Source organism: uncultured Microscilla sp. (genome assembly GCF_947493425.1).
Lineage (GTDB): Bacteria > Bacteroidota > Bacteroidia > Cytophagales > Microscillaceae > Microscilla.
Map to the genome: position 1 here is coordinate 1 of NZ_CANLRP010000066.1, position 41,477 is coordinate 41,477.

Consider the following 41,477-nt stretch of genomic DNA (forward strand, 5'->3'; position numbering starts at 1 on the left):
CATCAACCATTTTTTTGTGTATTTTGCTGCGCAAGGAAGTTTGCAAACTTCCATTTATCCAAACTTTCAAGTCTCCTGCGGAAGACTTAAAAGAGCTGAGGAATGCAGCTTTATTCAACATCAACCATTTTTTTGTGTATTTTGCTGCGCAAGGAAGTTTGCAAACTTCCATTTATCCAAACTTTCAAGTCTCCTACGGAAGACTTAAAAGAGCTGAGTTGTACCCTAAATTTAAAAATATTTTAACCTTGTATTTGGTTTATCACGTATAATACAACAATCATTATATTATTTAATAAAATCAAACTAAATACAAAATGTTAGAATCAAACTATCAAGAAGACGCAGCAACTCTTCCCTTTGTAGCGGAACAGCCCCTTGAGGCAAGAAAAACCTTTATAGAAAAAACATACACATTTTTGGCGATCGAGATACTACTTTTTATTCTGGTAGAAGCCATTTTTTTGCGCAGCCCCACCATTATTAACTTTACCCTTTCGTTTTTGGGTGGTTGGTCGTGGCTGTTGTTGTTAGGGGGATATTTTGCGATCACCTCGCTCTCTGAAAGTTGGGCAATGAATACTACCTCTAAAACCTATCAATACATTGCCATGCTTTTGTATGTGGTAGCAGAAGCATTCTTGTTTGCACCACTTATTTATCTGGCAATAAGAATGACAGGTGATACTGCCATTATCAACCAGGCAGCCACTATTACCATTACCTTATTTTTAGGTATTACTTCAGTAGCATTTATCACCAGAAAAGATTTCTCTATGTTGAGGATTTACCTCTCGGTAGGTACGCTGGTAGCCATTGGGCTTATTGCCGCAGGGCTTATATTTGGGTTCTCGTTAGGCTTATGGTTTTCTTTTGCAATGGTGGCATTGGCTGCTGGAGCTATTTTATACCAAACCTCGGCTATTTTGCATAAATATCATACTGAGCAATATGTGGCAGCTTCTTTAGGGCTGTTTGGCTCTGTGATGCTATTGTTCTGGTATGTTCTCAATATTTTATCAAGTCTCTCCGGCGATTAATGCTGTTATTGGTTAAATTCGTAGAATATCAACACAAACAAAAACCCAACTCATCACCTGATGAGTTGGGTTTTTGTTTGATATTTTTTATATCATCTCTAAGGTGTGCACATTCATTGCTCATAAATTTAGTCTGTACCTACTTGCTGCTTGAAGCTAATCACCTACCACTGGCTTAAGCCTGCTCCCAACTCTTTTGCAACACACTGCCTGTTTCTTCTTGATTACGCACCTTCAAGTACACCGAAATTTCGCGTTGCAGGCTTTCTACGTGTGATATAATACCTACAATTCGGTTTTCTTTGCGCAAGCTGGTCAGTGTTTCAAATACCGCATCCAACGATTCTTCATCCTGAGAGCCAAAACCTTCATCCAAAAAGAAGAAGTTTTGGTTCGACTTGGTAAACTGCTGAATGTTGTCGGCAAGCGCCAGCGCCAGCGATAACGCTGCCTGGAAGGTTTGCCCTCCCGACAAGGTTTTTACACTACGGGTTTGTCCGTTGTTAAGGTAATCGCGGATATAGAAGGTATTGTCTTCGTTTACTTCCAGCTTGAGCTGCTGCTTGGTCAGGCGGTAAAAACGCTCGTTGGCAAGGTTACAAAGGTTTTGCATATACACCGACGAAATATAGTTTACAAAACCGCTTTCACGGAACATTTTCTTCAGGGTGCTTATATCGTCACGACGCAAGTGCAAAGCATCAGCGTGTTTCTGTAACTTAAACTTACGCGCCAAGTCGCTTTCCAAGCGTTCTATTTCACTCTTAAGCCCTCCGCGTCGGTCTTGCTTTACTTGAATGTCTTCTTTGAGGCTTTGTATATCAGTGAGTACTTGTTGGTATTCCTCCTCGTTGTATACCTTGCCCGCCGTTTGTTGTTCCAGCTTGTGGCATTCATCTTCAACGCGGTGGAGTTTGGTCTGAAACTCCTTGATTTTTTGATTTTCGCGTTCAATATCCAGCTTATTCTGTAAGATATTTTCTACCGTTTCCAACGTGTCAAAATCAGATTTTTCCAGCCTGTCCTGAAGTTTACTTTGGTTGGCTTGCAGGTTTTGCTCGTCTTGCAGTAAGTTTTCGCGGCTATTGCGTAAATCGCTTTCAAGGCGCACCTTTTGACTACGATCTTCGTTTATTTGCGTCTCCAGATTTTTGTATTTGCGTTCCAGGCGTTCATACAAATCCTCCAGACTCCTTATCTCTTGCTTGAGCTGTGAGGCCGCATGTTGGGCGTAGTCTTCCACGTTAAACACCCGTAACTGACGCTTTAAAGTTTTGAGCTGGGTAGTTTTGGTCAACTGCTGGTTTTCCAGATCGGCAATAGCCGTTTTATACTTGTCCAGTTTTTTGCGTTCCTCCTCTAGCGAGCGCTGCATTTGTTCGCGCTCTTTGTCGGCATCGTCAATGGCGTTTTGTAAGCGACTAGCCTTTGCTTTTTTCTTTTCTACATCTTCGTCGTGATCGGGGTCAAACGCTGGCTTCCAATTAAATTTATACAAATGCAAGTCAAACTTATTGGCCTCTGCCTGTGCTTCCTCATCGCGTCGCTCTAATTGCTTCTTTTTCTCGTCAATCTGCACTTTAAGCTGCCGTACCTTGTCCAGCAAATCAGTTAATAAACTTATTTGCACATCCTGGGTTTCGCGTGCCTCCTGAAAAGCATGCAAAGCTGCATCAATCTTATCAGGCTTGAGCGGATCAGGGTGATGTGCCGAACCACACAAAGGACAAGGTTCGCCATCGCTTAGATTTTCGGCATACTCCTGTAGCTTAAGCTTAATTGTAAGCCCCGACAGCTTGTGTTGGGTATGTACTAGTTTATCTTTTAGCTCATCCCGTTTGTCAAGTATCATGTCAGCCAGCTCATCAATGGTTGTCTTGGGGTGTGCTTCGGGCAGCAAGTCCCTCAAATGTTCTTCGTACAGTTCTTTTTTCTCTTTGCGGATTTTCTCTATTTCGCGCTCTATGTGGCGGGTTTCCTGGTTTACCTTTTGTATACTGCTCAATATTTTCTTTTTCTCGGCAAACCAACTGCTCACTGCCAATAATACATTATTGTCGGGCAGGTTTTCTTTTTGGCGCTTGATAAAAAAAGTTTTGTCTTCAATTTCCGTCTTTAATTTTACAATTTTCTTGTCCGTCTCTTTTATTACAGGCTTGCCTTTTTCTACGCGTTCTTCCAGCGTTACCAGTTCTTTATTGAGCTCATTGATATTGATAATCTTGGTAAACTCATCTATTTTTTGTTTGATGGTTTCGCGCTCATTGTATTGTTTTTTTACTTCTTCAAAGCTTTGCTCATCTTGTACCAGCTTTTGCTGAATTTGCTCAAAATGGACTTCTTTCTGTTGGATAACCTCTTGCAACTGTTTGATTTTTAGTTGAGTAAGTTTGTGAGTTTCCAGCAAATCGCTAAACTGATACAAACAAGTTTCATACTCCTTTACCCTGCGTTCCAGGCTGTCAAAGTCATCGGCTTGTTGCTTTAGGTGGGCAAGTTCTTCTTTTTGGCGGGCAAGTTCAGTAAACAATGCTTTGATTTGCTCAAGAGCAGTTTTTTGGGTGCTCTTTTCTTGTAATTGGTTTTGTTGAGCTTCCAGCGAGGCCACCAGTTCTTTCAAAATACCCCGTTGCTCATTGATACTTTCTTCGGTTACCTCAGCCACCCCCTGTAGTTTGGTTTCTACTTGGGTAATCTTTTCATCGTTTTCTTTTTCCACGGGGCGCAGCTTTTGCCCAAGATCGTACTTGCCCAGTCCAAAAATATCTTTGAGCATACGAGTACGATCGGTATCGCCCAATTGCAAAAACTCTTGAAACTTGCCTTGCGGAATAATAATGGTACGACGGAAGTTGTCATAACTCAGCTCCAGAATATCTTGAGCCGTTTTGTCGGTGGGTGTCCATTCGCCCTTCACCATTTGGTAATGGCTACGGTCAAAGGTGCGAATTTTTTCAAAGTTTTTGCTGTTACGTTTGCCCTCTACCACAAAACGGTAGTACTCGTTGTCGCTGGCTTTAAACTCATAATCAATCAACAACTCATTCGACTTAAGGTTCATTAAGTTATAAGTCACCTTGTCTTGCTTGTTCAACCGCTCTACTTGCCCATACAAAGCATAAGAGATAGATTCGAGAATGGTAGACTTACCGCTACCCACCATACCAAAAATACCAAACAAACCCGAATCGGTAAGTTTAGTAAAATCTATTTCTGCTTTTTTTTGGTAAGAATAAACTCCTTGTAAGGTTAACTTTACCGGTATCATTGATGTTGTCGATTATTTGAAAGTCTTGAGCCCGTAAATTAAGCATAATTTTTTAATTGTCAATCTTTAGGCCGGTGGTCGTGTTGTTTTCAACCTTATTTTTCATTGAAGATTTGTAAGAAACTACATCCAAAAATTTTGATGTAATGATACTCTTTAGAAAAGTCCGACGATACCTGGCAAAGAAGTGTAAACTAAAAACGGACAGCTATTGCTTAATTGGGTGGGTAGGATATTTTGTGTGTTGCTACCAATAGCATTGAGCTTTGTATGTTTGGTGAGTTTAAGCCTTTTGGCAAAAACCACTTTCAGTAAAAAAAGAAGAACAGCAGGTGCCAACAAGGAGTATAAAAAATAACACATAAAAAACCTTTTGGACAAGATTGCCCAAAAGGTAAAAGGTAGGATGGCTCAAAGCGTGGTGTGGCGCTAGGTTTGTGGCATTAGCCATCATTAAATAGACCTCCATATATAATTGATTCATTATAAGCTGCTTACATATACCTGCAGCTAAATGTACTAATTCCTAAAGACTTGCAGCTACTTATGATATTGGGTTTAAATTATTTATCTCATCTATGAGCGATCGAAACAGACTACTGGCTGAGGTATGTTGCAAAGGAATTGAAAATTGCCCTGACCAAAACCCCACATAGTCGTGTTGGTGTTGCTCCAGTGCTACCTTTCTTAAAGGACTTAGAAAAGTACTTTGCAAAGGATAAGGAGCTAGTTTGTCTGTGGGGATATTCTGCAAAGATAATGGGTTGGAAATGACCCTGCCCAAGCGCCCGGTAAATGTTTGGCTCAGGTTGGTTTGGGGTACTTCTTGCAACAACTTGTGCTTATGAACATCTGGCGCGTTAGACTCCTGAGTAGCTAAAAAAGCAGTCCCTATTTGTACAGCCGAAGCCCCTGCCTGTAACGCAGCGAAAGCTTCCTGCCCATTGGTAATACCACCTGCCGCTATGATAGGTGTTTTTACCTGAGCAATTGTTTGAGTGAGTAACGAAGAAGTATCCATTAAAACCCCTTTGTTTTTTGGTAAAAACCACGCCCGGTGCCCCCCGGCTTGTGCTCCAGAAGCTACTATAATGTCAACGCCTGCTTCTTCCAGTAACAAGGCTTCTTCAGGATGGGTAGCGGTAGCTATTACCACAGTTTGCCTTTTGCGCAACTCTTGTATAACCTCTTGAGGAGGCACCCCAAATATGAAACTCATAACAGGTGGGCTGGCTTGTAAAATAGCCTCCATCTGTTGATCAAAGTTTTGGGCTTGAGCCGCAGGCAGTGTTTCTGGTAAAGGCACGTTGAGTGCGTCAAAATAAGGCTTAAACATTGTCTTGACTATTTCAAACTGCTCTTGCCCAAATATTTTGGGAGAACTGCTTTTTTGAGGTACCCATAAATTAAGCCCATAGGTTTTTTTTGTAAGTGCTTGAATAGTCGAGTTGACCTTTAAAATCTCTTCAGGGCTATAAGAGTTCAATCCAAAAGATCCCATTCCACCAAGGTTAGATACTGCAGCCACCAGTTTGGCAGAAGAAAATCTTCCACCAAAAGGTCCTTGAATAATGGGGTAGTTAATCCCCAACAGCTGAGTAACTTTAGTTTTGTTCCACATGAGTAAAAAGCTTATTTACAATTTTCCATTCATCATTTATCATCACAAGCGATAAATAGTCATAATAATTGAAGCCTAGCATAGGCACGTGTAGCTTGGCGGTGGCTACCTTGCCCAAAACCTCTATGTCTAACACCTGCATGGCAAAGGTTTCTCCCAGTGCTTTTGGACTTTTTCGGTTTTTGACCCCTTCCAGGTAATCGTCTAAACCTTTATGATAAGGGGTTCCGCCAACATCTCCATAAAGGAGTGCCTCTGTCGTGAAACTACTTTTTAGCTTGGATACATCACCATGAAAAATTCCTTCAAAGTAGTTTTGTATGGTGTTCTCTATTTGCTTGAGCTTGTCAGTGTACATAGTTTTTAATTAAAGAGTGTGTCCTATGGTATGGCCTCCAGCCACATTGAATGTTTCGCCCGTTACAAAATCGGCCGTAGCCAGGTAATAAGCTGCTTGTGCTATTTCTTCGGGCTCGCCTATGCGGTTGAGTAAATGTAACCCTGCCAGACTATCGGCATTTTCTACCCCTATTTTGCCTTGTAACGGACTCCTGATAATGCCAGGAGCAATGGTGTTGATTTTTATGTTGTCTTTGCCAAACTCAGCTGCCAATTGACGGGTCAAAGTATGAATAGCACCTTTGCTTGCTACAGGGGCTGACGCCGGAAAACCTGCAATGGCATGGTCTACCAGCACGGTACCTATGTTAATAATACTACCGCCACCTTGTTGAAGCATTTGGCGAATGGCCGACTGTGAGGCAAAGTAAGTACCCTTGAGGTTAGTGTCCAGAAAACGATTTAAATCTTGTTCTTCTACCTCCAGAAAAGGTTTGGGCTGAAATGTACCCGCATTGTTGATCAATAAATCAATTTTGCCAAAGTGCTCTACTGCAGTTGCCACCAACTGCTTTCCTACTTTAGGTTGGCCAATGTCTCCTGCTATCAAAACGGCTCGATTGGGCGAACCAAACTCTTTGTAAGTACTTTGGAGTTTTTCTTTGTGAAAAGAGTTCATGACTACATTGCTTCCTTTGTCTAAAAATAGTTTTGCAATGGCCTTGCCTATGCCTGTAGAGGCTCCAGTTACAACAATTGTCCTGTTTGTCATGGTGGCTAGTTTTGTGGGTTGATTAGTTCAGAGTATTGTTTTCCTTTTACTCCCCAGTTGTCTATGTGTACCTCGTCAATCACCACATGTGTAGTTACTGGGTTTTTGTTGAGGACTTCTACTACCAACTGAGTGACACCAGCAATCAATTGTTGCTTTTGTTCTTTAGTGACATTTTCATCAGTCACTTTGATATTGATATAAGGCATAATGTAAATGTTTTGATATTTTTAATTATTTGATGCTACAAAATTAGGGCAGGAGTGTATGAGCTCACAGGACGCACATCACTTTATACATGTGAGATAGATCACACTTTGGCAACAAGTTAAGAAGTGAAGGAAATGAAAAGAGATGTGAGATATTATAAAGGCAATTGCTGGTGAAGAATCACTATTTTTACAGGCGGCTCAAAGTTTCGCGGGAGACTCCAAGGTAAGAGGCGAGCATTTTTTTTGGAACACGCTGAACCAACTGGGGGTATTGGTTCAACAACATTTCGTAGCGTTCTTTAGCTGTATTTCGGCACAGCGATAAAATTCTTTTTTGTGAAGCTATAAAAGCGAGCTTGGTTTTTTTAGCCCAGAAACGCTCCATTTTATGCATTTCACTACTGAGTTTTTCTCTAGAGGCATAGTCAATGGCAAGCAACTCACAATTTTCTATACAATCTACCGAAAAGCTTGCCCTTACTTGGTTGTTAAAAGCTTCATAGTCTGTAATCCACCAGTTTTCCATAGCAAACTGCACTATATATTCTTTACCGTTTTGGTCAAAAAAATAAGCTTTTAAACACCCCTTAATCACCCAGTGTTCTTTATCTACAAGTTCACCTTCCTGCACAAGATATTGGTGTTTTCGCTTAGACAAAGGAGTAAAATGACTCAGTATAAAGTCAAATTCCTGGTCGGTAAGTGGCAGTACTTCTTCAATATGTGCTCTCAAGGGATGTATATGCATCAGCAAATCCTTCAACTGTTGATTTAATATTCTACTTGTACTTTAAGCGTAGTGTCGCCTATAGTAATAATATCTTCGGGATTGAGTTTATGCCCCGATTTTTTTACATCGGTAGAGTTTACCAACACCCCATTGCGTGACAAGTGCCAACCCATTTTGCCGTTTTTTTCGTACCATTGCCCATCTCTTATGAACCACTGCCACGAACCGTTTTTTTGTTTTACCCGCTCTAGAGTGGCGTGCCTGCCCGATATATACTTGGTAAACGACTCTACAATACCTATATCATTCGAGAAAGGTTGCTGCGCATTGAACCAACCCAGGGTTAGCAGATTTTGTTCTTTAGCGTCGGCAAGTTTGCTTAAGTTGTATTCCCTGCCTACTTCTTCACCATTCATTATTCGTAACGACCATTTACCAAACATATCTTTTGAGGCGTATTGTGGGGTTAACCTGGCAGGTTGCCCCAATATTTTTAATATATCATTGGCACTCTGGTAGCGGTCTTTGTACTTGGGAGCCAGGCATTTATGAATAATCGTTTGCCAGTCATCCGGCACATCTTTTCTTATTTTATGAATCTTTGTCAGCTTTCCTTTTCTAATCCGTTTATAGTAGCCTGGCATGTCCTTTTCAAACTCTTGATAAGAGCCAAACGGCAAGTGCCCTTGGGTAAATACCTCATACATGATTACCCCAAAGGAAAAGATGTCGTTGGTAGGTCCCATAATCTTAAAAGCCTGTTGAGGGTTCAATTGTTCGGGAGGGGCATAAATAGCCGTACCAAATACATTTTTTGCGTAGCCCATCAGGTTGCGTTGGGTTTCGCGTCGTTTGATAAAGCCCGCAATGCCAAAATCAGTTAGTTGTGCCCGGTTTTGTTCATTGAACAAAATATTTTCGGGTTTTAAATCTTTATGAATAATGCCAGAAGTATGCAAGTCGTGCAAGCCTCGCAACATATCCAAGCCCAAAGCGTGCGTTTCTTCATGGTTCCATTCAAACAACATCTGGTCACGCAAATTACCCTTTGGGCAATACTCCATCACAATAAAAGGGTTCCCATGTAAACTGCCCTTGTCCATGCTGTTTACTATGTAGTCAGAGTGAATCTGTCCTGCTTCAAACTCTCGTTCAAATCGTTTTCGAATCTCCTGATGTTCATTAGGCAATACTTTGCGCATTTCTATTACTTTGAGCGCGTACTGGTTTTTTTCCTGGTCTTGGGCAAGGTATACCAGTCCATAGCCGCCTTTGTCTATACTATTGACAATCTGGTACTTATTCTTGATCCCCTTTACCTCATCCCCTTTATGCAGGTCTACTGCTTCAGGTACTATATCTTTGTCAGCAATCGCCTCGTTTTTGGTAACCGTAGCGGCACGACTCAAGTCAAAACCACATTTGATACATTTAGGGGCATCTGCTTTATTGTAGTATCCACAATGCGAACAAATTTTCATTGTTAGTTTTTTATTTGGGTCAATTTTGTTGTCATCATCTACAGTTGGTAAATAACCTGATATTTTAGATAAAAAACCATACTAGTTACCCATAGTTAATACATCTGAGAAGTCGATATAATTAATTTATATCAATAATTTAAACTTGCTTGTGGGGACTTATTTTTCTTTAAAAACAAAAAGCTTATTACCCATAATAATCATATCTCCTGGTTGAATAGGTACCCGATCGCGTACTTGAATAAAAGTAAAACCATTGGAGCTTTGGTCTTTGATGTACCATTGTCCGTTTTCATATTCAATTTTAGCGTGTTGCTCTCCTGATATGCTTTTGTTGTTGACATCCAGGTTTTGGCGGTTCAACGCTACTTCTTCTCCCTCAAAGTTCAGGGTAGTTTTTCCTTTATCAGTTACCAGACTAAACTTTTTAGAATCCCCAATATTGGTTACCTCCCAAGGGTCCAAAATAGTTTTATGGCGTGGTTCAACAGGGGCGTTTTCTTCATCTGTTTCGTCAAACCCTTTGGTCGAATGTAAGTCAGTAGCATTGGTTGCTGCATTGTCAAACCCACAATTAGGGCAAATGTTTTGGTGAGCCCGCAAAGGATACCTACAGTTGCTACAACCATTTGCCTGATCTTCTTGTTGGGCTTGTTGTTTTTGCTCATTTTTAGGATTATCAAGGTAAGGTTGATCAGGTTCACCACCTTTTACCGTTTTTTGCGATGGCTTTTGATATGCCAACGGGTCGCTACCAGTAGTAGGCAAAAACCCTTGAGCCGAGCTGTTGTTAATGGTTTTTTTTGCATCATTTAGGGCTGCCCCACATTTGGCGCAATTTTTAGCGTGTTCATCATTTATATATCCACAAGTATTACATCTTAACATTGTTGGTATCCTTTCTGTTATGTTTTCAAATATATATGGTAGATTGGTAGTAGCATACTTTTGTGTACCTGATGCACCTGTAAGGCAACATTCAAGGGTGTTTGCTACTTTTGGGTAGCTTTGTTGCCACAGTATGTTTAATAGCTTGTTTAAATATTAGCCAAACGGCAGTATTTGCTGTTTGGAGTGCTGTACTGGTGAGGTAAACCAGGCGTAAGCAAGTTTATAAGCCCTTCGAATCAAGATTGAAACCCCATGAAACGGCTGTATCACCTTTGTAAATAAAATAGCAATCCCCGTTTTAAACATGCACTAACTTAACCATTGGGGCTTAGTTGCCAATGCTTCATTTTCTCCTGTATATCATACAGACTGGCTTCCACCCTTTCTATAGTATAAATGGCTTTTTTCAATGCTTTAGGCGTGGCGGGTGCTACAAACTCATTGCTGCCTTTGATAATTTTTTTTGCCACCAGAGGCGAAGCTATTTCTTTGGTGAGTCGTTGTTGCAAGGCCTTCAGTTTTTTCAGTTCAGCAGGTATGTCTTGATAGCTCTTTTTAAGCCCTTCTATATTTTTTAGTACTTTAGCCTTGTCGTCCAGTAATTTTTTTAGGCGGGCTTCTAAGGCGGCCACTTCTTTTGGATCAGCCTTTTTTTCCTCTTGCTGCACTACAGGTGGCTTGTTTTCTTTTTCATTTCTACCAGTACTGGCGCCTTGTTCTTTGCTGGTGGTATCTTTGCCTGACGTTTGCTTGTTTTTGGTTTGAGCAGAATCTATCATCACAGGTAGTTTTTGCGCTTTGTTGGCTGCTTTGTTTATTTGTGCGGGGGCGTCGGTTTGTCCCAAATTGCTAAAAAGTAAATAAAGGCTACATACCAAAATCAACAAAGAAACCCCCAAGATGATTTTTTTCTTTTGTGCATCCAGCCCCGCTTTTTGGTCAGCAGTATCTCTTACCTTTACGTTTTTGCCTACTCGGTTTATGTCCAACATGTCCATCAACAGCACCGTAATGTTGTCACTGCCTCCGGCAAGGTTGGCCTTGTTTACCAGCTCCTGACAGGCCTCAGAAGTGCCTTGGGTGTTTTTCAGAATAGCCTCAATATCAGGGTCGTCCAGTTCGCCATTGAGTCCATCACTGCACAACAACAATCGGTCACCAGTTTGCAATTGCAAGGTTTTGGCTTCGGGATTGGGCGGGTTGCGCGCCTCGCCCAAACTTTGGGTAATGATATTACTTTGTGGGTGCAACCTTGCCTGGTTGGGTGTAAGGTGTCCGCTTTGTACCAGTTCCCACACCATAGAGTGGTCATCGGTAGCTGGAGTCAGCGGTACTCCCTGGCGGTATAAGTACACTCTACTGTCGCCCGACCAGGCCACATAAGCTTTCAGTCCTATTACCCAGGCTATAGCAGCAGTAGTGCCCATTCCTTCGGTTTCGGGGTGAGCAGCGGCATGTGTCAAAATATTTTTATGAGCAACCTTGATTACTTTTTTTAGGTAATCTTTGATGGCCTGACTTGACTCAGGCAGGGCTTGTAGTTTTTGAAACATCTGCTTGGCAGTATTTACCATTATTTCAGACGCTACCTCACCTGCGTTGGTTCCTCCCATACCATCGGCTACCACCATTACCGCACCAAGCGCCCCTTGCTTAAAGGCGTGTTGGTTAAACTCCCACTGGTTGGCCTTAATGTCTTGTCCAATAGCAAAATTGTCCTCGTTGTGGTCGCGTGACTTGCCTACATCGGTTCTGCCAAAAATATTGACCAGTGCATTGGTTTTGTTTTCCTCTATGTTATTTGTAACACTCAATTTATTACTATAAATACGTTTATTTTTTGTCGATTCTTCAGGCTAATTTCCATTAAAAAATGAATATATCCAAAGCTTGATTAATTATTGCGATTTCTTCTGTTTCTTCTACTTCTTCTTTTCTTCTTTTTTTTCTTGCCATTACCTCTAATCAGCGTGAGCTTTTTGGTAAACTCATTCTGAAAAGCAGTCAACTCCCATGTTTCCGGGTTTTGGGGTTGGCGGGTATACATTGCTACCAAATGATAAGCAACCGCACCCAGCTCATAGTTTGCCGAAAAAAAAGCGCCGCCTACTATTGTACCCGGCAGGTTCATTGTTTTGAGTTGTCCAGTGCTTCGGGCATCGTTCCAGTGGATGTATTGTTTAGTGACCGACATTTTTATTTTGCTATAAGGCGATATAGGTTCACTCCCTGGGCTATAAAAAATCACCATAATCCCTGTACTGGGTATTTCGGCTTGGTGTAGCTTTAGTGTGGGCATTTTTTTAGACAATTTATAATAAGCCAGTGCCCGCAAAGCCACCGAGTCAGATTCAAACTCTACGGCGGTGTACTTACAGTTGCAGTTAGAGCTGTTATAGCGATATTTGGTTATTTTAGTGAGCCCTTTGGCAGGGAATAACGAATCTTTTGCCATTACCTTATAACTCTTATCTACAAGCCACGGGTACAACACCTGTTTTTCTGTCCAAAGTACGTTTTGTGCATTGACTCCTATGCCGTAGTGTCTGCCAAAATACGCTTGATTTTTTCTGGTAAATGCCTGCCCTTTTTTGTTTTGAAGGTTATAGTCTTGCTGAATAAGATAAAAAGCGCCTGCAAGCGATTTTTTGACAATACTGGTGCCAGATACAAAGTGTCGTATGGGCTTAAGCGTCAGTGTAGTGTCTTGCGCCCTGACTGAGCCCACCAGTCCTAATAAAACAATTGCTGCAATTAATCTTTTTTTCATAGTGTGTAGTAATTTATTTTATGCTTGTGTGATTAGTAGTTTTTTAGCGGCGAGTAGCTACAAAATAGAGTTACTCATGATGTTTAACAGTTAGGTATACTTCATGATGATTGGCTACTGATGACTATCAATACCTATTGGGTAATGGTGTTGTCACTTGATAGCTGATATAGGGATAATACTACCTGTAACTCCCCTGCCTGCCGAAATAATGCCTATGACCACGAGTTTGCCCTGGGCAGTGGTAAATGCAGGACCTCCTGAGTTGCCTGTATCAAAACTACGCCCGGTGACTGTAATAGACTCATTGACCAAGCCGTTTTGACCCACTTCGTTTTTGCTATACACGGGCTCTAGTTTTTGTTGGTTTTGCAGCGACAAACCATACGGAAAACCCAATACGTGTAGTTCGGTTCCCCGTTTTAAATTACTTGACAAAGCAGCATTTGCCTGTAGGCTACCTGTAGTCGAGGTTTTAAAGTACGCCCAATCAGTGCCATTGCCCAACTGGGCTTTTTTAATGGCAAATTCATCTTCATCTACTTGTACCGTATAAGGTTGGTCTTTGGTACGGTCTACTATAAAAGAGGTATTGGTCAGGGTTATTTTTTTTCCAGTAGGAGACACTGCCACCATATTGGCTACAATTTTACCCCCATTGTTGGCATAAGTATTCAACAGCATCATAGGGTCTTTATTGTCTTTAAAATAATACCAGGGCTCTACCACATGCCGTGCTGTTACAAACCTTCCATCATTGAGTAGGAAACCAGTGCCCGACCAAAGTTCATTTTGCGATTTTATCTCTTCGGTGGTGCCATCAGGGTAAGTTACATCCAGTGAGGTAGAATAAATGAAGTATACATCACCCTCGGCTTGTTTGAGCAAGCCTTGTATGTTGGCATTTCCCGGATTGTCAGTGTTATTGTTACTATTGCCTCCGCCCCCCGGATTATCTCTGTTGCTGCTGTTATTAGATGCTTTAGCTTTGAGTGCTCTAAACCTTTGTTCAAAAGCCTGACGCACTGCTTCCATTTGATCTTTAGTGTTTGACAATTCTTTTTGTACTCGTGTGTTGTTTTTATGCGCGGCATCTAATGAGTCTACAATTGTACTATTGGCTTTTTTGAGTCCTGCCAATGTGATTTGCTGGCGGGCTATAGTGTCTTTATTACTGTTGATAATATTGCCTTGGTTGCTAATGATGTAACCAGCCACCGCTATGCTGGCAATGAGTAAGAGCAAAAGGGATAAAAAAGCGTTTTTATAAGGTTTGACTGCTTGTTTAATGACCAGGTTCATGCGGTTGGTAAGCCCTAGTTTGGCGGTACCCGTGGCCGACACATTGAACAATAACTTGGGCCCTTCAAGCGATAGTTGTATTTCATCGCCGTTGGTTAGGTACCACTGCTCAGCTACTGGCCTGCCATTGATAAGGGTAGGGTTGGTGGCAGACAGGTTTTTAATGAAAATATCTTTGCCTTTGCGCTCAATGGCGGCATGTTTACGGCTGACTGTATTACAACCGTCGTCAAACTGAATGACACAAGAGTTGGCACGTCCTATTTCTATGTAAGGAACCACAATTTTTTCGTAACTACCTGCCGGGTGTTTGTCAGTATTGGTGAGATGTTGCAGGGTATAAATAGGTACATCAGCCCCTCCTAAAATTTTCAGTCCGGTTGCAAAAGCCTGTGTAGCGCGGTTGGGTTGAGTTTGCTTGCCCTTTTCCGCCAGGGTCTCTTTATTTGTCATACGCAATTCCTTAGTATGTTCAATAGTGGCTTTTCAGGTAGCACACATTGTATCATACACAATTCACTATATAAATTTGATTCCTAAACTAAATATTTTCCTGTTTATTTACTGGCAGTCCTGTACACATTTGCCGTAGCGATTGATATACATTTTCTTGCCTCTGTAAACGATTTTGGCTTTGCCGTTATAAAAATGTCCGGGTTTGTCAAACTTGTGAGGAATTACTGTTTTTCCGTATCGGTTGATATATCCCCACTTTCCGTACTTTTTTGCGGCAGCAAGTCCTTCATAAAACGGCCATGCACTTTCATATTGAGGTTTGGCAATTAGTTTCTTTTTGCGGTCAAGGTATCCCCATCTGTTGTTTTGCTCTATCAAAAAACAAGTAGGGTACTCCTCTATATAGTCATATTGGCTATTGTTGCGAGACTGATGCGAGCGTTTATGTGCCCGGTGTCTTTGCCTCTCTCGTTCGGCTTTTTTTCGCATGTAATCCTTGGCGTAGTTTTCGCCCAGGTGCTCATACTTTTTACTCATCTTGCGGCTCCACTCGTTTACTTTTTCTTTACTTTTGGCATTTTTTGTAGCATCTTTTACCAATTCTATAATCTCTTTTGGTAAATCTATATTAATGCTGTTTTTACCTTTCTTTCCTTTTCCAGCAATGATCAACCCGTTTTCGGTAATCACAAAAGAAGGTTTATCCTTGCCAGGAGGGGTAGGTGGTTCAGGTACACCTTCACTATCATCTATGAGGACTTTAATATCGGAAGTGGACTTTTCTTCTTTTTTTTCTTTCAGTTTCTTATTTTTCTTATGTAACTGTTCTTCCATTAAGCGCAACTGTTCTTGCAAGTCTTGAGCTTTTTGTTGACTTTTTGTTGTTTGCTTTTTGACCTTCTTATTTTTTTTCTTTTCTGGTGATTTTTCGGGCTTGTCACCTGCCTTCATTGCCAGGGTGTCGTTGGTTGCCATTAACTCTGGCTCACTGTTGCTCAGGTTTTTTTGTACATACTCTCTACCTATCAGTACTACCAATACAATCATGACTGCGCCCAAAAACATGTACACATTACGGTCAAAGGTGCGTTTGCCTGTAGCAGCTACTGCCTTTCTTTTTTTCTTGTCTACCGCTTCGGTTACTCGTTCAGACCTTACCACAGGCACATCGTTATCATCTACGCCTTCCAAATCTTCTACATCAAGCTGTAGATCTGGGTGGTCTTCTGTTTTGTGTATGGGTGTATTTGTTTTTTCTGAGGTAACCCCTTCAGTGGGTGTTTGAGTGGCTGAACCCTCTGGTGTTGCCGACAAGGAGCTTGCCTTGTAACGGGTTATTTTTTCAAAACCTTCCCACTTGCCCTTGTCAAGGTATACCAACGCTAACTGATGCAGTTGTTCAGCCGTTGGGCGTTGGGTAGGTTCTCGGTTCATACATGCCTGTACTATTTGATTAAGCTCAGGCGAGTATTCTTCAGGGATTTCGGGTACCGCCGATCCTGTTAACAACGATTGCCCTCCGTGTCCCATCCAGGGTACTTCATTGGTGCAAAGCTCATATAACATTACCCCAAAAGAGAAAATATCACTGGCGGGCATGCTCTTGGGTCGGCTGGTAAACTTTTCGGGTGGAGCATAAGCAATGGTCAACGAATTGGATGAAGCAGTACTTCGGGTGCTTTTCATCATAGTATGCCGCATACGGCTACTGATGCCAAAGTCTGACAGTAAGAACTCGTTTTTTTCTGTAATGAGTACATTGTCTGGTTTTATGTCTTGGTGCAACACTACCGGATGCCGTTGGTGTAAGTAGGCAAGCCCATCGCTTACGTGCGACATCATCACAGCAAGTTCTGCTTCAGACAGTACCCCCTGTTTGAAAAGTTTTTTGGTAAGAGATCCTTTGGCGCAAAGTGGCATTACCAAATAGGGAGAGCCTTCGGTAATATCAAAATAGGTGGGTTTTAATAAATGTTTATGATTGAGCGAAACAGTAAGTGCATACTCGCGTCTGAAAAGTTCTATTCCATCTTCATCCAGCCCAGTACCAGCAGCATAAATTTTAAGTGCCACTAAGGCATTTTCAGCCATTTGGTCTATTACTTGCCATACTTCCGAAAACCCCCCTAATCCTAACAGTTTCTGTAGCTGGTAGCGCCCGGCAAATATATCTTTAGGTTTAAAAACAGCCATTCTTTTTCATTTATGGTATATATGGTAATTAACCCGCCATATTTAAATGACGAGTTAAATTATTCCTGATTACTTATAAAAATAGGGTAAAGTTGTACATATAACATGAGCCATCCTACCCTAAAAAGGTTGCATATTAGAAAAAATTTCTTCTAATATAGTAAAAATTATTCAGCTTTTACCCTGACTGTAGGCGTGTAGGGTAGCTTTCTTACGGTTTTCAACGCCGTAATTTCATCTTGTACTACATTTCTGGTTTTTAGCACCATTTTGGTCTCGCCTACCTGTATAGTGTCTCCGTCAGAAAGCGCCTGAGGAAAACTCTTGCCCACTGACTGGGCTTGCCCATTGACGTATACTCCATTCCTACTTTCCAGGTCTACAATGTATATTTCATGGGTGCCTACCTTCAGTTCTGCGTGTTTGCGGCTGGCAAACTGGTCATTGTTAAGCGTGATATCAGGTATGTTGCCCGGAATCGCCCTTCCAATCACATATTTGCCTTGCTTAAGCTCGTGCAGAAGTGTGGGTTGGTTTTCGGTATGTACTACCAACCAGGCAATGATCATATTTTTACTGTGAGACGAGGGTGGAGGAGCTATTTCTTCGTGAAAAGAGGTGGTAATACCCAAAGGGTTTTGCTGAGATTTAAGAAAAGAAGACGGAATACGGTCTTTGTTTTCATAACCCCACCAAAGCGCCCCACAGTTGGAGCAATGGTAGTCTTTTTGGTAGCTTACCTCTTGTCGGCAGCTAATGCAGGTAATGGTATCCATTTTTGTTGATTATATAATGGGTGTTTGACAAAAGAATTTGTTAAGTAACGTGTTCAAAATAAGTTTCTGTTTTTTAGGGCAAATACGCACGACTGACTGAGGCATTTAGCCTTTGGCAGAGCTCAGCGCAGCAAGCTGCAGCTATCGGTTTTTGCGCTCGTAGCAGCGCTACGGGCAATAAAAATAACGAAAGACAGTAAAGCGGATTTATTCTAAACCGGACAGTTATTGCGAACATGTTACTAAGTGGTTCAATACAAATGATCACCTATCACATGGTACGAGACCCAAGCAAAAAAGGTAGAAGAGGACGGGGAGAATTGTTAGGCAAATTAACTGAAAAAAAGGTTTGATGAAGGAGGTGTACTCTTTTGAAGGCTTGCTAGTGAAAGTGTACAAAAATATTTTATGCCCAAAGAGAGGGTTTCGGTTTTTAGATCAAAAAACAAAAAGCCTTGTTTTGTTTGCCCAACGAGTCATTTCCCAAATTTGATAGGTATTTAACAATTTACAGGCATAATCAAAGCCAGTGCGGGCAAAAATGTTCAAGTCAGGTTTTGTGCTTTCATAAAAAAACAAGATACCTTCAAGCTGTAAATCAGTGCTTGGATGACAGCGGATAGTTACTTTCTACTATTTTTGCTGGTCAATGTAAATCATGTTATGAAAACTTTTTGGATAGATAGATTTGACCACGTATTGAGCCGTGAAGAGTTCGCTGCGCAGGAGTTTATGTCGGTAGTAAACCTAAAAGACAAAAACGAAGGGGTAGTCAATAATTACTTGCGTGCTGAACAAAAGGTATTACGTTTTTTGCTGGATTTGGCGTCGTCTTTTGAGGCTTTTTCCATGGTAATAGAAAGGCAACACTTGCACCAAATCATTGTTATCGAAGAAAAAGACCTGCAGTGGTTACATCAGTTGGAGCGTGTAACACTGTATAAAAATACCAACCCTGGTGTAGACTGGCATACCTTGTTTGTGTTTGCCCTGCGAGAAAACATCAGGTTGACTATTCAAACCCCGGAATATTGCTTGCGTACTGGTTATGAACTCGCTTTATTTATACAAACCAACCAGGTTGATTGGCTCAAATCTTTGGTGTCAACCAGCCCCTTGTTTATTTTAAATGAACTGGGAGAGAAAGAAGATTTTTGGAAAATAGGGCAAGAGTGTTACCACCAGTTCAGTGCGAGGCAGTCTAGAGTGAAAGGAGCCATTTATGGCATGGCGGTAGGTGATGGTTTGGGTGCTCCAGCCGAATTTTTAACCCTTGACGAAATAAAAGCCAAACGTTTGCCCAATGGTTTTTTTCATGCATCTGATGCGTCAATTAAAATCACCGATGATACTCAAATGGCTTTGGCTGTAGGGCAAGCTTTACGCGAAAGTGAAGAATATGTGCCCGCCATACTAGAGCAAAACCTGCGCAAACGTTTTGTACAATGGCTCAATGACCCTGAAAACAACCGAGCGCCTGGTATGACTTGTCTAACCAGTTGTGAACGTCTGGAAAAAGGAATGCCCTGGCAGCAAGCTACCAACAAAGGCTCTAAGGGGTGTGGAGCAAATATGCGGGTGTTGCCTGTAGGGTTGCTCAGGGTCTCTATGGACAGCCTAAGTAAAATCGCTCAGTTTCAGGCAGCACTTACTCACGCCCACCCTACAGCACTGGCAGCAGCTGAATTTACTGCTGTGGCCATTAGAAAATTGTTAGAAGGTGTGAAACCTGCCAATCTAATAGACGTGTTGATGGCTCACGCTCAACAACAATCATACGTTTATCATGAAGCATATCTAGGACAAATATGGGATCGCCCACCTTTTGATAGCCCTGCTGCTTTTAGTAGTGCAGGTTGGCAAGAGTGCCTGAATCAGGTGCAACTAGTGAAGCAAGGTTTGCAAAATTTTGACCCAAATACAGACCCTTGTATTATTGCTGGAGCGGGCTGGACTGCCGAAGAATCTTTTGCAACAGCCTTGTATTGTTTTTTAAGTGCTCCTGATGATCCCGTGAAGGTATTACAAAGAGCTGTGTGTACTTCGGGCGATTCGGACTCGATCGCTTGCCTGGCGGGTGGCTTGGTAGGAGCGGCTACAGGGGTAGAGGCACTGCCTCAGCATTGGTTGGCAAATATTGAGCACAAAGATGAATTGGCGCAGATGGCGCATTTTTTTAACTAAAATTATATGCGAAATATCAGCAAGGAAACGATATTTCGTGAAAAAGTGTTTGGATTATTCACTATGAATGCTTTTTATAGAAAAAACACTGAGTTTATTTTTCTGATTATCAATGAGTTAAGTATTATTTTGTCCACATTGTTATTTTTGGTCTTTGGTTTGAATATATATTAGCCAAAGATATTTAATAAGCTTTGTGGTTAGGAAACAAAAAAGACTCTACAATGTAGGGTCTTTTTTTGTCGAGTCGATGCACAAGTTTATTGAAACAGCAAAATGTACTGCAATATTCCAGCAACCATTCCTAGCACGGCACCCACCAAAATTAGGATCCATTCATCTTCTTGAAACACTGGACGCAAAAAGCCCTCAAATTCTTTCTCAGTCAAGCCAGCCATTTTTTCTTCCAGCATATTTTCCATATCCAAGGCTTCTTCGGCGTAAGCAAATGTATCGCGGATAGAAATAGGCAATTCTTGCATAAAACGATATACTGCAATGTTTTGAATTACCTCAAGTTGCTTGTCGCTTACTACCCATTTTACCAAACCTCTGGTGCTACTAATGGTAGTTTCAATCGATTTCTCCAGGTTATCGCGTACAATTTCTGCCAGGCGGGTGGCGCCAGGGCCTCTTACCATAAATTCAAACAAACGTTCGGTAGTCAATATATCACCCGATACAATCTTGGCATACTCTACAGCCACTTCAGGTTGTCGCTTTATAAACAAACCCTGGAACTCAAATAACCCAAACAAATACTTGCGAGGGTACAAAGGTTCAAATATTAGCTTTAGCGCCAACCAATTGGTAGCGTAACCTATTACTAGCCCAAAAACGGGCAACAACCACCAGGGAGTGCCAGTGCCCAATACATTGACATAATATATGGCAATACACATTTGTACCAACCCAAACGGAATACCAAAGTATAAGCCCGACTTTTCGATAAATTTAAATTCTTCTTTGCCACAGCGAATAAACATATCGTTGAGCAAAGCCTTGTTCTTAGTCAGTGCATTTACCCCTATAGTTTTCAAGTCAAGCAGTTCATCAATATTATCTTTGATATCATTCATCATTTGTACTACCAACTGGGGAAGTTCCTTGGTGATATTCTCATAAATTTGATTTTTCACAAATCTAGGTGTGGAGTTCCAGATGGTAGGGGCTTGAGCCTGCATTACTTCATCAGTGATTTGGCGGGCAAGTTTGTTGAGCGACGGCCCCATTTCCATAGCCACCCGTTCGGGTTTTACCAGTTCAAAACGCTCCTCTATTTTGAGGAGCTTTGTGGTGAGCATATCTACCGACTTGACTGCCATTTTTTTTGCCTTAGAAGGAATAATTCCTTGCCAGCCAATGGGTTTGACACCAACAAACTCTATAGGGTAAAAGGTCATTTTAATGGCCATAATGTTGGTTCCCCAACCTACCAAGCCTCCCGATATAGGAATAGAAGCAAACAACAATATTTGGATGATATAATCAGGCATATCGTTTTTGGATTGATTGTTTGATCAAAAAAAGCAGAAAAAACAATACGGAGCGATAAAAGATGTAAAGTATTGAATAGCTACCTGGTAGGTTAACTTGCCAGGTATTTTACTAAGAATTTAGAAAGTAACGCCTAGTCTTATGGAAGTAAGCCCGTGCAAACTTGTATTATCTTGGCGGATCATATCATGCAACACCATTACCTGTAGGGCGAGTTTTTTGCCTACCGGAAAACGAAAGCCTCCACCAACAATCAAATCTGTTCCAGTGTTGCGATTACTTACAGTAACGGTTTGCCCGGTGGTGGGGTCGGTAGTGGTACCCCCCGACTCTATACTCATAGCGCCCAGTTCGGCGTGACCAAACAAATACTTGGTAGGGTAATACTGGGTAAACAACCTGGCGCCAAAATGACTACGTGAAGTAGTAGTTGTTCCATTGTCGGTTTGCTGAAAGGCATACACTATTCCTAAACCTCCTAATAATTTGTCACTTAGTTTTTTTGCGGCAAAGGGAGCGATCTCTATCAGGGTAGTGTTGCCAAAACGAGGTACTAACTGCACCCCAAACGACCATTGAGGAATGTTATAAGCCGATTCAGAGACTTCTTTGATGACGGTTTTAATAATTGACTTGACCGGTTTTGCAGTGGTTGTTTTTATGGTATCTTTTTTAGTAGTGTCTGCTTTTTTTTCTACAAACTGACCGTAGCCGATAGACATACTGGCAAAAAAAAGTACTGCGTGTAAAAGGCAGGTTTTGGAAAGGTGTTGATGAGTAAATAGTTTGATTTTCATAATCTATGTGTTTGAATGGTGACTTTTTGCAAACTGAGATTCTGACGGGCAGAACAAAAAAGGAGGGCACACCCTCCTTATGAATAACGAAAATACTAAAATTCTTGGTAGCAGTATTATTTTGCAGGTAAAAAAAATAAATGATCTGCCACGAACCCTTTCCAGCAAAGAATGTATGTGTCTTTACAAACCTACATTGAACCCTAAACGTATGGTGATCGGGTTAGGGTAAGGGGTAATGTCTTCCAAATAATTAAGGTTGTACAATACCAACAGGTTTACATACAAGTTGCCTAATTTTTGTTGAATTCCGCCACCTATTTGTGGGCGTCTTACCCATATAGAGTTTTGTCGGTCAAGCACCCGGTCATAATAGTCTGAGCGTAGTACTTCATACTCTGAGTACAAAAATAAACGGTTGCCTTCTCCAAACAATGCCTCTGTGTTAATGATATACTGAAGAAAAGTGCGCCCTGAATATATTTGGTTTTCTACATCGAGGTTGCCTAGGTTGGTGGCAAGCCGCGAACGGGCATATACATAGCCTACACCTACTCCAGCTATCAGGTTTTGGGTAAGCTTATACCCTATAGTGGGAGCAATGTCTATGAAAGTAACATTGCCAAACTGTACCCAAAAGTTCCCTCCAAATACCCAGCGCCTGCCTATGTCATTGTCTCTTTTAGGGCTTTGTTTTTTCTCTGGCTTTTGGGGCGGAGTTTTTTCTTTAGTTGTTACTGAGTCTTTGGCAGGTGTTTTTTTTCTTTTGTCTTTAGGCACATACTGAGCAGACACAGTAGCAGACAGGCATACCAAACACAACAGAGTAAGTACTTTGTTGTATAGTAAGTAAGTCTTATATCTCATCATACAAATTCTCATTGTTTATTATTTAAATAAATCTTTAAGTGTTTCCTTACTAAAAAAAATATTTCTCACTTTTGGGCAGTTTCTCATACCTTGGCAAGGCTTGGTTAGGCTTATTGTAAAAGGAGAAATATATCCCCCATACGAAGTTAAATAAGATTTTGTGCTATTGGGTCATTGCTCAATAATATCTCTAAAAAATTTTGTCAAACTCGTAAAAATGTAGGGTTAAGGCTGGTTTTACTCAAGTATTGTTATCATTTAAACGCAAAATATTTCTAAAACCCCTATATTTGCATAATAAGCAGTCAAGCCTTAAGGTTTTAACTGTATATACCAAAAGATTTCATAAATGACAAAACTGATTGTAAAAGCAGGCGTAGCGCTTGCTTCTGTGTGGTTTACAGCTCGTTTGCTCAAAGAAGGAGTAATCCTTGAGGGGGCAGCACCTACCGTGATTGTGTGTGTATTGTTGGCATTTATTAATACCTTTGTCAAACCTATCCTTAAGTTTTTAGCCTTTCCGGTAACTATGATTACAATGGGACTATTTCCTTTGATAATCAATGCAGGGCTGATTTTGTTAGTAGATGAGTTGGTACAAAAAGGATTTGATGTAAAAGGTATCTTCTGGGCGTTTGCCTTCAGTTTTGTGTTATCTGTAGTTTCCTGGGCGTTTGATTTTGTCACAGCTCCTTTGCAAAAGTAACTGTTAAAAAATATTTTGAAAAAACTCATTGCATATCTACTGATCATTGTCATCAATGTACATTCGTTGGCGGCTTTGTGGTTTTATGTTGACATTCAGTGGCAACGTAAAAGTATGCATGCGCTTATTTCAACTCAACCATTGCCTGAGCAACAGCTCACTTTACTTGAGCTTACTGAGCAAGATTTACAAAGCGATGACTTTGTCTGGGTAAATTCAAAAGAAATAAAGTATAAGAATGAGTTGTATGATGTAGTAAAAATAAAACCCTTGGGCAAAGTCACCCGGTTTTATTGTGTGTGGGATGAGCACGAAAAACAACTCCAGCAATCACTACAACAGCAAGTTGCCCAACAAAGTCCTTATGCTCAAGAAACAGGTGCTTTGGTAAGTCAATTGTTCGAAAAACTCTGGCTACACCATTTAGCTGCCCCTCAGCTAAACCCTACCTTACCTTTCGTAGTACAATTATATCCCTCAAATACCAGCAAATTGCCTCACCTCTTTTTAGAGGTGCTTTCACCTCCTCCGCAAATCATCTGCGGCTAATTTCTCTGTTCTTTAGTCTTATATTTTAGCAGGTAAACAGTTTACAACCAGCTTGAGAACTGCCTGTGTGTGATAGCTCACTAACATGGTTAATTATAGATCATTTGTTAGTGTCAAGCTTTGTTTTGTAGATGCGAACCTTCGTTTGTACCTCACTGGTTTTTTAGTGGTTACTGGTGGTATCGAGGTGGGCTAGTATTTATAAACACTCAGCCTGTGGTTAAGATATAAGTATACTAACGGTTGTTGGTAGCCAAACAAGTGATACTCTGGCAGTTGCTTCAGGCAGCAAAGGAGAGGAATCTATCATTTGATATTGGTTGCCCGACAAGGGCGTATCTTAATATAGTGTAGATTGGTTTTTTTTTGATTTGTGTGCCTGTCTGCCTGTTGTAAAGATGATCCCTGTATTGTGTAATTGTTGGTTTAGACCTTTCAATCTTGGTTTAAATTGGTTTGTGTATCAGTTGATAAGCTGACCAACGATTGCCTTGTGGTATACTACGACTTTAGAACACATCTATATACTTGTTTCGGGAAATATTAGCTTTATAGCAATGCCAGGTTGTTGGATTCCTGTATTGAAGTAGGGCAATGTTTGTTCGGAGCAAGTATATCACCCTTTATTATACTAAGATGAAAGTGATTACCTGCGGTGAGCTCGTCACAGCAAGCTGTAGACTCGGTTTTAGGATTTACAGGATTAGCTGAAGCAGAGCTCAGCACAGCAAAGCTGTAGCTTCGGTTGATTAATGTTGGTATTCAGGCAATTAGTCAAAATCCATCCTCAAAACCATTTTTGTTTAAGCATACCTACCATTATTTGTTGATGATATCATCTAAAGGATAATACTTGTTTATACATTGGATAAATCTATTAATGAATTGCTGATTAATTTTAAATTATAATTTAGCCTGTGTTGTGCCAGTAGTTCCAGCCAGGCAACTATCAAAGAAAACATGAAACGATTACAACATCTATTATTTGCACTTACCTTAACCTGCATCGTGGCGGTAGCCGTAAACGCCCAAATCACTATCCAACTCAAAGACAAAAGTACTCAGGAGCCCCTGGTAGGTGCAGTAGCTTACAACACTGATAAAACTTTTCAGGCAGTGAGCGATCGTTCGGGTACAATCAAAGTAAAAGGATTAGACAACACTGATACTATCTTTATTCAGTTTATTGGTTACAAAACCCTGCGTTACCCGTTGTCAAATGCGACAGCAGGTAGTGCAGTGCAGCTTTCGCTGGAAGAAGACGTTATTTCGACCAGTGAAGTAGTATTGGTGGCAAATCGTTTGCCTGAAAAACGTGAAGACATTGCCCAGCAAATAGAAGTGATTTCGGCAAAAGACATTAAGATGGCAAATGCCCCCAGTTCAGCTGATCTATTGTCGTCTACCGGAAAAGTATTTGTTCAAAAAAGCCAGTTGGGTGGGGGGAGCCCAGTGTTGCGTGGGCTCGAAGCCAACCGGGTATTGATAGTAGTAGATGGCGTGCGAATGAATAATGCCATTTATCGGGGAGGACATCTACAAAACGTGATCACACTTGACCCTAACATACAAGAGCGGGTAGAGATATTGTTTGGATCTAGTTCAGTAATTTACGGCAGTGATGCCCTGGGAGGGGTAATGCATTTTTACTCAAAAAATCCCACCTATGATACTCCCTTTCAAGCAAACGTAATGACTCGTTATGCCTCAGTAAACAATGAGGCTACTGGGCACCTTGATTTTACTATTGGTCTCAAAAATATATCTTTCCTCACCAGTGTATCTTACTCTAAGTTTGGCGATTTGCGCTCAGGTGCCAATTCTAACTTTGTCAATGGGTATCGCTGGGAGCTTCCGGCGTATGCCGAAACAAGAAATGGGGTAGATGTGGCAGTGCCTAACGATGACCCTCTTTTGCAAAGAAACACTGGGTATAGTCAATTAGACCTTACTCAAAAAGTAATGATTAAGTCAGGTGGTAATACCGAACATTTATTCAACTTCCAATACTCTGCTTCATCCGATATTCCGCGATACGATCGTTTATCAATAATTAAGAGCGATGGTACACCCGAAAGTGCTGTATGGAACTATGGTCCTCAAAGGCGTTTAATGGGAAGCTATAGGTTGAGCCAAACTACCAAGAATCGTTTTTATGATGAGATGAGTCTTACCCTCTCTTTTCAAAACATAGAAGAGTCGCGCATAGACCGTAAGTTTGGGCGTACTCGTTTGCGTACCCGTACTGAGAAGTTGAACATTTTGGGGCTAAACATTGATTGGCAAAAACAATACAGCAAAACTTTACAGTTCAATTATGGTTTTGAGTTTTACAGCAATGAAGTAAGCTCGCACAACCGCGAAGAAAACGTACAAACTGGCGAGATAAGAACCAGTAATGACCCTACCAACCCCGCCGAAACCCGTTACCCACAAGGAGGTAGCAACATGCGGTTTTTTGGGGCGTACATCAACGTGAAGAAAAATATTGGATCTTGGTTAGTAGGCTCGGCTGGAGCAAGATTAAGTGCTACTTCTTTGTATGCTAATTTTGGCAACAACCCACTAAAACTGCCTTTTAGTATAGTAGAGCAGGACAATAAGGGGGCAACTGGAAACCTAGGTTTGGTTGCCAAATTACCCAAAAAATGGCGGGTGGCTTTTTCCCTTTCCTCAGGGTTTAGAACTCCTAATGTTGATGATGCCGGAAAATTGTTTGATTCGGGAGGAGGGCTGGTAAGAGTACCTAATGCTGACTTAAGACCCGAAAAAACCTATAACATAGATTTAAGTGTGTTCAAATCGTTGGCAGATGACAGGGTGCACCTGGAGTTTACTGGATACCATATATGGTTAAAAGACATGTTGCGTATTTCTAATACTACTATTAACGGGCAAGATTCTTTATTTTTTGACGGACAGATGAGCCAGGTTCAGCATAATAGCAACATTGGTTTAGGCGTAATTTATGGAGTTTTTGCCAGTGTGCGAGCTGAAATCACCCAAAATATTTTGCTCTTTTCATCACTTTCCTGGGCAAAAGGTGAAGATCTTACCGAAGGGGTTGTCAATCGTAACCTTGATCATATTCCTCCTGCTTTTGGGCAAACCAGTATTAAGTTTAAGCACCGGAAAATGCGTCACGAGGTTTTTTTCAATTATCAATACTGGAAATTTTTAAGCGAATTTAGCGACTCTAGTGTAGATCGGCCTCAGTTTGCTGTACCCGATAAAGGCATTCCAGCTTGGGTTACACTTAACTACCGGGCAAGTTATAACCTACATCCTTCATTGACCCTTCAGGTAGCGGTAGAGAATATTTTAGATACACATTACCGTACTTTCGCTTCAGGTATCAATGCACCAGGGCGTAATTTTATTGTGAGTTTGCGAGGTAAATTTTAGAGGCAGGTATAACCGATTAGACAAACCATTTTTAAAATGGGTAATCTATTCCCTTTGCTTCACTGAAAAATCCCTGGTAGGTTGTTTTTACACAATTTGCCAGGGATTTTTGCTTTAGGATCATTTTTTTGTGGTAATTTACTATTAGGAATGGTGTAAAAATAAATTTCTATAGTAACGCTAAAATATTTTGTTGCTAGACGAGGCACGGCAATATCCAGTGGATATTGAGCGAGCTTGAGGGATGGTTGGCTAATAGCAGCGCTATTCGGCTATTTTTTAACAAAGTATAGCCTCAAAAGATGAGATTAAGAATGTGAATTTATTTTGGTACCATTCCTTAGGAAATCAATTGGTAGCAAAAAACAGTATATAACAGTCTAAATGAATTACTAAAAAAATGGTCATTCTAAAAATACATATCCAATCATTATTATTACTGACTTTTACCTGTGTTTTTTTTATACAATGTAGCCCCACAAGCGAGCCTCAAACCCATTATATACCTGTTGAAGCAACTATGGTAGGGGTAATAGACCTGAAACAGTTGTATTTTAAAGCAGATTTTAAGCAAGTACAAAGCACCGTTGGGTTTAAAAAATGGCAGACTACAATATTGAGTGCAAACAAAGATTTAGGCAGCATATTGCTCGACAACCTTCAAAACCCTTTTGCCAGTGGGATAAACTTTGAGCGTAAGGTTTTTGTGTTCGACTATCCCACCAACTATCTAATCAATACCAATCGTGGTATATTAGTAGCTTTGAATAGTGCCAGCAAGTTTGAACACATGGTCAGGAAGTGGAGCAAGAAACTAGTCATACAAACCGGGAAAGAAGATTTTAAGTGGGTAGAGCTGGAAGAAAACCTGGCTTTAGGCTGGAATAAAAAGGTAGCAATGTTGATGATTTCTGCGCCTGACTTTAAAATGAATTTAGTAGGTAAGCCACTTGGAGCCAGTGCTTACCTGAAAAAGTTTTTTAGCCTTCCGGCAGAAAAGTCGTTAAGTAAAAACCGTAATTTTCAAGCATTTATTCGCAAAGACAATGACTTGGCGCTATGGTATAATCTTGAGGCAGTGAAACAACAGATGACCGTGGCACTGAAAACCTCTAAGTATTCAAAGAACGACCAACAAGTGCTTGACGAAATTTTTAACTTTTCGGATGCATACATTCATTACGAGTTGAACTTTGAAAAAGGTAAAGTACGAGCAACTGCGCATTATGATTTAAATGATCACCTGAAAAAATTCTATAACAAAACCTACGGAAAAACTTTAAGCCCTAGGCTACTGGCAAAGTTGCACCATCATAAGCCTATAGGTTTTTTAGGCTTCAGTTGGAATTTTAGCGGCTTATATGATTGGCTCAAGCGAGTAGAAGACGTAGAGCAACAGTTTGAAAAAACAGCCAAGTCTATGAAGTTTACTTCACAAGAGTTGCTCGATGCTTTACAGGGTGAATTGATGTTGGCAGTGACCGGGTACGAAAAGTTTGAGGTAAAAGAAAAAGGTTCGCCTTACGGCGATTACTTAACCAAAATGCTGAAAAAGCATGAGGTAGGGGAGAAGAAGCTGGAAGATTTTAGAAAAAGATTGGATGAAATACCCGCAAAAGTGCGTGTAAAGCCTGCGCCAGAGCTAGTGGCTGTATTAAGTGTCAAAAATTCGCAAGTTGCCCAACAACTGTTAAAGCTACTGGGGCAGTATACCAAATTGACCCCAAGAAAAAGCTATCATCAGTTTCAGTGGATGGAGCTTACCATGTATGTAGCGGTCAGGGCAAACCATTTGGTAATGAGCAATCAGGAAAAACTTGTGCAAAATTTTTGGAGTAAACCACAAAAACCTGAGCATCTGGGAGGCTTATACAAGGAAGCCACCCAATATACTGGTTTTGGTTATTTTAACTTTAATTTTGATGAATACAGTCAAAGCACCCAGCAACATATCAAACAACAAGTGGGGACAAAGTTTGGGAAGTTACAGGAGGTGTTGAACTTATTTGATCACATCAAAGCCCACAATAAAGGCTTTGATGCCGAAATAGAGCTTGTAATGAGTAACAAAAAAGAGAATAGCCTTACTACCCTACTCAACGGAGTATTTAACGACGCTGCTATGGTTGTCTTGGCAGAGTAAAATGCTGTTGGCACCAGCCCAACTAACAAGGGCTGGTGCTTATATCTCTCAGGTTTATCAAATACAAGTCCTGTATATTGTTTCTATTCCCCCTCATCGTTGCTCATAACGTACAGTGTTCTTGCCAGAATAACTGTTTGCCAAAACTCCTCTCATAGAAGATTTTCTCACAAATAAAGCCCTCTCATGCAAAGCACCTGATGGATAATTCGATCAAATGATTCCTATAATTCATCTTTTTTATTATATTACATTAAGTAATAATACCCTAAGAAGCATTTGTTCGACAGCAATTATTTGAATGACCATGGAACAAACTCCCCACCCGTATCTTTTCTTTGACGAAGAAACTGATACGATTATTCTAAGCCCTGAGTCTAAAGAGGTAACACCCAAACAATTATCATTTCAGAAATTTCTAAAAAAATATACCGGTTATGAAGATGAACTGATTGCGGTTTATCGTCAAAGTATACTAAATGCAAACGAACAACAAGCATACAATCTTAAACCTAAACTTGCAGAGCTTCAAAGGTATAAAGACAACGTGTTGCGTCAGGTGCGTCATTTATTGTTATTATTTTCCGATAAACAGTTTAAGTGCAACTTCCCCTTGTATCGTCAGATATTTAATGCTTTTGTGACAGGTGAGCTCGAACAGGTGAATCAACTGTTGATGTCGCCAAAAAGCCTAAAGCAGATTAAAAATCCTACCCATATTGCCGGCTTTTTAATACTTAAAGCTCATTTTTTAGTCACCAATGAACAGTTCGATCAGGCAGAAGCTTGTTTTAGATCAGCCATTAAGCACCATGAGCGCTATCAGTACCTTATGTACTATGTCGAATACTTGAGTTCGGCATCGTCAGTATTGCGTCACCCCAAGCAGAAAGAGTGTAGTGAAGAAGAGATTATTCCTTGGTGTTTGAGAGCAATGGCGCTTGCTGAAACCGATGAACAAAAGTTTAAAAGTATGGAAAAAGCCTCATTTTTATATAGTTTTTGTGAGGCACCAGTTTACCGCCAGGCAGAGTTTCAACTCTACCACCATCAAATGAAATACTATAAAAAACTAGTTGCTCAAGATGCGGGGAAATACCGGGCGTATCTTGCCGAGTGTTATGAGTACTTAGGCAATTGGTACCGAGAGGCAAAGCACTATAATACAGCCTTGTTGTTTTTTCAGAAAGCCATGGAAATTAATAAAGGATTGGCGGTTGAAAATGCTGGAAGGTTTTTGCCACGTATGATCTATAATTTGCACTGTATAGGGCACCTTTACCGCGATTGGAACAATATACCTGAGGAAGAGCGCTATCGGGTAGCATTGAGTTATTATAAAAAAGGGCTTACTATTAGCCGTCAGCTTGCCGAACAACTGCCACGCAAGCATAACTATGCATTATTGACTATATTGTGGAACCTAGAGAGCTTTGGGTTTTCGACAAACCATAACGAAACGATCGAAAATATTTATCTGAACGAGTGGTATCATTACCAAACGCTTAAGAAGAAGAACCCGGGGCACCCTCACGCCAAACGCTACGCTACTGAGTTGTATGAAAGCCTGGCAATGTTTTATAAAAATAATCAACAAGCCGATAAAGCAGTGAAAATTTATGAAACCCTTGCGCTGGACGAACCCCATAAGTATATGCATGAGTTGATTTACTGCCTCAATGAAGAGGCACACCAAACCCGCATCATAAAAATATACGAAGAACTTGCCAAGTACAACCCCAAAGACTATGACATGAGGCTGTCGCAATACCTCAAGTCTGCCGGACTAAGCCTAATATTGAATGGGGAGGACAGGCAAACTTGCTTAAAAGGGGTGGCGTATATCAATCGTTCAGCGAAAATAGCTCAATCGTACCCACAACTGCCACAAAAGCTATATGAAATACAGGCCGACCAATACTTGTTCAAATCAATCAAGTTGCTAAGGCCCCAATATTATCAGTTGTTGGTGCCAGTAAATATGTATGAGTAAAGTTTTATCGGTAATATTAGATTTTTTAGTGTTCATCCAGCGTTTTTATCTTCTTTTTGTTTTAATTGAGGCAAATCTCATCAGACATGCGGCAAGCCTGTATATGAAAAGGTTTTATTGTATACAAAAACAGATAAATTTGGAGGTAACATGCCAGAAAATCAATTGCCCCAAGCCACTATACTTATTGTAGATGATCAAAGTGAGAATATTCAAACTATCACTCACTTCTTGGAAGAAGCACAACAAGGGTACGAATTGCTGATTGCGTCGAACGGTAAGGTGGCTTTTGAAGTGGCCAAAAAGACCCTACCTGACCTGATCATCACCGATTGGGATATGCCCTTTATGAATGGGCTGGAGCTTACGCAAGCTGTTAAAACCAATACCTCTACCCAACATATTCCTATATTGCTTATTACAGGAGTTTATACCAGTTCCGAAGACCTTAAAACCGCGTTGGATGCAGGAGCACACGACTACCTGCGTAAACCAATTCAAAAAGTAGAACTATGGGCAAGGGCATCCTCAGTGCTAAAGTTGATGCAGTCTTACAGTACTATTCAAACCCAGACTACCGAAATAGAGCGTCAAAACGAAGAGTTATTGGCACAGAATAAACAATTGGAAGAGCTCATTGCCACCAAAGACAAGTTTTTTAGCATCATAGGACACGACCTTAGTAGTCCCATTTCTCAAATGATAGGCTTTACCGATATGTTGGAGAATCACATAGAGGCATTTACTACTGAAGAAATTGTGCAGTTTGTGGCACGCCTCAAAGAGTCATCAATGCAAGGCTTTCGCTTGCTGGACAACCTGCTGCGTTGGTCGCAAACCCAAACCGGAAGTATTAGCTTTAACCCTGGGGTATGCTCTTTAAACGAGCTTATTCAGAACAACATTGACTTGCATAAAGAAAAAGCACAAGATAAAGAGGTAAGCGTTGAATTAAAGGTAAAGGAAGTACACCACTTGGTATTGGACAGTGATATGATAGACACAGTGCTACGAAACCTGGTGTCTAATGCGATTAAATTTACTTCCAAAGGTGGGGCAATTACCATTATTGTTACCAGAAATGGTCAGGAAGTGACGGTAAGCGTAAAAGATACTGGTATAGGAATTAGTGCCGCAAACATTGCCAAATTGTTTCGCCCTGATGTACACTATTCTACCAGTGGTACTCAAAACGAAAAGGGGACAGGCTTGGGGCTTATTTTATGTCAGGAATTTGTAGAAGTACACGGAGGTAAAATATGGGCAGAAAGCACAGAAGGAGTAGGTAGTGTATTTAAGTTTACAATTCCCATTAAGTCATGGGAACTGTAAACTGTGGGTGTTTTTAAACTTAAGCATCATTAAATAGCCAAGCTTTGGCATCTTCTATATTATTAAAGTAGCGAACATCACGTGCTTCCATTTCTTCTAATGTTTGCTCAAAAGAAAGTTGAGTGATGAAATCATCGTTCTGAATAAAAGCTGTTTTTGGGTATTCTTCCAGCATTTCTATTATTTTTTTGCCAATGTTTTCTTGTTGCCACTCTTGTAGATCAGGTGATATAGTGAAAAAATTAAACCTGTTGTCCAATAATTGGTACTTAAATGACGAAATATAGCCCTCGTCTATCAAAACTTTGAGTCCCTCAGATAATAATGTTTGGTAATCTTCATCAGTCATATCTGCTGATGCTTCATGCCAATATAGTTCATATAAACCTACATCTTTGTCAATATATGCAGTAAAGTAGTTGTTGGATAGGGTTGATATTTGAGTTCTCATGTTCTTAGGATTTAATACATAGTTAAAAAATATAGACATTACTTGTAAGCAATGTTTCGTGATCACTCACTATAACTATATACCAAGCTAACTATGGCTCTATGGATATAAAGTATGGTTTTTTTTAGGTTTAATTAAGGGGATATGAGAGGTATGTAGGTTTTTAGTCTTTGGTTTCATAAAAAAGCCAGAGTTTGGCGTCTTCTATATTATCAAAGTACTTAACCATACCATTGGTTTCATCAGTTTCTTCCATGCTTTGCTCAAAAGATAGTTGAGTAATGAAATCTTCGCTTTGGATAAAAGCAGTTTTAGGGTAATAATTCAGTATGTCAAAAAGTGCTTTCCCAACATGTTCGTTTTGCCATTCTTGCAGTTCAGGCGACATAGTAAACAAGTTGAACCTATTGTCTAGCAGTTGGCAAAAGTTTTGGGTATCCTTGATTTTATCATTTTTTCGCACAATGTCAATTTGATGTGCCAGTAGTGTTTTATATTCTTGATCTGTCATATCCTCCGAGCCTTCCAGCCAATAAAGCTCATATAGTTTTAGGTCTTCGTCAAGAAAGGCTTCAAAATAAGTATTGTCTTTGCTAGATGTTTGAATTCTCATGCTTTTAGGAGTTTAATATATAAGTACGATTATACATCAAATATTAGAATAAAGTTAAGACATACTAAAATATTTTGGTCAGAAAGAACCGGTAGTTAATTTTGATTAACCAACAGGATATAAAAGGGGCTACCTCGGATGAGATAGCCCCTATTGCGAATCTTTAGACAGTAGAATCAGCTACATCTAACAACCACGCTTTCGCATCTAATTCATTATCAAAATACCTTACTAAGCCAGATGTTTCACCAGTTTCCTCCATTGTTTGTTCAAATGAAAGTTGAGTGATAAAATCTTCACTTTGAATGAAGGCGGTCTTGGGGTAGTCTCCTATGGCTTCTACCACTTGTTTGCCGATATGTTCGCTTTGCCATTCTTGTAGTTCAGGCGACATGGTAAACAAGTTAGACCTATTGTCTAATAGCTGATACTGAAGCAAAGGAAGGTAATCGTTGTCAAGCATTAGTTGAATGACTTTACCCATTGACTCTTTGTAGTCGTCATCTGTCATATCTGATGATTCTTCCTGCCAGCATATTTCAAATAAGCATAAGTCTACGTCAAAATATGCAGTAAAGTATTTGTTAGATTCAGTGGAAACTTGAACTTTCATATATTCCGGATTTGGTGCACAGTTAAATGATTAAGTAATGTTTATGTAGTTTTTCAATATTTGCTAAAAACATATTAATATTTATACTATTCTTACTTCATAAAAGATTCACGGATTTGTATATAGTAAAAACAAAAATTGTCTATCCTTTAGAAAAAGAATACAATGAGTTAAAATATAGCAAAAAAAATAAAAAATTGTGCTGCTCCCTATTTAACTTGGCTAGTTAAATACTGAATCATGCAAACAACTATATTTCAAGGTTTAAAGGTTATTGAACTTGCCAGTGTATTGGCAGGACCATCAGTAGGAATGTTTTTTGCCGAACTGGGTGCCGAGGTAATTAAAATTGAGAATAAAACGACCCAGGGAGACGTAACTCGCCGTTGGAAACTTCCTTCAGAAGATAAAAATGCGCCACATTCTGCCTATTACTGTAGTGTAAATTGGGGCAAGCAAGTGAAGTTTTTAAATTTAAAAGAAGCCCAAGACAGGGCTGAGGTGCAAGAATTGATCAAGTCGGCAGACGTGGTCATTACCAATTATAAAGCGGGTGCTGCCGAAAAACTAGGAATGGATGCCACTCATTTGCAAAGCCTCAACCCTCGTTTAATTTATGCCTACCTCAGTGCTTTTGGCGAAGAGAGTCATCGTACGGCTTTTGATGTGGTGCTACAGGCAGAAGCAGGTTTCTTGTTTATGACAGGAGAACCTGATCGTGAACCTGTGAAAATGCCCGTAGCACTGATTGATATTTTGGCAGCACACCAGCTCAAAGAAGCCATTTTGCTTGCTTTGTATCGGCGTACTCAAACAGGTCAAGGAAGCTATGTGTCGGTATCTTTGCTTGAGGCAGCGGTGGCTTCGTTAGCAAACCAGGCTACCAACTGGCTCATGGCGGGGCATGTGCCACAGCGTATGGGTACTATGCACCCCAATATTGCCCCTTATGGCGATATTTTTTATACCCGCGACCAGAAACCTGTGATTTTGGCTGTGGGCACCGAAAAACAATTTGTTGCTTTGTGCCAGTGTATAAATTTACCTCATTTACCCAATGACGATCGGTTTGCCCAAAATCAGTATAGAGTACAAAACCGCCAGGCGTTGAAAGAAGCACTTGCTCCTGCTATCAAAACTTTTGATTTGGCGGAGGTAATGGAGGTCTTTCACAAAAATGGAGTGCCTGCCGGACAAATCAGGACTATGCCAGAAGTATTTGAGCAAAAAGAGGTACAACACATGATTTTAGAAGAACGTATGTCAGACAATACCATTAGTAAGAGGGTAAGAACTGCGGCTTTCGACATGCGACCAAACCAATTGTAAACAATGAAAATATTGACCTTGAGTGTATGTATGCTATTGTTGTTGCCCGAAAATGTAGCCCAGGAAATAAATTTAACTTATAAATGGCAAATTACCTGGTGTGGTTTTGCCTCATTTTCTCAAGAATATGAAAAGTTTTCTTCTGCAGAAAGAGCCACTTATCAAAAAAAACTAAAAAAAGCCTTTATCAGGTTTAAATCAAACCAAACCTACAGTATGCAAGTTTTTAATACTAAAGATCGTGGTACTTGGGCAACCCAAAATAACTTGCTTGTATTGAAGAGTAATGAGGGGGGGAAAGTAAAGTTCATGATAGAAAAGACTTCTCCAAAGGAGTTGACATTGCTAAATGTACAAAAGAAAGATACGTTGTTGATTAAAATAAGGAGGTAAACCAACAAAGTCGATGAAGAATATAAAATGGTTGATTGTTTTGGGGCTGGTAGTGGTGCTTTATTGGCTAAGTAATTATAAGGCAAGACCAAAGCTGCATTTATCATCGGTAGAATTGACTCGGCAAAACTACAGCAAGCAAGTAAACCAGATTTGCAAAGAAATGGACTTACCTCCAGCCTATTTCAAAGCCTTGATTGTGCTGGAATGCTCAGGAAGGTTTCCGCCCAAAAGCCGATATGAACGTCATGTGTACGACAAACTGTCTGAAGTAAAAAGGGGAAAAAGGAAAAGGTATGGAAGTTTGACTAAAGCACATTTGAAAAAGTTTTCTGACAAAACCCTGAAAGACCTGGCCACATCCTGGGGACCTTTGCAGGTAATGGGATATCAAACCATTGCAATGAAAATTCCCTTACATTGGCTAAAAGAAGAATTTGCTTTATACTATAGTATAAAATGGGTGAAGAAAAGTTATGGTAAATATTTGAAAAAAAAACGTTTTGGCGATGCTTTTCATATCCATAATACGGGCAAACCGATGCCCACTATAGGTACGCGTACCTATGACCCAAATTATGTCAAAAAAGGCTTAGAGTATATGAAAATATTTGAGAAAGATGCATTTTAAAACCTTTGATTTTATGAAAAAACAAGTATTCATTTTAGTTGTATTGTTGGTTGCGCCTTTGATGTTGCAAGCCCAAAAAAACAATGATGCCGACCTGAAGCAAATCAGGCAAATACTAGATAACCAGAGCAAAGCTTGGAACAAAGGCGATTTGGTGGGCTTTATGCAAGGCTATTGGAAGTCAAAAAAACTACAGTTTATTGGTAGCAAAGGAGTAAAATATGGTTGGAAAGCCACCTTGGAGGGGTATCAGAAGGGCTATCCCAGTAAGGAAAAAATGGGCATACTCAAGTTTACCATTTTATCTGTCGAAAAAATATCCGATGATGCTGCGTTTGTGATTGGAAAATGGCACCTTACCCGAAAAAACGATACACCCAATGGTCATTTTTCTTTGCTTTGGCGTAAAATCAAAGGGCGGTGGGTTATTGTAGCTGACCACTCGAGCTAATCTTGATAGCTGTCAGGCTTGTGTGTAGTAGGGATGTCTTATCAAATTAAAACATACAATATGCAGGGCACTGTTTTTTAGGCAAAACATTTGATGAGAGTAATTTGTATGACCGTGTAAAAAATATTACATTTAGTTTTATTGCTTGCCACATTCTAAGGAATGGTGAGAAATTAAATTACCATTCTTGAGGTAGAGGTTTTGTTTTGAGACGAGGCTATTTTTTGCGCCCATAGCAGCGCTACGGGCAATAAAAATAACGAAGTATCAAGGCTAAAAATCACCCCTTAGAGTGTAAATTTATTTTTGAACAATTCCTAAAAACAGTAACTAAAGATTAATGCATAAAATACTTGCTATTATAATATGTATACTGGGTGGAGTCCTTCCTGCCATGAGCCAAAATACAGACAGCCTCAAGGTGGTTATAAATTCAAGCCCAAACACCCGCCAGCAAGTACAATCTCTCAATGCATTGAGTAAGGCATACAAAGCCAAAGATACCCAAGCGGCCATCAAGTACGCCCAACAATCTATTGAGGTAGCCAAAAAAATTAAATATCAGGAAGGACTTGCTGACGCTTACGCCAATCTGGGACAGGCCAGTGCTTTTCTTGCTGATGAACAAAGCGACCCCACAGAAGGCTATGAAAAGGCTGCCCAGTATTTCCGCCAATCTTTTGATCTTTATGACAAACTTTATAGCCAGGGCAAACTCAGCCGTACCAAAATGCTCAGGTTTCTCGAAGGTGGAGTAATTACTGTTTATCGTGATTTGGCAGATATTTATTATTCAGAGAAAAAAAACTACAAGCAGGCATCTGACAAATACAGGATGTTATTTACTCGTTTTGGGGAGTATTCTTCTGAAATAAAAGACGAAAGCCTGGTGGTGTCAAGAACCAAGTTGCTGAACCAAAAGCTAAACCAGGAGTTATTGGAAAAAAAGCAACAGGCCTTGAAAAACGAACTCCAGATTAAAAAGGTAGAAAAAGAAAAAGATTCGTTGGCACTTGCCAATCAACGCCGCAAAATTGAATCTGCCAAACGTGAAATCCGGTTGCGTGCCTTACAAAGTGAAAACCTGAAAATACAAAAAGAAAATGAAGAAAAAGCCCACCGATTAAAAATTGCTGCCCAAGAAGCCCAACTCAAAAGGTCAAGATTATTAACCACTTCTATGATTGTGGGTTTTGTATTGGTTTTTGTCATTGTTGGTGTCTTATTTTACAGTTATCGCCGTCAGAAAAAAGTAAATCAAATTATTAGTCGTCAACAAGCCGAGATTGTAGAAGCAAAAGAACGTTCCGAAACTTTATTGCTTAATATATTGCCTCGTGAGGTGGCTGAGGAACTGAAAGAAAGCGGAAAGGCCTCTATTCGCCAGTATGAAATGGTATCTGTATTATTTACCGATTTTAAGGGGTTTACCAGCATTGCTGAGAAAATAACTCCAGTAGCCTTGGTGCGTGAGTTGGAAACGTGTTTTTTAAGGTTTGATGAGATTATTGAAAAATATAACATTGAAAAAATAAAGACTATAGGTGATGCCTATATGGCAGCGGGTGGTATTCCTATTGCTAATCAAACCAACCCACTGGATGTGATACTTGCCGGATTGGAAATGCAAAGGTATATGAACGAGCTAAAGGCGGTAAAACAGGCGGCTGGTGAGCCTTATTGGGAGCTACGCCTGGGTATCAACACTGGTAAACTCATTGCCGGAGTAATTGGTAAAAAGAAGTTTGCTTATGATGTATGGGGCGATACTGTAAATACCGCAAGCCGGATGGAGTCGAGCGGAGAAGTAGGTAAAGTGAATATATCGGGCAAAACTTATGAGTTGGTCAAGGAATTTTTTGAATGTGAGCATCGGGGCAAAGTAACTGCCAAAGGCAAAGGCGAGATAGATATGTATTTTGTTCGTCGTATCAAAGTGGAGCTATCGGCAGATGAGAAAGGGTTGGTACCCAATGAGCAATTTAAAAATATGAGAGATGGATACAACGGGTTAGCTGTTGCTTCTTAACCCCCAATTTGTTTATGGAAAAAAAACGTACACCTCAAGCCAAGTTTTTAACCGCTGAATGGCGCAAGCTAATTATGGTAAACTACGAGATAGATCCACAAGTACTTGAGCCTTTGGTGCCACCTCAAACAGCAATAGATTATTGGAACGGTAAGACCTATGTGAGTCTGGTAGCCTTTATGTTTTTAAATACTAAAGTGCGAGGCCTAAAATTCCCTTTCCATGTCAATTTTGAGGAGGTAAACCTAAGATTTTATGTCAGGCACAAACACCAAAACGAGTGGCGTAGAGGCGTAGTATTTATCAAAGAGATTGTCCCCAAAACAATGATTGCCTCTATTGCCAACTGGCGTTTTAACGAAAATTATGTGTCTATGCCCATGCGGCACAACATCCATCATACGACTGAATTGTTGCAAGTAAAGTATGAGTGGAAAATGGTAAAAAATTGGCAATCTATAGAAGTAAAAGCTAATCCAACTTCTACTCCGCTGGTTGAAGGTTCTCAGGAAGAGTTCATAGCAGAGCATTACTGGGGATATGGAGTAACCCATAAGGGGGGCACGCTGGAATATGAAGTAGGACACCCAAAGTGGGAAGTATATCAGGTAAATGACTTGAATGTACAATGCGACTTTACCCAACTATATGGCAGTCAGTATGTACCCTATTTGAGCACAACGCCTGCTTCGGTATTTCTTGCCGAAGGATCTGACATATTTGTATGCAAAGCCAGTAAGCTTTAGTAAAGTGTCTTCTCTTGATGATGCATAAAAAACACTTGCATTAAGTTTCTCAAAGCTTCGTTGTCATAAGTAAACGACGAACGTTGATTCATCCAACTATTCAAATCATTTAAACGAGAACTCAACCATTTGCGTAAAGCATCCGCCGAATTCTTTTTGCCTTCAGCCTGATTGATTAGACTACTGATTTTACTGTATAAAACATTGTCATCAAAAGTAGCATAGTTGCCACCAAATATTTTAAGTGTTTCGGCAATTACTTTATTGCTGGCAACAGGGTGATAGTTTTTAATATCTTGTGGGGTAATGACAGACCTGCTATAAAGCTTAAGCAATAACCATAGTTTGGCTGCTTTACGTTTTTCTGTTTTAAAAAATACCTGTAGGGTTTTCAACTCATTTGTCATCAAATCATTTTGATCCTCGCCTGCTCTGGACAAATACTGTGGATTGATTTGGTCAAGATCATAACTCACCTCTTTTCTTTTATTAGAAGCATTTACAAGCTCTATAGCAATATTGTATACCGTGCGTTCAAAGTATTGCTTTAGCAAACCATATTGAGGATTATAATTTCGTTGGATACAAGCCAACTTGTTGGTAAATAATTGAGTATTAATATCCTGAACAATATCTGCGATGCTCTCTCGCTTAAACCCTCCTTTGCTTTTAAACCTACGTACAATTTTTTGGATGCTTTCCTGATACTCAGGAGTACATATCAGGCTTTTAGGCGATTCCTGTAACATTCTGAAGGCGATTTCATTTTTCATAATACTTGTCGATGATTGAGTGTTTATTGTAATGTTTATATTCTCTTAGGAATGGTGTAAAAATAAATTTCTATAGTTTAATAAAATATTTTGTTGCTAGACGCGGCAAAAAATCGGCTAA

Annotated in this window: 35 protein-coding genes; 15 read left to right on the plus strand and 20 right to left on the minus strand. The window is 40.2% G+C overall.

Annotated elements, in window-relative coordinates:
• The coding region (locus tag Q0954_RS17105) for a hypothetical protein (RefSeq protein ID WP_299458715.1) at positions 1 to 272 on the plus strand (272 nt) is incomplete at its 5' end.
• Positions 273 to 317: 45 nt separating this feature from the next.
• Entirely contained in the window at positions 318 to 1,040 is a 723-nt protein-coding gene (locus Q0954_RS17110; protein WP_299458716.1) for a Bax inhibitor-1 family protein, read from the plus strand.
• A 175-nt stretch (positions 1,041 to 1,215) separates the two neighbouring features.
• Here the strand turns inward: Q0954_RS17110 and Q0954_RS17115 are convergent, their stop codons facing one another.
• The 13 genes from Q0954_RS17115 to Q0954_RS17175 all read right to left on the minus strand — a co-directional run bounded on the left by Q0954_RS17115 (position 1,216) and on the right by Q0954_RS17175 (position 17,851).
• A complete protein-coding gene (locus Q0954_RS17115; RefSeq protein ID WP_299458717.1) occupies positions 1,216 to 4,308 on the minus strand; it encodes an SMC family ATPase in 3,093 nt (1,030 codons plus the stop codon).
• A 544-nt stretch (positions 4,309 to 4,852) separates the two neighbouring features.
• Complete coding sequence (locus Q0954_RS17120) at positions 4,853 to 5,929, minus strand: nitronate monooxygenase (protein WP_299458718.1); 1,077 nt, start codon at positions 5,927 to 5,929, stop codon at positions 4,853 to 4,855.
• Positions 5,913 to 6,287: a nuclear transport factor 2 family protein gene (locus tag Q0954_RS17125; protein ID WP_299458719.1), complete on the minus strand. Its 375-nt coding sequence runs from the start codon at positions 6,285 to 6,287 to the stop codon at positions 5,913 to 5,915. The genes Q0954_RS17120 and Q0954_RS17125 overlap by 17 nt, the downstream gene beginning before the upstream one ends.
• Before the next feature lie 9 nt (positions 6,288 to 6,296).
• Positions 6,297 to 7,040, minus strand: coding sequence for an SDR family oxidoreductase (locus tag Q0954_RS17130; RefSeq protein WP_299458720.1), 744 nt, complete (start codon positions 7,038 to 7,040; stop codon positions 6,297 to 6,299).
• A gap of 5 nt (positions 7,041 to 7,045) precedes the next feature.
• Positions 7,046 to 7,249 carry a 4-oxalocrotonate tautomerase family protein gene (locus Q0954_RS17135; RefSeq protein ID WP_299458721.1) on the minus strand — a complete coding sequence of 68 codons (204 nt, stop codon included), beginning with the start codon at positions 7,247 to 7,249 and terminating at the stop codon, positions 7,046 to 7,048.
• A 190-nt stretch (positions 7,250 to 7,439) separates the two neighbouring features.
• On the minus strand, positions 7,440 to 7,985 hold the full coding sequence (locus Q0954_RS17140; RefSeq protein ID WP_299458722.1) for a Crp/Fnr family transcriptional regulator: 546 nt from the start codon (positions 7,983 to 7,985) through the stop codon (positions 7,440 to 7,442).
• 38 nt (positions 7,986 to 8,023) lie between these two features.
• Positions 8,024 to 9,463: an FHA domain-containing serine/threonine-protein kinase gene (locus Q0954_RS17145; RefSeq protein WP_299458723.1), complete on the minus strand. Its 1,440-nt coding sequence runs from the start codon at positions 9,461 to 9,463 to the stop codon at positions 8,024 to 8,026.
• A 159-nt stretch (positions 9,464 to 9,622) separates the two neighbouring features.
• Positions 9,623 to 10,351 (minus strand): FHA domain-containing protein, encoded by a 729-nt coding sequence (locus Q0954_RS17150; RefSeq protein ID WP_299458724.1) that lies wholly within the window; start codon positions 10,349 to 10,351, stop codon positions 9,623 to 9,625.
• 317 nt (positions 10,352 to 10,668) lie between these two features.
• Positions 10,669 to 12,168, minus strand: coding sequence for a protein phosphatase 2C domain-containing protein (locus Q0954_RS17155; RefSeq protein ID WP_299458725.1), 1,500 nt, complete (start codon positions 12,166 to 12,168; stop codon positions 10,669 to 10,671).
• An 80-nt stretch (positions 12,169 to 12,248) separates the two neighbouring features.
• Positions 12,249 to 13,124, minus strand: a complete 876-nt coding sequence (locus Q0954_RS17160; protein WP_299458726.1) for a hypothetical protein — start codon at positions 13,122 to 13,124, stop codon at positions 12,249 to 12,251.
• Positions 13,125 to 13,277: 153 nt separating this feature from the next.
• Complete coding sequence (locus Q0954_RS17165) at positions 13,278 to 14,879, minus strand: FHA domain-containing protein (RefSeq protein ID WP_299458727.1); 1,602 nt, start codon at positions 14,877 to 14,879, stop codon at positions 13,278 to 13,280.
• 108 nt (positions 14,880 to 14,987) lie between these two features.
• On the minus strand, positions 14,988 to 17,075 hold the full coding sequence (locus tag Q0954_RS17170) for a protein kinase (protein ID WP_299458728.1): 2,088 nt from the start codon (positions 17,073 to 17,075) through the stop codon (positions 14,988 to 14,990).
• A gap of 167 nt (positions 17,076 to 17,242) precedes the next feature.
• The gene (locus Q0954_RS17175) at positions 17,243 to 17,851 is read right to left on the minus strand and encodes an FHA domain-containing protein (protein WP_299458729.1); all 609 of its coding nucleotides are present in this window, start codon (positions 17,849 to 17,851) and stop codon (positions 17,243 to 17,245) included.
• A 663-nt stretch (positions 17,852 to 18,514) separates the two neighbouring features.
• On the opposite strand from Q0954_RS17175, the gene Q0954_RS17180 reads away from it, so the two are divergent.
• The gene (locus tag Q0954_RS17180; protein ID WP_299458730.1) at positions 18,515 to 20,035 is read left to right on the plus strand and encodes an ADP-ribosylglycohydrolase family protein; all 1,521 of its coding nucleotides are present in this window, start codon (positions 18,515 to 18,517) and stop codon (positions 20,033 to 20,035) included.
• Between the two features lie 260 nt (positions 20,036 to 20,295).
• Here the strand turns inward: Q0954_RS17180 and Q0954_RS17185 are convergent, their stop codons facing one another.
• The 3 genes from Q0954_RS17185 to Q0954_RS17195 form a co-directional block, all read right to left on the minus strand.
• Entirely contained in the window at positions 20,296 to 21,531 is a 1,236-nt protein-coding gene (locus Q0954_RS17185; protein WP_299458731.1) for a hypothetical protein, read from the minus strand.
• Positions 21,532 to 21,651: 120 nt separating this feature from the next.
• Positions 21,652 to 22,329: a hypothetical protein gene (locus tag Q0954_RS17190; protein WP_299458732.1), complete on the minus strand. Its 678-nt coding sequence runs from the start codon at positions 22,327 to 22,329 to the stop codon at positions 21,652 to 21,654.
• A 183-nt stretch (positions 22,330 to 22,512) separates the two neighbouring features.
• A complete protein-coding gene (locus tag Q0954_RS17195; RefSeq protein WP_299458733.1) occupies positions 22,513 to 23,199 on the minus strand; it encodes a hypothetical protein in 687 nt (228 codons plus the stop codon).
• 349 nt (positions 23,200 to 23,548) lie between these two features.
• On the opposite strand from Q0954_RS17195, the gene Q0954_RS17200 reads away from it, so the two are divergent.
• From Q0954_RS17200 to Q0954_RS17225, 6 genes are all read left to right on the plus strand, one after another.
• Positions 23,549 to 23,905: a phage holin family protein gene (locus Q0954_RS17200; protein WP_299458734.1), complete on the plus strand. Its 357-nt coding sequence runs from the start codon at positions 23,549 to 23,551 to the stop codon at positions 23,903 to 23,905.
• Between the two features lie 15 nt (positions 23,906 to 23,920).
• Positions 23,921 to 24,454: a hypothetical protein gene (locus Q0954_RS17205; protein ID WP_299458735.1), complete on the plus strand. Its 534-nt coding sequence runs from the start codon at positions 23,921 to 23,923 to the stop codon at positions 24,452 to 24,454.
• Between the two features lie 960 nt (positions 24,455 to 25,414).
• On the plus strand, positions 25,415 to 27,859 hold the full coding sequence (locus Q0954_RS17210) for a TonB-dependent receptor (protein WP_299458736.1): 2,445 nt from the start codon (positions 25,415 to 25,417) through the stop codon (positions 27,857 to 27,859).
• A 400-nt stretch (positions 27,860 to 28,259) separates the two neighbouring features.
• Positions 28,260 to 30,002 carry a DUF4836 family protein gene (locus tag Q0954_RS17215; RefSeq protein ID WP_299458737.1) on the plus strand — a complete coding sequence of 581 codons (1,743 nt, stop codon included), beginning with the start codon at positions 28,260 to 28,262 and terminating at the stop codon, positions 30,000 to 30,002.
• A gap of 301 nt (positions 30,003 to 30,303) precedes the next feature.
• Positions 30,304 to 31,995 (plus strand): hypothetical protein, encoded by a 1,692-nt coding sequence (locus Q0954_RS17220; RefSeq protein WP_299458738.1) that lies wholly within the window; start codon positions 30,304 to 30,306, stop codon positions 31,993 to 31,995.
• Positions 31,996 to 32,145: 150 nt separating this feature from the next.
• Entirely contained in the window at positions 32,146 to 33,327 is a 1,182-nt protein-coding gene (locus Q0954_RS17225) for a hybrid sensor histidine kinase/response regulator (protein WP_299458739.1), read from the plus strand.
• Between the two features lie 19 nt (positions 33,328 to 33,346).
• Here Q0954_RS17225 and Q0954_RS17230 read toward each other — a convergent pair whose 3' ends face one another.
• The 3 genes from Q0954_RS17230 to Q0954_RS17240 form a co-directional block, all read right to left on the minus strand.
• Positions 33,347 to 33,778, minus strand: a complete 432-nt coding sequence (locus Q0954_RS17230) for an STAS/SEC14 domain-containing protein (protein WP_299458740.1) — start codon at positions 33,776 to 33,778, stop codon at positions 33,347 to 33,349.
• Between the two features lie 163 nt (positions 33,779 to 33,941).
• Positions 33,942 to 34,391 (minus strand): hypothetical protein, encoded by a 450-nt coding sequence (locus tag Q0954_RS17235; protein ID WP_299458741.1) that lies wholly within the window; start codon positions 34,389 to 34,391, stop codon positions 33,942 to 33,944.
• Between the two features lie 163 nt (positions 34,392 to 34,554).
• On the minus strand, positions 34,555 to 35,004 hold the full coding sequence (locus Q0954_RS17240) for an STAS/SEC14 domain-containing protein (protein WP_299458742.1): 450 nt from the start codon (positions 35,002 to 35,004) through the stop codon (positions 34,555 to 34,557).
• Between the two features lie 240 nt (positions 35,005 to 35,244).
• Here Q0954_RS17240 and Q0954_RS17245 point away from each other — a divergent pair, with 240 nt between their 5' ends.
• The 6 genes from Q0954_RS17245 (at position 35,245) to Q0954_RS17270 (ending at position 40,583) form a co-directional block, all read left to right on the plus strand.
• A complete protein-coding gene (locus tag Q0954_RS17245; protein WP_299458743.1) occupies positions 35,245 to 36,333 on the plus strand; it encodes a CaiB/BaiF CoA-transferase family protein in 1,089 nt (362 codons plus the stop codon).
• Between the two features lie 3 nt (positions 36,334 to 36,336).
• On the plus strand, positions 36,337 to 36,726 hold the full coding sequence (locus Q0954_RS17250) for a hypothetical protein (RefSeq protein ID WP_299458744.1): 390 nt from the start codon (positions 36,337 to 36,339) through the stop codon (positions 36,724 to 36,726).
• A gap of 13 nt (positions 36,727 to 36,739) precedes the next feature.
• Positions 36,740 to 37,357 (plus strand): hypothetical protein, encoded by a 618-nt coding sequence (locus tag Q0954_RS17255; protein ID WP_299458745.1) that lies wholly within the window; start codon positions 36,740 to 36,742, stop codon positions 37,355 to 37,357.
• Positions 37,358 to 37,370: 13 nt separating this feature from the next.
• Entirely contained in the window at positions 37,371 to 37,808 is a 438-nt protein-coding gene (locus Q0954_RS17260) for a nuclear transport factor 2 family protein (protein ID WP_299458746.1), read from the plus strand.
• Positions 37,809 to 38,148: 340 nt separating this feature from the next.
• The gene (locus tag Q0954_RS17265; protein ID WP_299458747.1) at positions 38,149 to 39,837 is read left to right on the plus strand and encodes an adenylate/guanylate cyclase domain-containing protein; all 1,689 of its coding nucleotides are present in this window, start codon (positions 38,149 to 38,151) and stop codon (positions 39,835 to 39,837) included.
• 14 nt (positions 39,838 to 39,851) lie between these two features.
• Positions 39,852 to 40,583, plus strand: a complete 732-nt coding sequence (locus Q0954_RS17270; protein WP_299458748.1) for a DUF2071 domain-containing protein — start codon at positions 39,852 to 39,854, stop codon at positions 40,581 to 40,583.
• Here Q0954_RS17270 and Q0954_RS17275 read toward each other — a convergent pair.
• Complete coding sequence (locus Q0954_RS17275) at positions 40,580 to 41,356, minus strand: hypothetical protein (RefSeq protein ID WP_299458749.1); 777 nt, start codon at positions 41,354 to 41,356, stop codon at positions 40,580 to 40,582. The genes Q0954_RS17270 and Q0954_RS17275 overlap by 4 nt on opposite strands.
• Positions 41,357 to 41,477 lie beyond the last annotated feature (121 nt).

Excerpts from the sequence above, each read along its gene's own strand:
- Q0954_RS17110 (WP_299458716.1), top strand. The coding sequence starts at position 318 with ATGTTAGAATCAAACTATCAAGAAGACGCAGCAACTCTTCCCTTTGTA.
- Q0954_RS17115 (WP_299458717.1), bottom strand. The coding sequence starts at position 4,308 with ATGATACCGGTAAAGTTAACCTTACAAGGAGTTTATTCTTACCAAAAA.
- Q0954_RS17120 (WP_299458718.1), bottom strand. The coding sequence starts at position 5,929 with ATGTGGAACAAAACTAAAGTTACTCAGCTGTTGGGGATTAACTACCCC.
- Q0954_RS17125 (WP_299458719.1), bottom strand. The coding sequence starts at position 6,287 with ATGTACACTGACAAGCTCAAGCAAATAGAGAACACCATACAAAACTAC.
- Q0954_RS17130 (WP_299458720.1), bottom strand. The coding sequence starts at position 7,040 with ATGACAAACAGGACAATTGTTGTAACTGGAGCCTCTACAGGCATAGGC.
- Q0954_RS17135 (WP_299458721.1), bottom strand. The coding sequence starts at position 7,249 with ATGCCTTATATCAATATCAAAGTGACTGATGAAAATGTCACTAAAGAA.
- Q0954_RS17145 (WP_299458723.1), bottom strand. The coding sequence starts at position 9,463 with ATGAAAATTTGTTCGCATTGTGGATACTACAATAAAGCAGATGCCCCT.
- Q0954_RS17150 (WP_299458724.1), bottom strand. The coding sequence starts at position 10,351 with ATGTTAAGATGTAATACTTGTGGATATATAAATGATGAACACGCTAAA.
- Q0954_RS17160 (WP_299458726.1), bottom strand. The coding sequence starts at position 13,124 with ATGAAAAAAAGATTAATTGCAGCAATTGTTTTATTAGGACTGGTGGGC.
- Q0954_RS17165 (WP_299458727.1), bottom strand. The coding sequence starts at position 14,879 with ATGACAAATAAAGAGACCCTGGCGGAAAAGGGCAAGCAAACTCAACCC.
- Q0954_RS17170 (WP_299458728.1), bottom strand. The coding sequence starts at position 17,075 with ATGGCTGTTTTTAAACCTAAAGATATATTTGCCGGGCGCTACCAGCTA.
- Q0954_RS17175 (WP_299458729.1), bottom strand. The coding sequence starts at position 17,851 with ATGGATACCATTACCTGCATTAGCTGCCGACAAGAGGTAAGCTACCAA.
- Q0954_RS17180 (WP_299458730.1), top strand. The coding sequence starts at position 18,515 with ATGAAAACTTTTTGGATAGATAGATTTGACCACGTATTGAGCCGTGAA.
- Q0954_RS17185 (WP_299458731.1), bottom strand. The coding sequence starts at position 21,531 with ATGCCTGATTATATCATCCAAATATTGTTGTTTGCTTCTATTCCTATA.
- Q0954_RS17190 (WP_299458732.1), bottom strand. The coding sequence starts at position 22,329 with ATGAAAATCAAACTATTTACTCATCAACACCTTTCCAAAACCTGCCTT.
- Q0954_RS17195 (WP_299458733.1), bottom strand. The coding sequence starts at position 23,199 with ATGATGAGATATAAGACTTACTTACTATACAACAAAGTACTTACTCTG.
- Q0954_RS17200 (WP_299458734.1), top strand. The coding sequence starts at position 23,549 with ATGACAAAACTGATTGTAAAAGCAGGCGTAGCGCTTGCTTCTGTGTGG.
- Q0954_RS17210 (WP_299458736.1), top strand. The coding sequence starts at position 25,415 with ATGAAACGATTACAACATCTATTATTTGCACTTACCTTAACCTGCATC.
- Q0954_RS17215 (WP_299458737.1), top strand. The coding sequence starts at position 28,260 with ATGGTCATTCTAAAAATACATATCCAATCATTATTATTACTGACTTTT.
- Q0954_RS17220 (WP_299458738.1), top strand. The coding sequence starts at position 30,304 with ATGACCATGGAACAAACTCCCCACCCGTATCTTTTCTTTGACGAAGAA.
- Q0954_RS17225 (WP_299458739.1), top strand. The coding sequence starts at position 32,146 with ATGCCAGAAAATCAATTGCCCCAAGCCACTATACTTATTGTAGATGAT.
- Q0954_RS17230 (WP_299458740.1), bottom strand. The coding sequence starts at position 33,778 with ATGAGAACTCAAATATCAACCCTATCCAACAACTACTTTACTGCATAT.
- Q0954_RS17235 (WP_299458741.1), bottom strand. The coding sequence starts at position 34,391 with ATGAGAATTCAAACATCTAGCAAAGACAATACTTATTTTGAAGCCTTT.
- Q0954_RS17240 (WP_299458742.1), bottom strand. The coding sequence starts at position 35,004 with ATGAAAGTTCAAGTTTCCACTGAATCTAACAAATACTTTACTGCATAT.
- Q0954_RS17245 (WP_299458743.1), top strand. The coding sequence starts at position 35,245 with ATGCAAACAACTATATTTCAAGGTTTAAAGGTTATTGAACTTGCCAGT.
- Q0954_RS17250 (WP_299458744.1), top strand. The coding sequence starts at position 36,337 with ATGAAAATATTGACCTTGAGTGTATGTATGCTATTGTTGTTGCCCGAA.
- Q0954_RS17255 (WP_299458745.1), top strand. The coding sequence starts at position 36,740 with ATGAAGAATATAAAATGGTTGATTGTTTTGGGGCTGGTAGTGGTGCTT.
- Q0954_RS17260 (WP_299458746.1), top strand. The coding sequence starts at position 37,371 with ATGAAAAAACAAGTATTCATTTTAGTTGTATTGTTGGTTGCGCCTTTG.
- Q0954_RS17265 (WP_299458747.1), top strand. The coding sequence starts at position 38,149 with ATGCATAAAATACTTGCTATTATAATATGTATACTGGGTGGAGTCCTT.
- Q0954_RS17270 (WP_299458748.1), top strand. The coding sequence starts at position 39,852 with ATGGAAAAAAAACGTACACCTCAAGCCAAGTTTTTAACCGCTGAATGG.
- Q0954_RS17275 (WP_299458749.1), bottom strand. The coding sequence starts at position 41,356 with ATGAAAAATGAAATCGCCTTCAGAATGTTACAGGAATCGCCTAAAAGC.